Raw genomic sequence first — 55,839 nt, 5'->3', positions numbered from 1 at the left:
TTAAGCATCTCCTTAGGAGGGGAAATCGTTACCTATCTCTCGATAGACTCTAACAACATGGTCCCCGAGCTCAGGGACCTGCTGCATCTCAACTCGGTCGAGGGAACGCGGCTCATAGTGTGCACCACGGACACCCATGAGACTTTATCGACAAAGTTAACTTACAATGCGCTCGGCTCCGAGTGCGGAGGGGATCCCGACTGCTTAGCTAGGATGGCCGAGCAGATCAAGGATCTAGTGAGGGAATCCATGAGGAATATGAGGAGCGCCGAAGTGAGGCACTGCAGAGGATCCCTGGAACTGCCTCTGTTGGGGGAGGAGAACCTAGCATCCCTGGCCTCCCTCATGAGGTTCAGCTCGATTGCGAGGAGACTCCTACTCATCTCATTCCTCCCACAACTCCTCGTACTCCTCATATTGTTCTTCCTATTTTGATTTGATTTATTAAATTATTTAATTATTTTGGATCTATGTCCGAAAGAGTATAATTATTGGGGCGTGGGCGCGAGCGCCGTGGTCATGCTCCAATTTTAAGTTTTTATTCCCCTAGGTGATGAGATGGACGGCGAAGCTGGCCTAGTGAAAGGGCCCGTAGCTCAGAATGGAAGAGCGCCCGGCTTTTAACCGGGGGGTCGCGGGTTCAAATCCCGCCGGGCCCGCTACCATACGGATCTCAGTGAGGGATCAACCGCGGGGGATTTGAGAGATGCAGGAGGAGTCCACGCTCAGAGAGATCGAGGGTCTCCTCGAGGAGGCAAGAGTCCTAAAAGCTAAGGGAGATATCAAGGGTTCCCTTAATTTAGTCAGAAGGATTATATGGGTCTCCTTCAGCTCGGTCCTCTCCAGTATTGGAATAGATGCGCCGTACGATAGCATTCTCTCACTTTATCACCTCATCCCCATCGGTATGCGTCCTCCCATAGGGGAAAGGGAGCTGGAGCATTTCGAGCAGGAGTATAGGCTCGCCCTCTACTCGGATCAACCCTTGAATTCGGAATTCATGGAAGCCAGCCTCGACATCGCGGAGAGGGCATTTCATTGGGCGAGCTCAATGATGAGAATGAAGCCTAGGAAGTAAGCTCACTCGAATCTCAGAGCTTTGGCTGGCTCCAGCTTCGCAGCTTGACGCGCTGGTGGTAATGCCCCGAGTAACGTTATCAGCAGGGTCACGCCGGCTATTATGAGAGCGTACTCCAGGGGTAGGACGGGCGTCACGGACAGGCCGATGCCCTGCCCCTGCGCGGCTCCTCCCCTACCACCCGGTCCTATGCTGAAGCTTCCCCCGCTCAGGTACATCGATATCAGCCCAGCTAATAGCATAGCGCCTAGGTAACCAGCCGCCATTCCCGAGAGTATCGCTGCGGTGCTCATGATTATCCCCTCGAAGAGGAATGACATCATCACCTCCGTTTGGGATGCCCCCATGGCCCTCATAACCCCTATTATCCTCGTCCTCTCGGTCACAGCCGTGTACATCGCGTTCATTATTCCCACTGAGGCGACAACTATGGTCATCGCGGCTATGGATCCCAGAGCGAGTATCGACATGTTCACTATTGTGTCTAGGACTCTCTGAAGGTCTCTCATAGCTATGGGATAAGCTGCATCCCCGTATTCATTCCTCAGCTCATTCAACACGAGATCTATGTTGCCAACGTCATCGACTATTATGACGAGCGTGGGATAGTCCCTCCTGCCGTAGAAACTTTGGTACATCCTCATCGCGTAATCCAACGGAACGAGTATTGAGCTGTCAACATCGGTCATTATGGAAGTGCCGTAGGGAGCTATTATGCCATATATCGTCCCCCTCACACTCAATCCCTGACTGAAAAGTCCCCTACCGAATGTCATTCTGACGTTCAACCCTATGAGATCCGCGGCATCATCGATGGAGATCTGATCGAGGATCTTGCTCCCCAAGATCATCGCCTGTTCCGCCTGATCCACCGGCCAATCGCCAAACTGAAGCCTCAGATCCGGGAAGAGTTCCTCTACGTAGTTCACATCGAAGCCCACTATGCTGGCCCTTAAGTTTTGGCCCATCACGCTCAGCTCACCGAACATCCTTATCATGGGCATCACGGTCTCGACGCCGTCCATCGTGCTTATCTTGGCTAGATCGAACTCCGTGAATGAGGTCTCGCGAGGGATCAGGTAAATCACCCTCAGGCTCCCTCCCTTTATTATCTTCTGTATAGCCGCCCCGTAGCCAGCAGCGTAAGATGTAACCGCTGTAAGCGTCAGGACGCCCAGAAAAATGCCCAGCAGGGTGAGATAGGTTCTCCTCCTCCTGCTCCTCAGAGCCTTGAGTGAGAACTTGATTATATCAATCAGCCTCAACTCCGAGCGCCCCCTTCCTCCTGAAGATCAGCCTGCCCGCCACTAGCCCGATCGCTAAGCCTGCCGCGAGCCATACGACCCAGTAGATCACATTTGACGTGGGACTGGCGGTTCTCGCGGAGCTGATGTTCCTAGGTGTGAAGCCACCAGTCAAATTTGCCTGCGCCCCCGAGACCGTAAGTTCCCTTCTGCTCTCCTTCCAGTTTCCTGGGGAGGCCAGATAGCCGACGACCACTCCCACGGTCCTAGGCGCCCTCACCGCCTCACATGAGAGCGTGAATCCCGTGCTCTCTCCGCTCTTGAGATCCCCTATGTAAGTGGACGTTCCGACGCAGGCGCCTGAGTATATTGTCACGTTAACGAACTTCGCATCCCTGTCCCCTATGTTCGCTATGTTCCCGAAGACCCTCAGCCTCCCTGAGCTGTAAGAGGCGCTGGCGCTCGATATGACAACCCTGGCCTCCTGAATCCTCCCTAGACTCACCTGAGCTGTCTCCTGCTTCTCGACATCAACTCCATTGTCGAACTCCCTGTATGTGAACTGGATGTTGATGGAGTAGGACGGCTGATCCTCCGAGGGAAGTATCTCCAACGTGACGTTCCTCTCCTCCCCCGGCATCAGATCTCCCAAGTAAAAGAGGCTTGGCCCCAGTATTGAGACCGTCTGAGATGACACCTGAAGCTTCATCTTCCTAGCGGTCTCATCACCCCTGTTTTCCACCTTTAGCGTGACGCTCGATCGAACCCCACCGTAGAGGGAGCTAGCGTCCGAGGAGACCACTATAACCGGTTTGTTCTCAGTCGCCTCCGTCTTGAATATAGGAATGCTGAATACCTGGGATATCGAGTAATACTTATCCCCGCTCCTGTACTGGACGGTGACCGCTATTCTATCATACTTCCTTCCGGTTCCCCTCTCGACGAACGCCCCCACCTGGAAGGCTGTGGATGTGTTCGGTGCTAGGATTACCTGACTCGCGATGTTGGGATTCAGAAGCCTTATGTATGTGGACGTGAGAACCACGGAAGATATTTGAACATCCTCCGAGCCTCCATTCACCAATTTAAGCGTTAGCACGGATGTGTCTCCCTCCACCGCGCTCCCCGTTAGGTAGACGTAGACGGGGGAGGATTCCCTGACATACAAGCTGAAGGTGAATACCTCATGATCCTTGGCCACTACATAGTTTTCTGCGTCATATATCCTGTAGCTCACGTTCAGCTTGAACTCGTAGCTTCCAGCTGGAGCCGTGGACGGGACCTCCACGGAGAAGGAAAGCTGGAAGGATTCCCCATCGGAGAACCTCGTTTTGGCGAGTTGAAGGGATGGGGAAATCTTCTCAACATTTCCACCATTTGGTCCCCTCAAGTGATTTGGAATTTCCAGAGTCGCCTCGAATGGGCTCAAGGTGTACTGCGTCCATGTCTTGTTCTCGGTCACGAAGACCCTCAGCGTGACAGTGAGGTAGACTAGACCGTCTCCCGCGTATACAACAGCCGGCTGCTCCTTGGTCCCCCACCTGTAGTCCACGAGCACCAAGCCCCAGAGCTTGGCATCCCCGTGGACCAAGGGGATCAGGAGCATCGGGAGAAAGAGGACGAGAGCCCTATGCCCTGACACCTGGTATCACCTCCCCCACTATAACACCATCCCTTATCCTCACGATCCTATCGCACATCTCAGCTATAGCTTGATTATGGGTCACCATAACTATCGTTCTCCCCTCGTTCGCCAGCCTCCTGAGTATCTCCATGACCTGCATACCCGATGCGGAGTCTAAGTTCCCAGTCGGCTCATCTGCTAATATTATGGATGGGTTATTCGCGAGCGCCCTAGCTATGGCCACCCTCTGCTGCTCCCCTCCCGATAGTTCGGATGGCTTGTGATTCTCCCTACCCTTGAGACCCACGCTCTCAAGCAGCTCCATGATCCTCCTCTTCCTGTCGCCCTTGTACTCACCTACGGCCAGAGCTAGTTCAACGTTCTCAGCAGCTGTGAGCCAGGGAACCAGATTGAACGTCTGAAAGATGAATCCTATTGTCTTTCTCCTCAACATGGTCATCTGCTTATCGTTCAACGATTCCAGATCCATGCCTAGGATCCTCAAGCTGCCCGAGGTGGGTCTCGTCAGGAGGCCCATTATGCTCAGGAGGGTGGTTTTCCCGCTACCCGATGGTCCCATTATGGCTAGGAACTCCCCCCTCCTTACGTATAGGTTTATCCCTCTGAGAGCCTCCACGTAGTTTCCCTTGTTCCCGTATACCTTCCTCAAGTTACTTATCTCGTAGACGAACTCCGAGTCCATGGGGATCGCGCAATTTAGGTGAGTTTCTTAATAAACTTTGCTAAGTTACTGCGGGGGAATAGTTTTCTATAATTTTTCCATCGGTGTGGATTTTTTGGATAAAAATATAAAAGTATTATGTATCTGCATATCCTTTTATCGATCTAACGAACATGATCACGAGCTTTGTGAAATCGTCCCCGAGGGTGTCGTTTATCCTCCTGATGAACCTCTCCTCGATGGCTTCCCTGTCGAGCCCGTACCTTTCCTCCATGGCCCTGAGGTTGTAGGCGAAGATCCTCACGACAAGCTCATCCTCATCGCTCATTGGCCTCGATGTTATCGCATTCCTAACTATCTCGAAGCTCTCTAGGAAAGCTCTGCTCCCAGCTAGGTCAAGCTCGGAGGAGTAGCACTCGGCCATATCACTGATTATCGATGAGAGCTTCTCCTCAGGCAGGTAATCCCCCGCCATTGAGAGCGTCCTCAGAGCCTCAGAAAGGGCCAGCAGGACCGTGCTCATCGATCACCCTAGGGTGGAGGATTTATAAGAGTTGAGCCCGGCATCGGACTGACCCGAGGTCGTCATCAGGAAGAAGGAGGTGGGTTTGTGCTATCAATACCCAGGGGATTCAGGGACTTTCCCCCGCCGATCATGATACTCCGAAAGAAGGTGCTGGGGAGGATAGAGGAAGTCTTCAAGCGATATGGCTTCGACCCGTTCGAGACGCCGGCGCTTGAGTATTGGGAGACCGTCAAGGGAAAGTTGGGTGAGGAAGCGGAGAGTAAGCTCATGTTCGTGTTCCCGGACTTCTTCAGCAAGGAATGGTACACTCTCAGGTACGAGCTGACCTTCCCCTTAGCCAGGTACATCGCGATGCACCCGGACACCCCACTACCCTTCAAGAGGTACCACATCGGCAGGGTCTGGAGACACGAGGAGCCCCAGAGGGGGAGGTACAGGGAGTTCTGGCAGTGCGATGCTGATGTCGTGGGGAGCCCCTATCCTGAGGCGGATGCTGAAGTTATCTCCGTTAACATCGACGTGATGAGGGCTTTCAGCTTCGAGAACTTCGTCGTGAGGGTCAATGACAGGAGGCTCCTGACGGGTATATTTGAGGAGGAACTCGGGATATCAAACCCCACCCCGATATACAGGGCGATAGATAAGTTGGATAAGATAGGGGAGGAGGGCGTCAGGAGGGAGCTTATCAGACTGGGACTCCATGAACCCGTTGCGGAAAGGATAATGAGGCTCATTTCATTCAAAGGAGAGTTCAGTGAGGTGTCTAGTTCATACAGGGAGTTCAGGAACGATAAGATCGAAGCGGCCCTGAGCCACCTAGAGGAAGTGTTCTCAATAGTCTCCGATGATAGGCTGATCCTCGATCTCTCCCTGGTGAGGGGTCTGGAGTACTACACCGGTCCCGTGTTCGAGACAAGCGTCAGCGAGCCTAGGATAGGCTCCCTCGCTGGCGGTGGCAGGTATGATAAGCTCATAGCACTTTACTCCGGAAGGGATGTCCCGGCCACCGGTGTAAGCATAGGCGTCGAAAGATTAATAGATGCCGGCTTGGAGCTTGGGATCTTCGACCTGAACGAGAGGAGCTATAATGAGGTGTTCGTCGTCAGCGTGAGGAGGGAGAGCTGGAGGTACGCGTGGCAGGTAGCGAGCTTGCTGAGGAGGGGGGGTGTGAACACATCCTTGGATCTGATGAGAAGGAGTCAGGGCAGCCAGAGGGAGTATGCGAACAAGATGGGAGCGAAGATAATCGCATTCGTTGGTCCCTCTGAGGAGGAGACTGGAACCGTCACCCTCTACTCTAAGAATGTCAGAAGAACCGTCAAGATCTCAGAGGTAGTTTCCCACGTGAAGGAAATCCTTTCATCGCTTTAATCCTATAATTGGTCTCTATCCTAAAGAAATCATCCTCTAACTCATCTAATGAATCTAAAAACCTAGGGAAGTCCCTCAGGCTCACCACGGCCAAGCCTTCCCTCGACCTGGTGAGGGTCACCTCGAGCCACGATACCACGATCGGAATTATGTTAGATCTTCCTTCCTCCTTACTAAATCCTCGTATTTTCTCTGATCTCATCGCCTCATCGAAGGCAATTGCTCTTCTTAGGTGCTCCTCTGCCGCCAGCCTCATCTTATTCGACCTTCCCCTCATGGACCACATCTTGCAGTCTATCAGGAGGATCTTATCCTCCCCTATCCCTAGCACATCTATCTCATACCTCCTCCCACCCTGTTTGAACCTCACCCCTCCAAAAGCCTCCATTCCCTGTATCTGCAGCCCCCTCATGCAGAAGCTCTCGAACTCCTTCCAGCTTAGGAGAGAAACCGCTTTCTCCGGGGAGATGCCCATCTTCAGGAGGCAAAAGGCTACTCCCACCAAGTCCTCCCGCGGATCGTTCTCTAGCTCATCCTCCAGATACTCGACCAGTTCGGGATCCACAGCTTCCCAATTCCCCGCTATTATGAGGTGAAGCTGCCTCTCGGCTATACTCATCAGTCTCTGCATCATCGACCACTTCACGAAAGGGAAAATAAAAAATTATTAGAGTAAAGCGCCCATTCGATCTTGGAATCAGATGAGCGTGAGAGAAAGTTTAATTTCAGCGACTCTATCTGGGCTCTCATCAAAGCGTTAATGGCTGCGGATCCCATTGCCGGGAATCTTTTTAAGCTCCGTATTCGGGATGCGTCACCCACACGGAGGTGCGAGCATGGGGGATCTAGTTTGGCTGTGAGGCCTTCCGCCCTTCCCTGATTTCACTCCCGGCACTTGCATGCACTGGGTTGCCGGCCGGAGCGCAACCATCAGATCAAGGAGGTGAGTTCTCATGCTGAGAGTGGATCTCCGAGGAGAGGACGTTCCCAAGTACTGGTACAACATAGTCTCAGATCTTCCCGATCTCCCACCACCGGTGCACCCCGCCACCAAGGAACCGCTTGGCCCGAAGGACTTCTACCCACTTTTCCCGGAGGAGTGCGTCAACCAGGAGTTCTCTAGAGAGAAGTACATAGCAATACCGGAGGAGCTCAGAGAGTTCTACCTGAGGATAGGGAGACCAACCCCGCTTTACAGAGCTAGAAGGCTTGAGGAGCGCCTGGGGACTCCAGCCAGAATATACTACAAGAGGGAGGACGTGTCGCCGACCGGAAGCCATAAGTTGAACACCGCACTTGCCCAAGCCTTCTATGCGGCTAAGGAGGGATTGGATTACCTGACAACCGAAACGGGAGCGGGACAATGGGGGAGCGCCCTTTCCTACGCCACCATGATGATGGGGATAAGAGCTCTGGTCTTCATGGTGAGGATCTCCTACCTCCAGAAGCCTTACAGGAAGTTGGTCATGAAGCTGTACGGTGCTGAGGTGGTCCCCTCGCCGAGCGATAGGACCGATGTTGGAAGGAAGTACCTCGAGAGGGATCCAGAGCACCCTGGATCGCTTGGAATAGCTATAAGCGAGGCCATAGAAGCAGCAATGAAGGATGAGAGAGCAAAGTACTCACTGGGGAGTGTTCTGAATCATGTGTTGCTTCATCAAACGATAATAGGGCTGGAAGCGAAGAAACAGTTCGAGCTGCTGGGGGAGAAGCCGGATGTGCTCATAGGGTGCGTGGGAGGTGGGAGCAACTTCGCCGGCTTCACCTTCCCGTTCATAGAGGAGATGCTGAGAGGTAAGGAGAACTACGATGTGATAGCCGTTGAGCCTGCAGCCGTTCCCTCCCTGACTGATGGCGATTACAGGTATGACTTCGGCGACACGGCCGGGATAACCCCTCTACTGATGATGTACACACTGGGTCATGATTTCGTGCCCCCGCCGATCCACGCGGGTGGTTTGAGGTATCACGGCGCCGCCCCCACCGTGAGCCTGCTGAAGCACAGGGGCACGATAAGGTCGGTGAAGTACACTCAGGAGGAGGTGTTTGAGGCCGGTAGACTTTTCGCGATGACGGAGGGCATAATACCAGCGCCTGAGACTAATCATGCTGTAAAGGCGGCCGTGGAGGAGGCGCTGAAATGTAAGAAGAGTGGGGAGAAAAAGGTAATTGCATTTAACTTTTCAGGGCATGGGCTGCTGGATCTCAAGGGATATGAGGACGTTCTCAAAATTTAAAATCACTTTTCATACTTTTTGGGTACTATCCTTGTGCCTGTCCTCCCATCCAGAGCATCCACCGCCTTGTCCAAGCTCGTTATTATGGCGACTTTACCGGTCCGCTCGACGAACCTGATGGCCGCCAGCACCTTGGGTCCCATGTTCCCTGGGGGGAAGTGTCCCTCATCGTAGTACCTCTTGGCCTCGTCAACGCTTATAGTATCGAGAAACGTCTGATTCTCCTTCCTGAAGTTTATGGCGACCTTCTCCACATCTGTCAATATCATGAAGAGCTCGGATCCCAGGGAGGAGGCCAGCCTCTCCCCAGCCAAATCCTTGTCTATGACGGCGTCCACCCCCTCCAGCTCCTCCTCGTCGACCACAGGTATCCCCCCGCCTCCGGATGCTATCACGATTATTCCGGCCTCCACCATCCTCCTTATGGCCTCTATCTCGACCTGCTTTATGGGATCGGGTGAGGGGACCACCCTCCTCCACCCCTTACCCACGTCGTACTTCATGATCCATCCAAGCTTGTCCTTCTCCTTGGCCTCCTCCTCGCTGTACCAAGGCCCTATGAACTTCGTGGGGTTCCTGAATGCTTGATCCCTCCTGTCCACCAGGACCTGTGTTATCACGGTGGCCACGGGGATGTCAATTCCCGCCCTCCTGAGCTCATTTATGAGGGATTGTTGGATCATGTAACCGATCAGTCCCTGACTCATGGCCCCGCAGGCATGTAAGGGCATCGGCGGGACCTGAGATGCACCCGCTTCCTGCTGGAGGAGTATCGCACCCACCTGCGGGCCGTTACCGTGCGTTATAACGACTCTGTACCCTCTCCTTATCAGCTCAACTATCTGTTTGGCTGTCACCCTCGCGTTAGCTAGCTGCTGCTCGAATGTTCCCTCCTGTCCATACTGGAGGAGGGCATTACCCCCTAGGGCTACGGTGATTACGCTGCTCATAGGCCTATCCCTCAGGTGAGAATAAAAATATTTTGTACGTTGTTATATCAGGGCGGCTAAAATAGCGGCCTCCGTCCAAAGCCTGTTCTCGGCCTGATCGAACACGACGGACCACTTGCCCTCTATAACCTCCTCCGTCATCTCGTTCCCCCTGTAGGCCGGTAGACAGTGCATGAATATCGCATGCTCCTTAGCCAAGCCCATGATCTCAGGAGTGACCGTGAAAGGAGCGAAGTCTTCCTTCCTCTTATCCTTAGTTTCCTCAGGCTTCCCCATGCTCCACCAAGTATTGGCGTAGACTATATCAGCTCCCTTGACGGCTTCCCTCAGATCATGGACTATCTCAAGCTTAGTACCCCTCCTAGCGGCCTCCCTCTCACCGAACCTCCATATCTCCTCTATTGGCTCATACCCCCTGGGGACGGCAAGCACCAGATCCATACCGAAGACGGGGGCCGTCGCTATCAGGGAGTGGGCCACGTTCCACACGTCTCCCGTGTAGACCATCTTGAGACCATCCCATTTACCCAGCTTCTCCTTTATCGTCATCAGATCTGCCAAAGCTTGACACGGATGTTCCTCATCTGAGAGAGCATTGATGACAGGGTTCCTCATGTAATTGGCGTATTCCACTATCTCCTCCTGACCGAAGGTCCGGATGACGAGAGCATCATAATACCTATCCAGGACCCTGGCCGTGTCCTTCACGGGCTCTCCCCTCTGAAGCTGGAGCTCATCCGGTCTCATGTAGACGGAGAAACCTCCAAGCCTGAAGATAGCGGCTTGAAAAGAGTTCCTAGTTCTGGTGGATGGTTTCTTGAACAGGAGAGCTACGGCCTTCCCCTCAAGGGGCTTCACGCGGATCCCTGAGTACCACATCTTCTTCAGGTCCATAGAAATCTGAATGAGGTACTCCAGCTCCTCCCTCGTGAAGTCCCTCGTCGTTATGTAATCCCTCCCCCTAAGGTTGAACAGAGCCATACGACCACCCTCTCCTCCTATCTTAGAGAGACTATACTTAAAAATTTCGCTATAGACATCCATTATAGATGCGTTCTATTGGTAATTTTCCAAATCCCAAGTGAGCATAAAACTTAGTCGCTACCTCTAGCTAGCCTTATACTGAGAGGCAATTTCTACCCCATTGTTGCCTTCGTCTTATTCTCAAGGCAAGATCTTCTTCTTTAGTAGTCTGTCCCAATTAGTAAAGCTTATATTAAAAGGTCGTACGCGTTAGGCTTGGTGGGCGCTATGCCTGCAAGTAGGGGTCTCTTGATCGGAATAGTAGCTGTTGTTGTCGTGATAGCCGTGGTGGCGGCATTCCTTCTGATGACACAACCAGCCGCCGGAGGGACCGTCAAGATAGGGCTCATAGCACCGCTAACAGGATCCTTGGCGGAGCACGGATTGGATATGAAGCAAGCAGCCATATTGGCTGTCGAGGAGATAAACTCGAAAGGGGGTATCTTAGGGAAGAGGATAGAGCTAGTCATAGAGGATACCGCTTGCAAGGCCGATCTGGCCACGGCAGCGGTTCAGAAGATGATAACGCAGGATAATGTGTACGCTGTCGTCGGTGAGTACTGCTCAACGGTAACTTTAGCGGTTCAGCCAACCCTGATGGAGAACAAGAAGCTCTTACTGGTCCCAGTATCCGTGGCCACGAAGATAACGGAGCAGGGATACAAGTACACATTCAGGAGCTGCGCCAATCAGTGGATGCAGACCACCCAGCACGCTGACTTCGTATACGAGCACCTCAAGCCGAGGACCGCGGCCATGCTGGGTATAAACGACGACTATGGGAGGGAGGGTCTCAAGATATGGGGAGATCGCATGAAGGAGAAGGGAGTGAGAATAGTTGCGGAGGAATACTTTGACGCAGGAACGACGGACTTCACCCCGCAGCTTTCGAAGATAAAGGCCGCTAATCCCGATGTGATCTTCGTGGTCGCCAACATAAGGGATGCAGCCAACATACTCAAGCAGGCTCACGAGATAGGGCTTTACAAGCAGTTCACCATGCTGGGAGGAGTGACCAGTGAGGAGTTCCTTCAGCTAGCTGGGAATGATGCCCTAGGACTAGTTCACGTCAGTTACTTCGAACCCACATCCAAGAGACCAGCGGCCCAGGAGTTCGTCCAGAAGTTCGTTCAGAAGTGGAACAGGACACCCGCCATGTATGCGGCTGGTGTCTGGGACGCTTTCATGACGTTGAAGTACGGTGTTGAGAAGGCCGGGACTTGGGATGTCGATAAGGTGGCTGAGGCCATAAGGACGGTGAGATTCGAGGGGGCCCAGGGGACCATCTATTACGATGAGAAGGGTCAGGCCCAGACCAAGGTTCTCCTAGTGCAGGTACAGAAGGTTGATGGAAAGCTCAAGAGGGTCATACTTTACCCGGAATCCGATAAGGAAGGAGAGTATATACCTCCCGAGAGGATCTGGGGAAGCTGACCCTCTCGCATTTCACCCGCTTTTTATTTTTCGACGCGAATCTCCGGGGGGTCGATCGTGCAGCCCATGTTGTTCCTAGAGCAGACGATCCTCGGCCTGATGATGGGAGGTATATACGCTTCGGTAGGCGTGGGTCTGACTATGATATTCGGGGTGATGAGGCTGAGCAACTTCGCCCATGGAGAGTTCTACATGCTAGGGGCGTTCCTCATATACACTCTAGTTAACGCTTTGGGTGGCGACCCATACGTCTTAGCACCTATCTCGGCGGTGGCAGTAGGGCTCATAGGTATAGCGCTCAACAAGCTGATATTCCTCTCACTCTACAAGGAGTTGAGAGGGGCTAAGGGAGCTGCCGCATTCTTCTTCCAAGATTTGAGGTTCATAATGCTGACGATAGGTCTCTCCATACTCCTCGTGGACTTGGCCTTGGTTCTATGGGGGCCGATCCCCATCTCAATACCCAGCGTGTTCACCGCCCACATAATAAAGCTTCCTGGAGGGCTATCATTCTCGCTAGCGAGGATAATCGCCTTCGTCGTCGCTATGGTGTCGCTGATAGTCCTATACACATTCCTGATGACGACCAAAACGGGAAAGGCCATCAGAGCTACATCTCAAAATCCATCCGCTGCAGCCCTAGTGGGGATAAACACGTACAAGATTTACGATATCACGATGTTCATTTCCACAGCTCTCGCTGCCCTCGCCGGGGGCATTCTGGGGCCCATCTACAACATCTACCCCACGATGGGGTTGGATGTAGTTGCCAAGGCGTTCGTCGTGGTGATAACGGGGGGAATGGGGAACGTAGTGGGTAGTATGCTGGCGGGATTCCTCATAGGGTTGGCTGAAGGCTGGGGAGGACTGATCTTCGGAACAGAGTACAGACAAGTTGTGGCATTCGTCATAATGATCTTAGTACTTTGGTTCAGGCCTCAGGGGATACTAGGAGGGAGGAAGAGCTGAATGCTGGGGATAACGAAGGATGTGGCCCTGAGGGTGGCCAGGTACTATGCGCTCGCTTTCATACTGCTCTCCCCCCTACCACTCGCCGGGGATTACATAACCCACCTGGCCATAATGATAATGCTCTACTCAATAACAGCGGCGAGTCTCGATATACTGGTGGGGTACACCGGGAGGCTATCACTGGGACACGCGGCTTTCTACGCGGTAGGCGCCTACACATCGACGCTCCTCAGCATGAATGCCGGCGTGAATCCCTGGATTGGGATCCTTGTGGGCGGCATCCTCGCTTCCTTATTCGGCCTCGTGCTTGGGATCCCATCGCTGAAGTTGAGAGGGCCCTATCTGGCGATCTCCACTCTGGGCTTCGGGGTCATAGTGCAGTTGATGCTCATAAACCTGGATTGGCTCACCAGGGGTCCCATAGGAATCCCCGGCATCCCCCCGCTCCCGGGAGGGCCTCTGGATCTCAGGAGTAAGAGCTCATTTTACTACATAGCTCTCCTGCTGACGCTAGTCATCGTATATGCGCTGCACATGATCTCAAGGTCCAGGATCGGGAAGATACTCATGTCAATAAGGGAGGACGAGGATGCGGCCCTCTCGGTGGGTGTGAACGTGCCCCTCTTCAAGGTGTTAGCGTTCATAATATCGACGTTCTTCGCGGGACTTGCGGGGGGCCTTTACGCGCACTACATAAGGTACATAAGCCCCGCGATGTCCGCCCTCTCAGAGTCCATAAATATCCTCTCCATGACCATAATAGGCGGTTTCGGCACCCTAGTGGGTCCGCTGATGGGGGCTGCGCTGCTCACGATACTCCAAGAGATCCTGAGACCGTACCTAGAGTACAGATACCTGATATACGGTGCCCTCATAGTCATCGTGATGAAGTTCTTTCCCTCGGGGATCTACGGGCTTGTCCAGTCCCTGCTGAGGAGGATGAGAGGATGATACTGGAGGGGCAGGGCATCACGAAGAGGTTCGGGGGATTGGTCGCCGTTGATGACGTCACCTTCGGGGTGAGGGAGGGGGAGGTGTTCGGCATAATAGGCCCCAACGGGGCGGGCAAGACGACACTCTTCAACGTGATAACAGGCTTCTATAAGCCTGAGAGGGGAAGGATTATCTTTCAGGGGATGGATATCACGGGTAAGAAGCCGAATGAAATAGCCAAAATAGGTTTAACGAGGACTTGGCAGATAGTCAGGCCCTTCCTAGGCATGAAGGTCTTGGATAATGTTCTGGTTCCCATCTACGTTAGGAGAGGGATCCTGGGGGGAATCAGTGAGTCGGATGCCGTGGAGAGAGCCGAGGAGATACTGCATTTCGTTGGACTTTCTCACAGGAGGGAATACCTAGCTGAAGCCCTCCCTCAGGGTGAGAGGAAGAAGCTTGAGATAGCCAGGGCCCTGGCGACAGAACCCAAGCTGCTGATGTTAGATGAGCCTGCCGGTGGCCTAACCCCGACGGAGATGGACGACGTCATGAACGTCGTCAGGAGGGTGAGGGAGTCTGGGATCACGGTGGTCATAATAGAGCACAACATGAGGGTCGTCATGGGGGTATGTGAGAGGATAATGGTCCTCAACTTCGGGAGGAAGATCGCCGAGGGGACGCCGAACGAGATAGCGAGGAATGAGGATGTTATTAAGGCTTACTTGGGGGAGAGGTTCCATGCTGGAAGTTAGGGGCGTATCCGCCGCTTATGGTACCGCTCTAGCCCTCAAGAGCGTTAGCTTAAGGGTTGACAGGGGAGAGGTGGTCTCCCTCATAGGCGCGAATGGAGCGGGCAAGACCACCACGCTCAGGGTGATCTCAGGTATCTTGAAGCCCACGGGTGGGGAGGTGATTCTGGATGGAAGGAGCATCGCTGGAATGGAACCGTTCCAAATAGCCTCACTGGGGTTGATACACGTCCCCGAGGGCAGGGGACTCTTCCCCGAGATGACGGTGCTGGAGAACTTGGAGATGGGAGCCTACCTCAGGAGGGACAAGGAGAGAATTAAGGAGGATATGGAGTTCATCTATTCGCTCTTCCCGGTGCTTAAAGAGAGGAAGAAACAGCTTGCCGGTACACTGAGCGGAGGGGAGCAGCAGATGCTTGCGATAGCCAAGGGCCTGATGGGATCGCCCAGGATCCTCCTGCTGGACGAGCCCTCGCTGGGCCTGGCGCCCATAATGGTTGATAGGATATTCGATGCGATATCCCAGATAAACAGGGAGAGGGGGATCTCCATTTTAATAGCTGAGCAAAATGCTTACATGGCTCTAAGCGTGAGCCATAGAGCTTATGTCATTGAGAACGGATCCACCGTCATGGAAGGGAGGGGAGAGGAACTCCTGGGGAACGACTACGTGAGGAAAGCCTACTTAGGAGTATAGGTCAACGCTGAGCAGTATATCTTCCTATTATCTCTTTCACATCCAGAAGTTCCACCTCCAGCTTCCTCAGGCTCCTAAGGTACTTTGCCGCCTTAGCGGAGTTCGTGGTCACCTTCCTTATCCCAAGCTCCTCGAGGGGGGAGACTACCATGCACGTGTCATACCATATCTCAGCTCCGAACTCCTTGAAAACCCTTTTCAGCTCCGATCTCTCTATCATCGGCATGAAGGCCCTTGCCGTGAATAGCCAGAACCTCACTAGGGCTCTCCTCCCATCAACAAGCCTTCCTATCTCCCTGAGCTCTTGGAGCGATAGGTGAGGACATCCTAGGACAACGAGATCTGATCCGCCCTCGAAGGAACTCATCTCCTCCCTCAGCAAGGACAGATCCCTTTTGGTGACCTTGAGGGATCTGCTGACATCGGATATATCGTTGGGAGTTATCCCGGGTATGTGAAACATCTCTATTGATCCGGATGCCGCACCGGCAGCGGACATCGCCTTGAGCTCCGCTAAGGAGACCCTCTTGAGACCCGTGTAGAGGGGCACTGAATCCGGATAATGGAGACCGACATAGTAGGCTAGCAGATAGTGCTGGAGGACATCCTCCAAGGGCTCGACCTCTACCCTTATGCTCGGGAGCCTGTTCTCATCCAGGTGCTTCCCATAGACCGGAGTGTAGCCAGCGGCCGCCACAACAATCGTCTTAGTTGCCCCCTCTCTGTTGGATCTGGCCCCTAGGACGCTGTTGATGAAGGCCACGGCGCTTGATTCTCCCCAGCAGACCCTCTCCCCGTAGGTCGGGAGGTTCCCGACCAAGTAGGGGATGCAGGTGAACGTGGGTACCGCACCCATGCTGATCAGGGAATCCACTATCTCCATCTGCTTCTTCGCGAATCCCTCAGGGATTCCCATGGTATTCCAATCGACGAGGTCCATCCCAGCAGGGTTCGTGGTAGCGGTGACCCTGAACCTGATCCTCCTCGATATTTCGGAGAGCCACTCCCTACCCGAATCTCCTATCGTGGCGTAAGATACCCCTGAAACGTGAACGGACCTGACCCTGGCGAAGCCCTCGGCTCCGGTGATCGAGGCCTCCCTCTCCAGGTACCTCCTGAGCTCCTCCTCGACGCTTTCATCCTCAAGCCTAACCTCCCTCACTCCCCTTATCTCGACGGGTATCCCGGCCAGTTCGGCGGCTATCGTCACGCTGTCGGGCTCCTCGACGATTATCTTAAGAGGTGCCACGTTGTTCCTCTTGAGCGCGAAGAATATGTATGCCCCCACCGTGGATCCGGTGGATCCCTTGATCCTGACTATCTTTCCAGCTATGCTCTGCCCCCTCTGTGGGTGACCCTCCTGAACTATCCTCCCGGTCCTGACGTCAACACCATCGAGCCAGGAGATCGGTGATGTTATGACCATCTCATCCGTCAAGGTTCGTAAAACCCCCTGACAGTGCTCGAGTCCATCTTCTTGATCAGGGCCACAAGCAATTTCATCGCTGCCTCCACATCATCCGGTGATAATATGGAGCTATGGGAGTGTATGTGCCTGGTCGGAACCCCCAGCACCACCGAAGGTACTCCCTTGCTGTGCAGATGGACCCTCCCCGCATCAGTCCCTCCCCTAACGGCCGAGAGCTGATAGGGTATGTTCTCCTCCTCAGCGACCTCCACCACGAACTCCCTGAGCTTGAAGTTGGGTATCATGCTCCTGTCCCAAGTTATTATGGACACCCCCTCCCCCATCTTCGCCGGCGCCTCGGCTGACGTTATTCCCGGGGAGTCGCCAGCTATGTCAACGTCAACGGCTATGAACACGTCCGGATTCACCACATCGGCCGCCGTCTCAGCGCCCCTCAGACCGACCTCCTCCTGCACGGTGGCCACGGCATAGTATGTGTTCGGATGGTCAGTCCCCCTCTCCTTAAGGTCCCTCAGCGCCTCCATGACCACGAAGGTCCCCACCCTATCATCGAAGGCCTTCCCCAGCCACGCCTTACCCCCCCTCAGCACCTCGAAGGGCGCCAGCGGAGCGATGGGGTCTCCTATCCTTATCCCCATCTCCTTCACCTGATCCTTGTTCTTAGCCCCGACATCTATGAAGAGGTCCTTGAGCTCAATGGGCTTGTTCCTCTCCTCCGGGGTCATAAGATGGGGAGGTTTGCTCGCTATGACGCCGACGTGATCTCCCTTCCTGGTCCTCACAACGACCCTCTGAGCAGGCAGCGTGGTTGAGGCCCAGCCTCCCAATGCCTCGAACTTCAGGAACCCGTTGTCCTCTATCGAGACCACTATGAAACCTATCTCATCGACGTGACCCGCAGCCATAACCCTCGGGACATCGCTGCTCCCTCTCTTCTTGAGTATAAGCGATCCGAGTCCATCCCTCAGCACATCATCTGAGAAGATCGAGTAACGTCCCTTGATTAGATTAAGGGGCTCTGACTCGAATCCGGATGGCCCAAAACTCTCGGAGAGACGTGAGAAGAAACTCACCGACTCGTCGTCCATACGCGTAGTGACATCACGAATAAATTAATTTAATCCGATCCCTGGGAGGTTCTGTCGATGATACTGAAGGAACCAGGGGCCTACATGAGGGCCGAGATATACGAACAGCCGGAAGTCGTCGAGAGAACCTTAAGGGAATCCCTGGGAGACGTTAGAAGGGCTTTAGATTACCTTAGCACCTCCTTCATCTACGTCACAGGCAGCGGATCCAGCTTTCACGCCTCCCTCGTGCTCAGTAGGGCTCTGATGAGGATAGCGGGCATCAGATCTACTGCCATACAGGCCTCGGAGCTTCCCGAGTGGATCCCTCATGATGTCCGCGACTCCGCCCTCATAGCCCTCTCCCAGAGCGGGGAGAGCAAGGATGTCCTAATCGCCGTGGAGACTTTCAGAAGGATCTCATCGGGATCTCCCGTCATAGCGATAACTAACACACCAAAAAGCACTCTTCATGAGATCTCTGACGCATCGATATTGACGAGAGCAGGGGAGGAGAGGGCTATAGCTGCCACGAAGACTTACACAACCCAGTTGGCAGCCTCCTTCCTTCTAGCGACGGAGCTGGCTGATGCGAGGGGAAGAGACGTTAGGGAATTGAGGGACGAACTGATAAGAGTGCCAAATTTAATGAGGGATATGCTAGCTTATGTCATGTTTTTTGTGAAAGCATGGGCTGATCGTTTGAAGGACAGGGAGTTTGGCTTCATCTTGGGGAGGGGTCCCAACTACCCGACGGCGCTCGAGTCGGCCCTCAAATTGAGGGAGACCGCCAACCTTCACTACGTCGGCTACTCCGCGAGGGAGTTCCTACATGGTCCCATTCAGCTAGTGGCCGAGGGAACTCCGGTCATACTGATAGGGGGATCCGGCTTGGAGGATGTTATCCAGAGGATAAGAGCCTTAGGAGGAGAGTTGATAAGGGTGGATCCAGGAGGCGAGGTGCCAATCGCTGAGGTGAGCTACGAACTCTCTCCGATAGTGGCTGTGGTCCCCATGCAGCTCCTCTCCCTAGAGGTATCCCTTTTAAGGGGGCTGGACCCGGATAAGCCCGAGAAACTCACGAAGGTGGTGAAGTGAATGAGGCTCCTCTTGATGGAGTTGGATAACGTGCTTTACAACTCGAAGCTCCTGAAGGCCATAGCTAGGGAATGGGCGATAACTGCGATGAGAGAGGCCGGTCTACCCGTGGATCATGAGAGGGCGCTTGGAGCACTTATGGAGGTCGTTAGGGAGAAGGGGGAGGACTATCCGTTCCACTTCGATGAGATGATGGAGAGGCTGGGACTCAGGAAGGATCACAGGGTCATAGCAGCTGGGGTTATAGCGTATCATGATGTCAAGAGAGCCTTCCTGAGACCCCTGCCTGGGGTCATGGAGATCATAGTCAGCGCGAGGGACAGGGGGTTCAGAGTTGGCGTCATATCACGCGGCAATCCCGTCAAGGAGTGGGAGAAGGTGCTCAGGCTGGGGATCCATCACGCGGTGCATCACATATGGGTGGGGAAGGAGATCTCACTAGAAGATGTTTTTTCAGCCGGATACAGGCCTGAGGAGATGATATTTGTCGTTTGGAGCGCCGAGAACTATGAGGCTGCGAGGAGGTCTCGCGTCAAGTATCTGGTCAGGTTGATGGACAACAAGATAGAGGTGCTCGAGGAGGGAGAGCTCACGAGGGAGGATGAAACTTGGAGATTGAGAGAAATTGTGGAAAACCTTTTAGAAAGGCTATAGTGGGGGGAACCTTCGACAGACTCCACAAGGGTCATAGGGAGCTTCTCAGCCTGGCCTGCAGCATCGCCCGGAGCCTCATCATCGGGTTGGCGGATGGCCCCTTGATAGAGCGCAAGCCCCTGGCTGACAAGGTGTTACCCTTCGAGGAGAGGGAGAGGGCGCTCAGGGAGTTCCTAGAGCGCGAGGGAGTCCCCTACGAAATTGTTAAAATTTTTGACCCTGTAGGCCCAGCGGAGAGCGCGGAGGAAGCGGACGTCATAGTGGTATCGACCGAGAGCTACGAGGGGGCCCTACTTGTTAACGAGAGAAGGAGGATGAGGGGATTGAGGGAGCTTAAAATAGTGGTGCTTCCCCTATTGCTCGCTGAGGACGGGAAGCCAATCTCATCGAGCAGGATAAGGAGAGGGGAGATAGATCCTGAGGGGAGGCTTCTCACTCCAATCCGTTAAATTTTTCAATTGGCATATGGCCTCTCATGGGGGTGCTGCTGATTGTCAAGAGGAGAGCTGCGCCTGATGACGGGTTATGATGCCCTAGTTGAGGGCTCCATCATGGCCGGATGTCGCTTCTTCGCCGGTTATCCAATAACCCCTTCAACGGAGATCGCCGAGAGGATGTCGAATCGGTTGCCCAAGGTCGGAGGGATATTCATACAGATGGAGGATGAGCTGGCCTCGATAATTGCGATAATAGGGGCCTCATGGGCTGGCCTGAAGTCGATGACCGCCACGAGCGGACCCGGGTTCTCTTTGATGCAGGAGGGATTGGGATACGCTGTGATAACGGAAACGCCAATAGTGGTCGTGAACGTCATGAGAGGAGGTCCATCAACAGGCCTGGTGACCCTGCCATCGCAAGGGGACGTCATGCAGGCCAGATGGGGGAGTCACGGGGATTATGCGATAATAGCTTTGGCCCCTTGGAGCTCCCAGGAGATGTTCGATCTCGCCATAAGAGCCTTTAACCTATCCGAGATTTACAGGAACCCCGTGATCATACTATCGGATGAGGTGATCGCCCACATAAGGGAGCCCATAAGGATACCACCTCCGGAGGAGATAGAGATCGTGGAGAGGAGGAGGCCCTCAGTGCCGCCCACGGACTTCATCCCTTACCTGCCCGAGCCCGGTGAGTGGGTGAGCCCGATGCCAGCTTTAGGGGACGGATATAACGTGATAGTTGAGAGCGTCATGCATGATGAGTTCGGTCACAGGATAGGCATGGGGCAACCGATAGCTGAGAGGAAGATAAAGAGGATCTATTACAAGATAGAGAGGAACGTCGATAAAATAGCTATGCATGAGGAGAGGGAGCTGGACGATGCGGACATCGCGGTAGTGACCTATGGATCCGCAGCCAGATCCTCCCTCAGAGCCATCAAAGACGCTAGAGGCTTGGGAATCAAGGTTGGAATGCTCAGGTTGATAACGCTGTGGCCCTTCCATGATAAGCTGATAGAGGATCTCTCAGAGAGGGTGAAGGCGATTGTGGTTCCCGAGATGAACATGGGCAAGATCGTGAGGGAGGTCGAGAGGGCCTCCAAGGGGAGGTGTGAGGTCATATCCGTTCCCAAGGTGGGAGGGGTCCTCCACAACCCGGATGAGATATTATCAGCTATAAAGCTCGCAGCGAGGTGATCTCAATGATCCAGGAGGAGGGATTCGAGCATATATTGGCTAAAAAGTACATGAGAACTGAGCTAATGCCTCACGCCTTCTGCTCGGGCTGCGGCATAGGCATAGTGGAGAGGATGATCCTCATGGCCTTCGAGGAACTTGGAGAGGAGGAGTGGAGAAAGACCGTGTTCGTGAGCGGCATAGGGTGCTCCGGATGGACGCCCCTCTACTTCAGGAGTGATGTTGCGCACACCCTACATGGTAGGGCCCTGCCCTTCGCGACAGCCGTAAAGTTAGCCAGACCTGAGCTCAACGTAGTAGTCATAATGGGAGATGGTGATTCCATGGCCATAGGGGGAAATCACCTGATCCATGCCGCGAGGAGGAACATCGGCCTGACGGTGATAGTGATCACTAACATGGTCTATTCCCTGACCGGCGGCCAGGTGGCCCCCACCACGCCGGAGGGCGCGATCACCCAGACTTCCCCCTACGGAAACATAGAGCCCAACTTCAACCTGATGGAGCTGATGAAAGCTGCCGGAGCAACTTACTTAGCTAGATGGACCACATATCACGTGATGCAGGCTAAGAACAGCATAAAGAAGGCTATCAAGCATAAGGGGTTCTCACTGATCGAGATAATATCCCAATGTCCCACGTTCATGGGCAGGTACGTGCTGGGCAAGTCGGATCCTAGGGAGATCATGCAGTGGTTCAAGGAGAACTCGGTGCCCATCGGAGTCGCGAGTTCGAAGAGCCCCGAGGAGCTCAGGGGAAAGATAATCGTGGGGGAGTTTTTACATAGGCCGGAGGTCATGGAGTACACGGAAAGGCTCAAGATCCTGAGGGAAAAGATCAGGAGGTGATCGCATGTCCGCAGTCAAGGTGAAGCAGATAGCCGTGAGCGATAAGCTTTGCAAGGGGTGCTACCTCTGCATATGGGCCTGTCCCTGGGGGGTTCTTGAGATAAAGGAGGAGAGGAACTGGAGGGGGATAAGGAAGCCCTATGCCGCCAAGATAGAGCAGTGCAGAGCCTGCAGATTGTGCGAAATATATTGCCCAGACTTCGCCATACAGGTCATAGTGGACGATGATGAGGAGAGGAGGATCCTCGAGGTTGAGGAGAAGTACGAGAGAATATGGTTCGATAGGCTGAGGAAGAGGGATGAGATAATAGCTAGGGGTGTGTGGTGGCTATGAGGATAGAGGTCATCATATCGGGTTTCGGTGGCCAAGGGGTTGTCGTGGCTGGTGCCGTGCTCACGCAGGCGGCGGTCCTAGGAAACTACTACGCCTCATCAACTTACACGTACGGGCCCGAAGCTAGGCTGGGGTCCACCAGATCGGAAGTTGTCATCTCCGACGAGGAGGTGGACTACCCGAAGGTCCTGAACCCCGATTACTGGATAGTGATGAATCAGCACTCACTCAACACGCTGGCCCCGAGATATCAGTTTGGGAAGACTGTTGTGATAGCTGACTCAACTATGATAAGATTCTTTGATCCAATAGAAAATAAAGTAAAGATACTTTACAAAGTCCCGGCCACGGATGAGGCTGAGAAGCTCGGGGACAGGCTCGTCACTAACATGCTGATGCTTGGCATCTTCTCCGCCATCTCCGGGATCGTATCACCAGAAAATCTGAAGGAGGCAATAAAAAGCACAGTAAGGCCGCAATTCTTCGAAATAAACTCCAAAGCAGTTGAGAGAGGGTTCGAGATAGCGAGGCTCTTGATGAGGCAATAGTTTAATTCTCGAGGGGCCATCATTTTTTGGGCTATGATGAGTGTTCGGCAAGAGGGCTTTAGTGGCCCTTAAGAGGGTCAGCTGAGCCCGGGAGGATAGTTTGCTACCACTGAAGGATGAGAACTCAAGTCGCGTTAGGCCCCTCGTGAATTACTCCATAATAGCGACCAACATTGCGATATTCCTCATTGAGATATCGGATCCTAGGGTGATGCGATTCCTGATAAATGACTACGGATTCATCCCCTCCCTCCTGGTCGAGGAGCCCCTGATCAATGCGCACAGGATGATCACGTCGATGTTCCTCCATGGAGGGTGGATCCACTTACTAGGCAACATGCTCTACCTATTCATATTCGGGGATAACGTGGAGGCCGCCTTCGGACATCTAAATTACATCTCCTTCTACCTCCTCTCCGGAGCATTCGCCAACATGATCCATGCGATGGTATCGAAGCTCACGGGCATGCCCATGGACGTCCCCGCCATAGGGGCTTCCGGAGCGATAAGCGGAGTTCTAGGGGCTTACCTGCTGCTCTATCCAAGGGCCAGGGTGATCACGCTGATATTCACCTGGTACCTAGCTACGCTTAGACCCATCTCAGCTAAGTACTTCATAGGATTTTGGTTCGTGCTCCAGCTAATTCCCGGGCTCCTGCTCGGGGAGGCCACGGGTGTGGCTTACTGGGCGCACATAGGAGGTTTCCTAGTGGGCATGGTTTTAGCCCTCCCTTACAGGGGCAGGGTCGGTCACCTGAGGAGGGACCTTCTTGGAGGACTTGGAGATTCTGGCTGAGGAGCTGGCGGAGGTCATGAGACTGGCCTACATCAAGGGGCTGACTACCGGTGGAGGAGGGAACGCAAGCCTCAGGGTGGCCCAGGGTCTCCTCATAACGCCCTCCGGTAAGTTCAAGGGGAGGCTCAGGGGAGAGGACATCCTGATGATAAGCGAGGAGGGTGAGGTGATAAGGGGTGAGGGCACTCCCAGCACCGAATGGAGGATGCACGTCATGATATACAAGGTCAGAGAGGACGTCAGATCTGTTCTGCATTGCCACCATCCCTTGGCCATAGCCTACTCCATCAAGGGAGCGCCGCTAAGCAATCTTAGGAATCTCATGACCGAGGAGTCCATCAAACTGCTCAGGGAAGTGAGAGTTGTTCCCTGGAGGCCCTTCGGAACATGGGAGCTGGCATCCTTGGTCAGCGATGCCTTAAGAGGGTCCAATGCGGTGCTGATCGAGAGACATGGTGCTGTAGTTGTGGCTGAGAATCACTGGAAGGCTCTGGCTGCGATGGAATCCCTTATCGAGACGTTAGCGGTATCCCTGATAAGTGGCATCCTAGAGTGAGTGGATCAGGGTCTCCAAGGCCTCCCTATTCCGACGTAAGCTCTTCCGGTGGGGACCTCGTCCACCTCCAGCACGTCCCTGCCATCCACTATCACCTTGACATCCTTGCCCATCGAGAGGAGCTCACTCAAGCTCATCCTGTAAACACTATGATCCGTAGCTATCACGACCACTCCAGCCCCTGAGATCGCCTGTTCCAGATCCTTGGTTAGGGTCACGCCCATGGAGGAGAGCTTCTCATCCTCCTCTATGAAGGGATCGTGAACCTTTATGTCCCTGAGGCCCATGGAGAGGAGCTCCTTAACCAGCTCGTAGGTGGGTGAGAGCCTGGGGTCCCCTATGTCTCCCCTGAAGGAAAGCCCCAAAACAGCTACCTTGGGATCCCTCAGACCCATCCTAGAGATCCCCTCCCTCACGAGCTCCGCTACCCTTCGGGGCATCTGCTCGTTTATCATCCTACTGATTGAAGGGAGCCTCAGGTCCACTCCCATCGATCTGGCCTTCCACAGGAGGAATCTAGGGTATATGGGGATGCATAATCCCCCTACTCCGGTCCCCGGCCTATGAAGGTTCGAATAGGGCTGGCTGTTCGCTGCCCTGGCCACCTCCTCATAGTCTATCCCGAGCTCCCTGCAAAGCATGGCCAGTTCGTTCGCCAAGGCTATGTTGACGTCCCTGTAAACCCCCTCCGCCAGCTTCTCGAATTCCGCAACGATGTCACTGGACACCCTTATCACCCCCCTCTTGGCCACAGCAGAGTAGAGGGCCGATGCCACCTCAGCGCTCCTCTCATCCACACCACCGATCACCTTAGGGTAGGACTCTACTATGTCCCTCAGGGCCCTGCCCTCGGATATCCTCTCAGGACTGTAGGCTAGACCGAAGTCCCTGCCGGCGGATAAACCGCTTCCCTCCTCGAGTATGGGTCTCAAGAAGAACCTCGTCGTTCCGGGAGGGACGCTGCTCTCCAATATCACTAGATCCCCTCTCTTGAGACCTGAGGCTATGGATTCAGCAGCTGACCTTATCGCCGATAGATCCGGCTCCCCATCCTCATTTAGGAGGGAAGGTACCGCTATTATCTTAACGTCTGATTCAGCTGAAGCTAGCTTCCCATCCGTGGTAGCGGAGAGCCTTCCCTCCCTCTTAGCCCTTCTGAAGACATCTGTGAGGCATGGCTCGTTCACGGGAGACTCTCCTCCATCCAAGGTCCTCACCTTCGACTCGTCCAGATCAACACCTATCCCCCTGGCGCCGGCCAGCAACCAGGCAGCCAATATGGAGGCACCAACGTGCCCTACGCCGTAGACGGAGACCGTTATCTTGCCATTGCGCAGATCTCTCCTCAGTTGGGAGGGGCTTAGATCCATTACTGGCATGGTCACTCCTCCCGAATCCCAGGTTAAACGTGTTATTTCAAAAATCGGAATTTGGGATGGGAGATAAAAATTATAGGGTGGTAAGGGGCCTCCGCCCAGGTGAGGAAAAATAAGGAGGGATGAGCTTAAGGCCTCACTCGAACCATACATCAGGAGAGCAGACTCAGTCCTATTGAGGATCCTGGAGGAGAACTCCGGGAATCCCTTCGCGGAACCGTTGATCGAGTTCACAAGGGGAGGTAAGCGGATAAGACCGGCCTTACTCCTAGTGGTCAACGAGGCGGCAGGCGGAGGGGGCGATCCCGAGCCGGCTGCGGCTGCGGTGGAGCTGATACATCTGGCCTCGCTGATACACGACGATGTGATAGATGGCAGCAGCTTAAGGAGGGGACTTCCCTCGTTCCACGTTAAGCATGGGACTGAGATGGCTATACTGGTGGCCGATTTCATACTCTCCCTGGTCTTGGAGATAGCCAATGGCTACGAAGACAGGAGGGTGGGGAAGATTATATCCGAGACCACCAAGCTCATGTCAATAGGGGAGATGATGGAGGTGGCCCTCCTCAGGAGGGGGGTTCCCATAAGCTTGGATGACTACCTGAGGGTGCTGGAATACAAGACAGCCTCCCTCTTCCGGGCCGCATCATCGTTGGGAGCATTGATAGCCGAGAAGGAGGAGGTTATAGAGAGCATGGGATCTTACGGCCTCTATCTGGGACTGGCTTATCAGATAAAGGATGATCTAATCGATTGGGGTGAGAGAGGCGAGCTCACCCGCCTCCTCGCTGGGGAAGAGATTCGGAATCACCTCTCAGGCCTAGCGATGAGCTTCGCCGAGAGAGCCATAACCATGCTCGGGCGGATCCCCGACTCCCCGCAGAAGGAGATACTCGAGGGACTGGTCAGGTACTCCGTCGAGAGGGAGGAATGAGCAGATCTCAGGGAAATTATCATTAAAAAATTTTCGATTTCGGTTCAGATATAAGAGAATATTCCAATTATCAGGAATATGTTCGTCACGATCCAGGTGAGCAGAGAGGCTGCCGCGGCCCTGCTCCTCGTCATCCCATAGCCCCTCGTGTAGCATGCCAGAAGCACCATTAAGAACCAGACGGAGATCACGAGCTGCAGAAGGGAATCTTGCAGGAACACTTCCCATGGGATATTTGTCTTAAATCCGGATGGACCCATCTGAGGTCCTATCTCTATTTTCCACTCCACCTCTGGCATGGAGAGTCCTATAAGGGCCAGGAGTACCCCGTATGTCATTGACGGAAGCGCCCTTAAGCCGGCCACCATGATACCGGAGGAGAAGCCACCCTTACCCGCCAGGGACCTAGCTATCAAGAATATCGCGAGGCCGGAGATGAGGCTCGTTAGGAACTCCCCTACGAGGGAGTTGAGGAATATCATAAGGGGATTCCTGACGCTGAACTCTATCATGCTTTTCACCAGCTCTCGGGCTCCCTCGGGAATCTCTCCTGAGAACCTCACATCTATGATCAGCCTGTTCATGACGGACCAGCTACCGATCGCGGTGAATATTGAGCCCAACAATGTGGCAAGGAACCAGTATCTCAGCTTGGGGGAAGATACGATCGCTAGGAAGATCCTGTTGGATAGCTTCAGGGGCTGCATGATATAGTCCCTGAACGAATAAGGGTGTTCCTCAGCAGGCGTGGTCTCCTCTATCTCGAATCCCATTGGATCCCCTGAGGAAGGGATTTCGGTCCAATAAAAAGTTTCCAGGTGGCTCTTGATGGTGCTCCCTGCCGATGGCGTGGGCGAAAACGTTTAATTCTCCATGATGGTTCCGACTGTGGGGGGCGATGATAGGGACGAACATCAACGAAAGATCGGGATGTAGTTCCCAGCTCACACTGAGCCCCCCTGAAACATTTATATAATCTGTGATGGGTCAAGCCAGCGGGTGGCGGGGTAGCTCAGCCTGGTTTGAGCGCCGGACTCATAGGCATAGGGCCACGGCGCCGCTGGGACATCCGGAGGTCCCGGGTTCAAATCCCGGCCCCGCCACATGACATGAAATCATTATATTTATTGTGATACCCGCGTGGGTGATTGGGTTCAACACGATGCTTCAGGCAGCTTCACAAAATCTCCTCGGGCTATCCGTGCTGGCCGCGGCCCTGCTGATATCTTCGCTCAAACCTCAGAAGAAGGCTTTGGTATTCATAGTGGCCCTAGCGTTCGTGACCAGCATATATTCGGTTAATCTGGAGGAATTTTTCACAGAGAAGCTTAACGTCCTTAAGGTTGTTGTGGCAATCTTCGGCCTGGAGGTCCTCTCGGCGCTCCTGAAGAAGGGGAGATTCTTCGAGCTCTCCTCCCGGAAGATCCTCAGGAAGATCAGGTCCCCCACCACGATTTTCATAGTTCTGAACATCCTGACAGCGCTGCTCTCGGCTTTGCTGAACAATACCCTAGTCCTGTCCTACATGATGCTGACTGCTGCGAGCCTGACTGCCTGCATTCCCGAGTTCGATCCGGTGGAATTGATGATCTCCTTGGTGATCTCCTCGAACCTGGGCTCCATGGCCACCCTCATAGGGGACGTGTCCAACGTGATAGTCAGCGTCAATGCGGGAATAGGCTTCTTGGATTTCATGACGGTCGCAGCGCCCATCTCAATAATATCCACGCTGACCTCGCTATCGATCCTCCTGCTCAGGCTGGTGAGGAGGGGACGCCCCAGCTGCGTCCTAGAGGTGGGAATGGAGCCGGACTCACGGGAGGAGCACGATAAATCCTACCTCATCTTCGGGCTGTTCTCTATGACCCTCATGTTAACCTTGCTACCCCTCTCCAGGAGACTGGGAACGGATGAGAGCTTGGCCTTAGGCGTAACCGCGATATTCCTGCTATTCTTAGGCGGGGAGAGGATATCTAAAGTCTTCATGGATGTCGATTGGGCTTCTATCGTTTACTTGGGTAGCCTACTCCTAGTGACTGAGATTATAAGTGATTTTGGGGGATTCAGGATCCTGCTCGAATGGGTTAGCGGCATGGACACTAGGCTGAACGTATACCTTGCGTCGATAGGGCTCTCCACACTCATAGACGATGCGGAGGCCGTGGCGATACTCTACCCCACTCTACGGGAGCTCAACGCCAGCAGGGGGACGTGGTGGGCCCTCATAATCGGGACAACGATAGGATCCGCGCTCACCCCCTGGGGATCCATAGCTAACTTGATCGCTTTAAGGACGATCAGGGAGAGGTACAACATCAGGATCAGTCCCGCCAAGTTCCTCTACATCACCACCCTAGCTGTGAGTCCCGTGATACCGCTAGCATACGGCATCCTCTCGATACTGGGTGATGAATGATGAAAAGACACTTAGCGGTCCCATTTTTCTTAATCACCCTCCTGATCATGTATTTCCCGATTAAAATTTACACGGGACTTGATAACAAGCAGATTCAGGCAATCCTCGTGTTTATAGCTCTCTTCTTCATGCTGGCATTTGAGTACAGGCACAGGACGGTGCTCTCCCTAGCGAGCCTGGCCGTTATCTGGTACCTAGGTATATTGAGCAGCGAGGACATGGTGCGCTACCTGGACTTCGACGTCCTGGGACTCCTCTTCGGGATGATGGTGATAGTTGAGTCCCTCAGGGAGGCCGGTTTCCTCTCAATAATATCGCGAGTCTTGATCTCACTGAGGATGAAGAGGTTCTACCAGCTGATCGTAGTCCTATCCCTCCTCACGTTCTTCCTCTCGGCTCTCTTACCCAATGCGACTTTGATCTTGGTCATCGTCCCGATAGCCATGGAGATATGTGAGACCCTGAGATTGAATCCCATACCCGCTCTTATCACGCTGGCTGTCTCATCGAACATCGGCGGTCTAGCCACCCCGGTGGGGGATCCACCTAACATCATGATATCCTCTCACCTGGGGACTCACTTCAGCCAGTTCGTTCGTAACGCGCTGCCACCTGCCTTGCTGAATTACCTGATCTCCCTGGGCGTCATAGCCATCATGTTCAGGGAGCACTTAGGAATGCGAATAGAGAGCGCCGCCTCTGTAGATGCTGGTCCCATCGTCAAAAACAGTAGGTTGCTGCTCGCTGGTATTCCCACGTTGATCACCGTGATCCTACTCTTCTTCCTTGAGGACCTCACGGGGATCAAGCCTTCATCTGCAGCGCTTTACGGCGCGGTGTTCCTGCTGATGGTAGGGGGAGATTCCATGGCCGTGATCCTCAGGGAGGTGAACTGGGACCTTTTGATATTCTTGGGAAGCATCTTGGTGTTCTCTGGAGCTCTGGAGAGGGTGGGAGTTCTTCACATACTGACTCAAACGATCTTCTCGTTCACTCATGATAATGAGGTCCTTCTGATCACACTGATCACCTGGATATCCTCGCTCGCATCTGCTTTCGTCGACAACATACCATACACGGCGATCATGATACCAGCTCTAGACGAGCTCGTTGGCCTGACCGGCTCCGAAATCCTCTGGTGGGTCTTGGTGATCTCGGTCGGTCTGGGAGGGATAGCCACACCCATAGCCTCAGTCCCCTCTTTGGTCGCGTACTCCGTCCTGAGGGAGAGGTACGGGTTCAGGTTCTCGGAGTTCATGAGGGTCGGATTCATCATACTAGCCGTACTAGCCTCATTCACAAACATTTACTATGTGCTGCTCTCCCTAGTGTCCTGATCCACGCTTGGTATGACCTCCAAGCCCCTGCTCCTGGCCCTCTCAGCCAGGTAGCGGTCAAATGTAACTATTGGGACTCGCTCCCTCTCAGCCTGCTGGAGGATGAGCTCATCCTCGAACTCCAGCGGATCCTCCACCATCACGGACTCCATCAATTCCTCCAGCTGATTGTGAGATATCTTCACCCTCGGATTCGATAGAAGGAACATTAAAAGGCCCTTCCTTGATTTCTCATTTAAGTTAGCTCCTCTGGAAAACCAGAAAAGCTCCACTATGACTATGAAGGGTACTATCCATTCCTTCAAGGAGCGAAGTATCTTCCTGGCCTCCTTGTGATACTTTGAATCCTCGAAGTAAGCGTATATTATCACATTAGTGTCTATCACAGCCCTCCTGATCCTCAAAGGGTGGCGCCCCTCCTTACCGCCTGATTCACATCCTCGGGCGTCATGTCGAGCCCTAACCTAGAGGAGGAGGGGAACTTCAGGGGCGATAGCACCAGCTTCTCCCCCTTTACTTCTAACAGGTAAATCCCGTCCTTAAGTATCTTCCCTTGAACCCTCCCTCCTCTCAAGATAACTACCCTCATTCCTTCACCCGATGGGGCCGCCGGGATTTGAACCCGGGACCTCCGGCTCCCGAGGCCGGCATCCTACCTAGCTAGACCACGGCCCCGCCAGCTGGACTGGGAGTAAATAAAAGCTCTACGGTTGGGATCGCCCGCTTGAACCGCATGAAAGACCGCCGATGACACCTCTGTCAAGTACTATCGAGACCTTGTACCTCTCATCAGTTATATTCAGCTCCAGGACGCTCTTCCCCCTATCCAAAATCCTGTTGAGCTCCAGCATCTCCACTATGTCATCCCCCTCCGTGACCGTGACGTAGTAGATCCTGCAGGCATCCCCCTCATTCTCCAGGGTTATGTAGGCGATTCCACCGTGACACTCCATGCGAGCCCTGACATTTGAGTGAATTTTATTAACTCCTTTATAGCTGAGGATTAAAGCAGATAATATTAACATTGACATAAAGAAAATTAATAACCACTTATTCCGCGTCATCCGCCATCCCGCTCGATCTCAACCTCTCCGAGAACCAATAGGGCTCCTTGAAGAGCTTTATCACGGGAAAGGTTATCTTATCTGAGGACAACCCCTCCAAGAACTCATATCGCTCTCCGGTCTCGTCCGCCCTGTAAACTAGGAAGTTACCTTCTTCCTTCCCGTCGTAGACGGTGAATGAGAAAACATCGGGCTTCGTTATCCCGTAGTTGTTGGCGAATGTCCCTATAACCCTCCCCTTGAGGGTGTCGCTCCAGAACTCCACCAGCACAGAGACGGAGTTGGAGGATGCCGCCAGCCTCAGTAGGTCGAGCAGGGAGCTAACCCTGAGCAATTCCAGTTCCCACTCGTAGCCCTCTTCCTCCGGGCTCAAAGCAACCCCCCTGTCCCCATCCAACCTGCCATTTAATCCTTACCTCGGTGGGATGACCCCTGAAGCGTAAAGCCCTTTGAATAGATCGGAGAAGGCTGATAGCAGACTTTCCTCTGATGTGAAGATCCCGCTATTGAGCCCCTCGTCGCTGAATATACATGCGCTCTCGCTTAGGACCATGAACACGCTGTGCTTCCCCACTATCCTGCAGCGGGCCCTCGGGATCCCTAGGGCTGAGTGTGTGGATGGACTCTCCACGACGGCGCTCACTATGTTCGGAAGCCTCTTTGGAAGTAAATAGATGTTCCTCTCACTTAAAATTATGTTTATTTTTTCCCTAGCACCCATAATTATAGTTGAAGATATTCTGCTTATTGTCCTTTCTCCCCTCACCGGTATCGTGGATCTCTCCACCACCCAGAGCCCCTCCGTCAGGTTGAGCCTGAAGAGGACGTCCAGCAATGATAGCTTGGTTGAAGTCTCTGAGAGGATCCTCTCAGCTAGCAGGGAAGCCAGCTCGCTGGGCGGAGGTGCGGAGATTTTGATAGGCCTCCCTCCATGTACCCTAACGAGTCCCCCCCTCTCCAGCGAGGAGATCACCGGGTAAACCTTTGTGCGAGGGACGCCTGTTAGCGAGCTCAGATCAGCCACCCTCAAGGGCTCCCTGCTCAAGCTGAGGCGCGCAAGTATCTTAGCTTCATACTCCGAGAGCCCTATCTCCTTCAACGTCCTCACTAAGCCCCACAGGTCTTTTCTATCATTCCCTCTCATCTTCCACTAGCTCTGCGAATATTTTACCCTCGGCGATCTTCCTGACCCTAGCCCTCACCACTAGCCCCGGATCCGGGGCACCCGATATTATGACCTGCCTTCCCTCGTAGAGTCCCTCGCCCTCACCCCTCCTGTTGATCGACCTCACCAACACATCTATTGTATCCCCTGGCTTCAGCGATTGAGCGCTCCTGCTCGGCCTATCCATCCCCACTTGATGGTAGAGGTCCTCTCTTCCCTTCCTCCCCTTCACACCCTTCCATCCCTTAGAACTCCTCTCTTCCCTCGGATTCCTCCTAGGCATGAACTTCCCCAGCTTCAGGAACTCTGACTATCATCACGCGTCTCACTTAAAAATGGCTCCGATCAGTCCTCCACAACTATGCCCATGACGTCCATGACGTTGGTTAGGGTGGGCCCCGTCATTATGGTATCACCCAACCAAGAGAAGAAGGTGTAGGAATCGTTGTTCCTGAGGTATTCTTCGGGTTTCAGTCCTTCCTTCAGGGCTCTCTCAAGCGTGTGACCGTCGCATATGGCACCGGCAGCGTCAGAAAGACCGTCTACCCCATCGGTCCCTATGGAGGCTATCGCCACACCATCGAGTCCAGCGACATGCCTGACGGCACCTAGGACAAGCTCCTGATTTCTCCCACCTATTCCGCTTCCTGTCACAGTCACCGTGGTCTCCCCTCCCATGAGGATGGCCGCAGGAGGCGATATCGGGATACCCTCGTTCTTTATCGATGCCGCCAGTCCGGCCATCATCTTACCCACATGCCTGGCCTCCCCTTGAATTCTGGACCCCAGAAGCAGCGTGTTGTAACCCAGGCTCCGGAGGAACCCCTCAGCCGCCTGTATTGCCTTCATGTTGTTGGCAACTATTATGTTGGTCACATCATCGAATATTGGGTCTCCGGGCTTCGGAGTCTCGGGGATTCTTCCATCCATGCCATCCCTTATAACTTTCACGATAGAGCTGGGCATTTTTTCAACTAAAGAGTAGTTTTTCAGAACGTCCCATGCATCCTGGAACGTAGTTTCATCGGGAGCAGTCGGGCCCGAGGCTATCGTGTCCAATGGATCCCCTATGACATCAGATATTATCAGGGAGACCACTGTGGCTGGATAAGCGGCCTCAGCAAGTCTCCCTCCCTTGATCATGGACACGTGCTTCCTTACGGTGTTTATCTCCTTGATGTCAGCCCCGCTCAGGACCAGCAATCTGTTCATCTCCCTCAGGTCCTCCAGGCTTATCCCCTCCATGGGGTACTCCATGAGGGCCGATCCCCCGCCGGAGATCAGCACTATCACCAGATCATCCTTGCCTGCCGTGGAGGCTATCCTGAGGATCTCCTTGGCCCCCCTGACGCTCCCCTCATCCGGAATCGGATGACCTGCCGGGTTCAGCCTTATCTTAGAGAGACTAATCATCCTCTCGGTCTTAGCCGGAACGTTAACCCAGCCCTCCGATATGCTCTCCCCTAATCTATCCTCCACGGCCTTCGCCATCATCCCGCTGGCCTTTCCAGCACCCACCACGAATATCCTCCTGAAGCCATCCAGCTCTATCGAAGTGGTCATCTGGAATATCGATCTCTCCGAGAACCTGCTGGAGACGGACTTGTAGGGGTCCGCGGAAGCTATTGCTCTATCTAGAGATAGAAGTAGAGATCTCCTTGCATTTCTATCCTTTTGGGAAATTCCATTCATAGTCAACTCCTCTACATTCTTTATGTATGACACGCTCAAGGGGAATCTACCTCCCTGACACCCAACTCATCACCCTCCTCCGTCACCCTCATGAACCCCAGCGATATGCAGTCCACCTCGCCGCGATATTTAGTCAGAACGGTAGCTCTTCTGTTCCTTAGATCTAGGGATTTCAGGATGCCCACCCCTGCGCATCTCCCTCCGGACTTCAAACCGACGTAGAGATCCTCATAGAACACCTTTGGCGCGCACCTAACCTCCTTCTTCAGGAGATCCTCCAACTTCCTCACCTTAGCCCTGTCGAAGTGACCCTCAGTCAATATTAACAACATGTCAGGGGCCTCCTCAACCCATATCACATTACTTCCCAGCAGATCACCTAGGAATGAGGAATACTCACTCTTTTCCCTGCCGGTGAGTAGGAAAGTGTTCTCAAGATCTACATCATCTATCTCAATCTCCCTGACGAATCCATCCTTCAAGTACCTCCTTAAGGATGCTCTCCGAGAGAGGATCCTGTAGCTCCTGTCCTTGAGAACATCCCTAACCGGTGAGCTAACCCTGATCACCTCCGAACCCCTGGGGACGGTGCGCGCCAAGTGCTCCAGCTCCCCCTCGGATCTCTCTATTATGACCACCAACTCCGGGTCAGTGGCCTCGATCTTACACCTCTTGAGCACCCTGGCCGCGGCACCGTCAACGAAGCCCGTGGTGTTTATGAGGACGGTCCTTCCCCTCACGCTACTGACGGCCTCTCGAACACCCATTAGCATCTGAAGTAGATGCCCCCTGGGGCTCTTGTCACCTATGAAGTACATGAACTCCGGCTCCAGCATCTTCACCTGATGGACTTGGTTCTCCAAGTTGACTGAGGAGATGACCCCAGGAGGGCCGAGGTCCGACTGACCTATATCAGAGTCCACCAGCGATACCCTTTCACCCCTCGAGATCAGCTTGTTGGAGAGATACAGTATTGAGGAGCTCTTTCCGGAATCTGTTCTCCCTATGAATATGACCGTCTTGCCGGATATCCTGTCTATCAGATCTTCCCACCACTCCGGGACGGGATCTCCCACTTTGAGGTAATCTTTTTTACTGATCTCAAGCTCAGCGCTTCCCTTAGCGGTTACCAGCACATCCATCGCCTCCTGCTCGAGATCCAGCTTGCTGAAGGGCGCACCCCAAACCTCTGCTTCCCCTGAGAGAACCCTTATGCTGACCGGGGTCCTCACCAAGATGCCCTCTCTACCCTCTAGCCTAACCACCTCCATCACCAGCCCGTTTCAGCGTGAGGATAAAATGGTGAGGGGGTGAATGCCCCAAGGTGGAGCTGCAGCACGCTCACCCGATCCGCGTAAGCTATCCGACGGAAAAGTTAATTTTTCATGCCCAGCTGCTGATCCCGGGACCCGGGTGGGAGGCTCCGTCTTCAAGGTCGGCTGCTGCGGTTTCCAGATATCCAAGAGGAAATATGCTGAGATATTTGATCTGGTGGAGGTTCAGGATACATTCTACAAGCTGCCGAGTGTGGAGACCGTCAGGAGGTGGAGGAGAGATGTTGGAAGGGATTCCTTCGAGTTCGCGGTGAAGGCTTGGATGGTCTTCACGCATAGCCCATCGAGCGCGATATGGAGGAAGTCCGGCGTCCCTCCCGACAGCGAGTATGGATCACTTAAACCCACTGGAAAGAATCTAGAGTCATGGGAAAAGTTCAGGGAGATTTTAAGGGAGCTAAACTCTAGCCTAGTGGTGTTTCAGAGCCCACCTTCATTCAAAGCCAGCGATGAGAACGTGAGGAACTCCCTGGAGTTCTTCAGATCCGTAAAGGAGGGGGCCCTTATGGTGGGGTGGGAGATCAGGGATGAGAGCTGGCTCAGGAGGGAGGAGTTCAGGAGGATACTGGAGGAGTTGGGCATCACTCACGTGGTGGATCCGCTCTACGAATCTCCTGTCTATGGGAGATTCAGGTACTACAGGCTTCATGGGTCAAGGAAGGGGAAAAGGATCATCTACAGCCACAATTATTCAGAGGAGGAGCTCCTGAGGCTGATGGACATCGTGAAACGGAATGCCGCTGAGAGTAATTACGTGCTCTTCAACAACTCCTACTTCAGCCTCGAGAACGCCAGGGCCTTCAAGTACATGTTGGAGCATCACCTGCCTATGTGATACCAGCCCTCCATTTTGGACCAGTCCCACGCTATCTCCTCACTCACGGCCATCCCATACACTATGGAGCCCCTCCAAACGCTGAACTGAGGATCAGACACCAACTTAGGCTCAACGTCGAGGCCCACGGATCTCAGCATGTGCTTCAACTTAGTCGGGGAATCTGCCGCAATCCCCTCCAGCCCCTTTGGGACGCTCCAGTTAAAGGCTCCTCCTGAGAGGATCACCCTCTTAGCGATGGACGTCTGAAGCTCCACCGGTACCTTCGATATCGAGAGCCTGATCGCCTCGGCCAGCGTCACATTCCCTGGGATGACCTCACCGCCGACCAGCGTGTCCCTAGGCGATACGAAACCCCTCGTGTAATAGCTCTCGAAAAGCTCGTGCGCCGGGTTGAAGAAGAACTCCCCTATCAGGAACCTCTGCCATGCCTTATCACCCATCTCCACCTCCACCGTGGTTCCGGGAATCCTGAAGGTGGACTGCAGCGCACCCGGATGATCCTTCGCCCAGGAGATTGCCTTATCCAAGTCCAGCGGTAGGAGACCGACCATCTCCTTGAACATCCTGACGAACTTCTCCTCCCTGGCCAGATCCGGATACCCGAGGTCCTTCAGTATCTGAGCAGTTATCCTATCGGAGTCGCTTCCTCCCCTGTTGAGCGGTATCAGGGCCGCCCTTATCACGTCCCTGCTTATCGGCGTGATCTGAGTGTTCCCATGGCCCGCCTCAACCACCATGCAGGCCACCGCCTTCTCGGCTATGGCCACAGCCAGCGGTTGGGGGATTATAGTGACGGCCCTCACCAGATTTCCACCCTCCTCCGAGTTCACCTCCTCGTGTATCTCGAAAAATCTCTCGTACATGTAAGTGGGGGCCTGCGCCGCGAGCGCCGCCACCACTAGGAATCCGGAGAATGGGAGCCCAGTCGTATCCGTTCTCCCAGGATGATACTTGAGTAATCCATATCTCACCAGCTCCTTCACCACCCTCCATCCCCTTTGATCGTTCCTCTCTATGATCCCATTCCTCATGGGATAGTAGAGCCTCGCCAGATCAGCCCTAGACTCCAAGTACTCCGCCACTTCCTCGCCGACCACCACCTCCTTGGCCGTTATGCCCCTGACCTCGGCCGAAACCTTGGATATCTTGGGAAAGTATCCCCTGTTCTCAACCACGTTCGGACCCGTCTTCATCAGCCACCAGGGACCGAACTTGTAGTAGGAAGTTCCGAAGTCGGAGGCGAAGACCGGTTTGGGTTGGGCTATCAATGCACACACCTCCCAAGCGCGATTAGCCCCTCAGCTCTGATAAGCTTATCAGGGTTCACCCTCATACTCTTCAGATCCACCTCCACACCCTCCATCATCAGAAGCCTGGCTTTTAGCTCAGTCCCGTAACCGTAGCCTCCCACTCCCATGTCCCCCCTGACGATCCTGTGGCAGGGTATGAGTAGAGGGTACGGATTCCTAGCAGCGTAGGACCCGATGACCCTCGGGGAGGTGTTCAGCGCCCTCGCTAGCTCGCCATATGTGGTGAACACCCCCCTCGGGATTAGTGACATCATTTTGAGGGCATCCTGAAACCTCTTGTTCGGGTGGATCGCGAAGTTCACCCTCAGTGAACTCCTGGGCTCGCCTGAGTAGAGCGAGTATATCTCCCTAGCCAATGCCTCATCCTCGATCCTCCCTCTCACCATCCTGAGCGCACCCCAGGCGCCCCTGCAGTTGCTCGCGAGATCCTCCTCGGCCTCCCCTTCGCTCCCGAGTGGTATCGTGTTGCAGTAAAGGAGCTCCCCCCTCTTGGCAATCCCTATGAACTTCCCTCCCACTTCAAAGATCCAGAAGACTACCTCCGTGCCCACACCCGGAATGGGAGCGGGCGGTGCACTAATATAAATGGAGCTAGGGATATTCTAGTGTATGGAGTTCGTTAGGATAGATGGGAGCTACGGTGAGGGAGGAGGATCACTACTGAGGTACGCCATCGCTCTTTCCTCCATGACCATGAGACCCGTGGAGGTGTTCAACATAAGGGTTAAGAGATCAAATCCTGGTCTGAGGCCGCAGCACCTTAACGCGGTGAGGGCCCTTGCTAGGCTCACGGACGCCTTGGTGGAAGGTGATAGCGTGGGATCCCTCAGGGTGAGGTTCATCCCCAGGAGAAAGCTCAGTGGCTCGTTTGAGATAGACATAGGGACCGCGGGTAGCGTTAGCTTGATAATCCAAGCGGTGCTACCCGTCTGCCTGACCTCCGAGGGGGAGACCGTCCTGAGGATAAAGGGAGGTACCGACGTCCCCATGGCGCCACCCATAGATTACATGAGCAATGTATTCCTTCCTAACCTCTCGCTTCTAGGCGCAAGGGCCGAGCTGAGGATCCTGAGGAGGGGTCACTATCCCAAGGGAGGAGGGATCGTCGAGCTCCGCGTGAGGCCATCCGAGCTCAGCCCGATCCGGAAGGTGGAGAGGGAGAACTTCAGCCGGATCTCAGGAAGATGCCATGCCGTGAAGCTCCCTAGAAGCGTGGTTGAGAGGATATCCAGGTCAGCGGCGGAGGTCTTGAGGAATGAGGGGTTCTCAGTTGAAATAGAGGAGGAATGGCACGAGGACGATCACTTAGGACCAGGAGCAGGCATCGTCCTTTGGAGCGACTCGAATCCGCGAGTAGGGGCAGACGAGTTGGGTGAGAGGGGTAAACCGAGTGAGGTCGTCGGAAGGAATGCTGCCTTGAAGCTCTTAGGTGAACTGAGGACCGGGATGGCCTTCGATAATCACACGGGTGATATGATAATACCCTATCTAGCGATAGCCAGGGGCGCATCGAGGATAGGGATATCCAAGCTGACTAGACATGCTGAGAGCAACATTTGGCTCGTTGAGAGGTTCCTTCCCGTGAGGTACAACGTTGAAGGGGGGCTTGACAGACCCAGCGTGGTGGAGGTCGAGGGCGTTGGGCTCGAGCTACGATGAGGACTTCATGAGGAGGGCCCGCTACCTCGCTGAGAGAACCGGAATGGATTTGGAGGATGTATTGGAGAGGGTTAAGGAGTATATAGAGGAGATGGGTGGTCTTATCAAGCCTGATGGCGCCCTCTCCCTACTTGCGTCAGACCTCGGGGTGAGCGAGTTCTCTCCACCGGAGAGCGGTGTGAAACCAACGATCAGACTTGACAGGCTCGTGCCCGGCATGAGAAGGGCTTCAATTAGGGGGAGGGTGGTCAAGGTTTACGGAGTCATAGAGTACGTGAACAAGAGCGGGGAGAGGTCGGAGAGAGCGGAACTAAGGATCTCCGATGATAATGGGCAAGTGGATCTGGTGATCTGGTCAGAGGGACTGGTGGACATGGTCAAGGAAGGTCTCATCAGGGAGGGAGATCTACTTCTGATAAGCAACGCCAGGGTCTCCAGCAGGGGAGGCAGGCCGGTGGTCCACCTGGACTCCGACTCGAAGATAGATATTCTGGAGAGGGGACCTCCGCTGCCCGAGGACGTCATCACCAACGTTGGGGAAGTCTACGGGAGGGAGGGAGAGGAGGTTGACTTCAGGGGCACCATCGTCAGGGTATTCCCGGTATCCGAATTCATAAGGGGAGATGGGGTTAGGGGAAGGAGAAGCTCCCTCTTGATTCAGGGAGAGGATGGAATTTCTGTGAGAGCTGTTCTATGGGGAGATAAGGCCTACCTCTCGGAGAGCTTGAAGCCCGGTGACTCCATCACCTTAAGGAACTTCAGGGTTGTCGCCAAGGAGGATGGGGTGGAGCTGCACTCCACCCCGAGGAGCAGGGTCGAGGTGGCGGGCGGGAGTGCTGAGACGATAACCGCGACCGTTTTGTATAAATTTCCAACAGAAACATCGATATTAGGTAAAAAATTTTCAGATCTCCTGATCGAAGTGGATGGTGAGCTCGAGGTGCTGAGGGTTTGGAGCGATCTGGTGGACGTGATCGAGGGGCTCAACCCCCCATTCATAGTCAGGGTGGGCCCCGTTTTCAGGAGATATGATGATTTGCTATCCTTAAGTAGATCGGGAACTTTAGAGGTTCTGGAGGTGCTGGGCAGGGGGCTAAGACCCTCGATAGAGGCGCTGGCCAAGAGCGTGAAGTACAAGAGGGTTCCTATAGGGGAGTCCTCGGATGGATTCAGAGAGTTCAGGGGAACAGTAGTAGGGGTTTCCGATGAGGCTAGGATCTCCTGGCACTGCCCTACCTGCGGGTCCAGAGTCTCTTACGAGTACGGAGGCTATAGCTGCCCGAACTGCGGGAGGATAGAGGAAGCCAAGCCACTCCTCTACCTGACCCTGACGTTAGACGATGGCACCGGGGTAGCTAGAGTGGTCGCTTTCGGAGATAAGGCCGAGAGGATACTTGGAATGAGTACGAGGGAGGTTCTCTTGAGGGCCGATGAGCTCGGTCAAGCGAGTCACTCCGTGCCCACGGACGAGCTATCAGGCAGGATGCTGGGGAGGGAGGTGATAGTCAGGGGGAGGGCCACCTATACGGAAACGGGGCTAGTTAAGTTGATTCTGGATGAGATGGAGTTCGCGGATTATGGCAGAGAGGCCCGCCTGCTCATCAGAGAGATAAGGAATCTCTGGCTGGGAGATGAGGAGATTGAGGATAGTGATGGATGACAGGGAGCCTGAGGTCATCGAGAGACTCCTGAGGAGGAAAGGTGCGCTAGTCGAGAGGAAGAGGATCGACGTTGCGGATTACTTGATAGGTATGAATGTCTGCATCGAGAGGAAGACATTGGAGGACTTCTTGAGATCTATATATGATAGCAGATTGTTCGATCAGGTTGAGGAGATGAGGTCCTGCTGTGACACAACAATCGTCCTCATAGAGAACTCCTTCAGGATCGATGAGAGGGCCAGGCCGCACTACCTCGGAGCACTGGCTTACCTCTCCCTGAGGGGGGTTTCCGTTATACACCTGAGGGATCAGGAGGAGACGGCCGCTTTCCTAGTATATCTCGCTAGGAAGGTTGAGGGAGAAAGACCATCAACGATACCCGTTAGGAGGAAGAGGAGGCCCAAGGCATTCGAGGAGGCCTATTCAGTCCTCCTGAGTTTCCCCTCCATAGGACCCAGGTCCGCTGAAAAGCTCATGAGCGAGTTCAGGAGCTTAAAAGAGATCTTCAACGCCGATTTCTCCAGACTGAGAAGCGTAATAGGGGAGGCGAAGGCCAGAAAGCTCAGGAGTGTGTTGAACTCCCCGTTCGTTTATGAGAGGGAGACAAAGCTTGAGGATCAGGGGTAAAGTCTCGTTGGGGTTCTTGGGAACGGTATCGCATCCCTTATGTGAGGAAGGCCTCCTATCCATCTTATAGTCCTCTCTATACCCAAGCCGAACCCCGAGTGAGGTACGCTCCCGTACCTCCTGAGGTCGATGTACCACTTGTAGTCCTCCGGGTTAAACCCCTCCTCCAGTATCCTTCCCACCAGTTCCTCCTCCCTCTCTATCCTCTGACCGCCTCCCACTATCTCACCTATTCCCTCAGGGGCCAGTAAATCAGCACAAAGAACGACCTCAGGTCTCTCAGGATCCTGCTTATGATAGAAGGCTTTGGCCTTCTTCGGATAATGCGTGACGAAAACGGGGGTGTCGAACTCAAGGGATATGACCCTCTCAACATCCGTGCCGAAGTCTTCCCCCCACTCTATGTCGACGCCCTTCCTCCTAGCCAATTCCACCGCCTCGTCGTAAGTTATCCTAGGAAACCTCTCCTTTATCGGTTCTATCCTCCTCCCCAGCGCCTCCAAGGGTTCTGAAGCCCTCTCCACAACCTTCTCAACGATGTACTTCACGAGAGACTCGACGACATCCATCATCCCTCTCAGATCGGCCCAAGCCATCTCGGCCTCAGCATGCCAGAACTCGGTCAGGTGCCTCCTGGTCCTGGATTTCTCGGCCCTGAAGCTGGGTTGTATCGTGTAGACGTTTTCAAAGGAGAATATGGCTGCCTCAAGATAAAACTGAGAGCTCTGGGTCAGGTAAGCCTTCCTGTTGAAGTAAGGTACCTCGAATAGGGTGGCACCCCCCTCTACGGCAGCCCCAACGAACGTGGGAGCTTCCACCCTCACGAAGCCGTTATTTATGAACCACTCCTCAACAGCCCTCATCACCTCCTTCCTGATAAGCAGGGCGTTTCTCATCTTAGTAGTCCTTATTTGCAGGTGTCTGTTATCGAGTAGAAACTCCTCACTGACTCCCGGCTTCACCGGGAAGTCCTTTGATTCTCCCACGATGATGAACCTCGATGCGATCACCTCCACCCCGGTGGGTGATCTTGGATCCCTTCTCAGGGTTCCCTCGACCATGATGGATGCCTCTATGCCCACATTCCTAGCTGCGTCCAGCTCATTCCTTGGTACATCTCCCTCCCTCACCACCACCTGAACGGAGCCGGAAGAGTCCCTGAGCCTCACGAAAACTATTCCTCCAAGCTCACTCTTCCTCTGAACCCATCCCGCTATCTTAACGCTGCTACCATCTTCCAAGTCCTTTAACTCGTTGACGTAGTGGGTCCTAACGCCGAATTTCCACATGGCACCGCACCACCGAGAGGGCACTGCATTGAGATTAAAATGTTAGGTGGGGCACCCGGACGGATGTGCTGACGCCCTGATTCCCCTCCGGATCGCTGATTTTCCAACGAAGTCTCAGGGATATTAGGGGTCGTGGCGTCTCGGAGGCACGATTTATTGAGCTTCGCTCTTAGGAGACCACTCCCCATTTCCCGCTAATCATGGAGGATCCCCCTCACGTAGATGATAGACGCCTACCGATCGATAATGGATCAAGTTGCATTGGATGATTCAGGTGATGATTCCCAGCGCGATCTGGGAAGGCGATGGACGGAACTCAAGAGGGATTTTTCCTAAGAAACTCATTCGAAGTTCTCATGCCCATATGCTTTAAGTCCTTTTAGATCTTCAGATTAAGGGATTCTCATGGAGCTAAGGGACTCCATAAGGCTTTTGAGTGAGAAGGGCCTCCTGGAGGTTTTCGATGGACCCCTCTCCGTGGAGTATGAGATAGCCTCCCATCTGATCAAGTTAGATGGTAGGAAGGCGGTGCTCGTCAGGAGAACCTTGCTTAGGGATGGAAGGGCTTCCTCATTCGGGGTCTTCGGGGGGTTTGCCACTTCCAGAGAGACCCTAGTGGCCGCCATGGGATTGAGCTCCATTAGAGAGCTGAAGGAGAGGATGAGGAGATCATTGAATGATGGAAGAGATCCAATTGAGGCCGAACCCAAGTGGAGGAGGACCGACCTAACTCTCAAGGACCTGCCCGTCCTGAGGCACTATTTGGGGGAGCCGGGTCCCTACATGACAGCATCGATAGTGATATTCAAGGATGGAAGCAAGTTCTCCTCCTCCTACCATAGGATGCTTCCAATATCAGAGAACAGACTTGTCTTGAGAGCCGTAGAGGGAAGAAAGCTCAGCAGAACTATTGAGAAGTTCTCGAAGTTAGGGAGAGATCTTGAGGTCGCCGTCTCCATAGGTAATCCACCTGAGGTGCTGGTGGCGTCTGCGATGCCCGCTGAGGATAGAGATAAGCTTTCCGTAGCAGGGGGCATCCTCGGAGAACCCGTTGAGATCTCGAGATGCGAGGAGCTGGATGCCTGGGCTCCTTCGGACGCCGAGATAGTGATATGCGGTAGAATAAAGCCGGGTGATCTAGCGCCGGAGGGGCCCTTTTATGAGATACTCGGGAAGGATATCGTGAGGATGCAACCAGTTCTAACGGTGGAATCCATTTACACTAGGGAGGAGCCGATATACCAAGCCATCCTGCCGGCCGGCATGGAACACCAGATCCTGATGGGACTTCCGGTCGAGCCCTTGATCGAAGAGAGGGTGTCAGAGGTCGCCGAGGTCGTAGACGTGGCCATGACTCCAGCAGGAGCCGGTTGGGTGGAGGCCGCGGTGGCGATAAGGAAGACTCATGAGGATCAGCCCACTTTAGCCGGACTTATGGCGATCTCTGCGCATAAGAGCCTGAAGAGGGTCATCATAGTCGATGAGGACGTTGATGTGACGAACTACGTCGAGGTGATGAGAGCCGTCGTCCAGAGGGCACATATACCTGATGATTATAAGATGATAAGCGGGATAAGGGGATCCTCACTCGATCACAGCAACCTGAGGGAGATCGTCTTCGATGGGGAGAGGAGGATCCTGAGACTACCCCAAGGGAAGATGATAATAGATGCCACTGTGAAGGGGCCCAAGGAGCTCGTGGAGATCCCCAGGAACCCCTACTGCACGAGTAACCGTTAAATATCTTCGGTGATGGCTGAGCCAAGGAAGGGAGGAAATGTTGAGGGTAATGACCGGAATGGTGAAGACGGATGTGCACGACCATCACCTCTTCAAGATCAGGATGAGGGAGCTTGAGTCCCTGCTCAACGCCCTAGGTTATAGAGTGATCGAGAGGGTCGTCCAAGTCAGGGAGAAGGAATCCGTGGATTTCGTTTTTGGCAAGGGGAAGGTGGATGAAATAAGGGAGAAGGTAAAGAAGCTGAATCCGGATCTCTTTGTCATATACAATAACATCACGAGTAAGCAGAAGTGGAACTTGGAGAGAGCCCTCGGTGTCGAGGTGGCCGATAGATATGACGTTACACTCATGATATTCAGGGAGGCAGCCAGCGATATACTCTCGAAGTTGCAGATAGAACTTGCATCCCTCGAGAAGCTTTTCCCGTACGTTAAACTCTCGGCCTCGATAAAATACAAGAAGATGAGAGCCGGTTTCAGGGGTGGGGGTGAGTACGCTTATCACAAGCAGATAAGAGCGCTTCAGAAGAGGATCAAGATACTTAGGGATAAGATAGAGAGATTGAGCCAGCAGAGGGAGTTAGAGATACTCAAGAGACTTGGGGATGGAGCTAGCATAGTTGTTCTCACCGGATACTACAACGCCGGCAAGACCAGCATATTCAATGCGCTGACCGGGCTCGAGAAGCCCGTGAGCGATAGACCGTTCACCACGCTGTCGAGCAAGTACGCCGGGATCAGAGGTGAAAACATCTATCTGGTGGACACGATAGGCTTCGTTATGGACCTGGATCCTAAATTGATCGCCTCTTTTAAGCTAAATCTTTTAGATATAAAGTACTCTAGTAAGCAAATTTTAGTCTTAGATGTATCTGATAGGGAAGAGTTATTAAAGATAAAGCTGATCGAGAGCATGAGGATCCTGAGGGATCTCGGCAAGGGTGAGGATAGCATCCTCGTAGCAGCAAATAAGGCAGATCTCGTAGATGAGCCCGATTTGAGAAGAAGAGTTGATTTTATAAGGGACATATTAGGGGATAGCGTACCTATAATTCCTGTTTCGGCCATGAAAGGCACGGGTCTGAGGGAGCTCGTGGATGCCTTGGTCAGGGAGCTCGAGATCATGAGATAGTTTCATAATAGAAATCTTTTTATTTTTGGAAACTAGTGTTAGGAGGGTTCCCATGGGCAGAACCGTCAGCGGTAAGGTGGCATTATCCGCGTTATTGGGAGCTCTTGGAAATGTTTTGGCTTTAATATCGGTGTTTCTCGGGAATATACATCCGCAGATAGCGGTTGATCTATCTCATGTGGCTACCGCCATCGCGGCCTTCTCGCTCGGACCCACATGGGCCACCGCAGTAGGTTTCCTCGTCTCCGTGGTGCCGTTCATCAGGTTCGGACTTCTAGGTAGCTTGGGTCCCCTAACGGGGTCCCTTATATTCCCGGGAAAAGCGATGACCGGTCTCTTCGCGGGAACTTTGGCTAAGAGGAAACACAGACCTTTCATAGCAATGACGATAGGGTACATCCCGGAAAGCGCCTTCACCTGGGCCACCTTCAAGCTGTGGATCCCGGTCTTCGCCCCCCAGCTATCCATCTGGATAACAGACGTCATAATTTACGGGATAATCATAAAGGCCTGGATTGAGATACTGATGATAGGATTGCTAGCGGAGCTCCTTGTTCCTAAGGTGAGAAGAATGATACCCTATGGCCTTCTGGACGAGCCTAGCCACCAGATAAGCATCTGATCTCATGGCAGGGCAAGGGGAGAATTCCACGAAGTCCATACCCATCACGTCGCCCAACTCCATCACTTTCCTGACGATCTTGATGACCTCAAAGTAGTTAAGGCCTCCCGGCTCCGGGTTACCGATGCAGGGAACTTGAGGAGGATCCAGCACGTCCAGATCCATGCTCAGGTAGAGCTTCTTGCCGCTCAGGTTGTCTAGGTTCTCCAGGCTCCCCTCATGGACTTCATCCGCGTAGATCACGCTTATCCCATCCGACCCATTCAGGAACTCCTTCTCCTCCATGCTCATAGTCCTCACCCCTATTATGGTGATTTCCCCCACCAACTCACTCATCCTCCTGCAAACAGTCGCATGAGAGATCTTTCTCCCTCCGTACTCATCATAGAGATCTGGGTGGGCATCGAATATCACCACATGCTCCACCTCCTCCCTCAACGCCATCAGGGTCGGGAGTGAGACCGTGTGCTCCCCGCCCAGTATCACCGGTATCTTGCCGTCGGATAGTAGCCTCCTTACGGAGGTCTCCACCACATTCATCATCCAGTCCTCAGGCTTCCCCAAGACGGACAGCTCGAATATTGTGAAGATTCCTAGCTCGCTGGTGTGAGAATCTAGCTCGATGTCATAATCATCCATATACCTAGAAGCTTCTATTATGGCTGCCGGACCGAATCTCGTCCCAGTAGCCCAACTTTCAGTCGAATCATATGGAACACAAAGCAGGACGTATCTGGATTCCTCATAGGAGCTCCTAGATGCGAGGAAGGAGAACGGCACCGTGAGCCAGTTCATGCCAATCCCCCTCACGCCCAGCACCTGAATCAGATAAATCCCCGCTATCGCGAGCGATCAATCCTCGATGGAATCACCCAGCGAATCATTAGAAACAAAATTTACATTGATCCGGGATAAATTTTGATATATTTTCTCATAAGAACCGCGTGACGTCTCGCGAGGGCATCCCAGTCACGTTTTTATATTGTGACGGCCGTAGGGACTAGTCCCCATACATAGCGGACAGCATGCGAGGTGGTCAGTATGGTGTCCAGGAGAGTGGGTGTCCCCATGACCGACCGAATCCTCGAGTTCTTGGAGGAGAAGAGACCCGGTCTCAGGGCCAATGTCTGGAAGGTCTATTACCCGATGAGGGATGAGCAACCCATAGAGGTGAGCGTGAAACCCGGCGCCTTGGCCGGCGAGACCCTTCAGCTGCAGTTCGAGGGAAGGAAACTCGTTGTGAAGGAGGAGGTAGTGGAGAGGAGACCCACGAGAAGCGGTGCGGGGGCCTATTGATCCCCCTATCCCTCATTCTTTTGACCCCCGAGGTGTCCCACCGTATCGGTGGGATGATTAGGTTTATCTGGGAGTGCTTCCCTTAAACGAAAGGTGCCAATTCATGGAGCTAGAGGTACCCATCCTGATCCCCGTCTCCAAACCAAGGAGAGGGGCTTCTGGAGAGACAGGTCTGTGGAGAATCGAGAAACCGGTGATAGATGAGGGAAAATGCATCAAGTGTTGGATCTGCTGGCTTTATTGCCCAGAGGAGGTTATCTATGAGGATCAGAGCGGATTTCCAGCGATAGACCTCTCCTACTGCAAGGGCTGCGGTGTCTGCGCGGACGTGTGTCCAGCCAAGGCGATAGAGATGGTGAGGGAGTGAGCATGGTCGAGGGAGAATGGGATATAATAACCGGAAATCATGCCGCCGCCCTGGCCGCCAAGCTCGCCAGGGTCAGCGTGGTTGCGGCGTACCCGATAACTCCCCAGACGACCGTGGTTGAGTACCTGGCGTCCTTCATAGAGTCCGGTTACATGAACGCCGAATACATAAGGGTAGAGAGCGAGCACAGCGCGATGGCGGCCGTGATAGGCGCCGCTGCGGCCGGAGCCAGGACCTTCACGGCGACCTCAAGTCAAGGGCTGCTCTACATGGCTGAGGTCCTCCACTGGGCTGCAGGTTCTAGGGTCCCAGTTGGCATGGCCGTGATAAACAGGGCGCTGGGTCCCCCTTGGAACATCCACGTTGATCATCAAGATGCGATGTCTCAGAGGGATACCGGCTGGCTGCAGATCTATGTATCATCAAATCAAGAGGTGCTGGATACCATAATCATGATGTACAAGGTTGCCGAGCACCCAGATGTGATGCTTCCCTTCATGGTATGCCTGGACGCCTTCGTCCTGAGCCACACCTTCATGCCGGTCAAGATCCCCAGGCAGGAGGAGGTTGACGAGTTCCTCCCACCTTACAGGCCGAGACACTGGCTACTTGATCCCTCGGAACCGATAAGCTTCGGAAACCTGGTGCTCCCGGACGAAGAGTATCAGGAGATGAGATGGTCCATAGATCTCTCCATGAGGAGGGCCCTGGAGATTATGGAGGATGTCGCTGAGGAGTTCTCCGAAAGGTTCGGAAGGTATCATGGCGGAGCCGTGATGAAGTATAGATTGAGTGACGCCGATTACGTGCTCCTAACATCGGCCACACTTGCCTCGGAGGCCGAGGTGGCCATCGATATCATGAGGGACGAGGGAATGCGCGTGGGTCTCCTTAAGCTCAGATCATTCAGACCCTTCCCACACCGGGATCTCAGGGAGAGTCTTCAAGGAAGGAAGGGTGTCATCGTGATAGACAGGAGCATATCCTTCAGCTCAGGTGGCCCTATGGGAAATGAGGTCAGATCATCGCTTTACGATATCTCAGGGGCTCCTCCGGTGGTCAATTATATAGCCGGACTTGGGGGAAGGGATATCACTTACAACGACTTGATAATGATGACCAAGGACGCCATCGGCAGGATATCCACCGGCAGGCTGAAGAGGCCCTACTACTGGTACAAACTGAAGCCGGAGTATCAGAGGGTCGAGCTGGCTGAGGAGGTGATATCGTGAGCATAACGATACATGATCTGAGGAAAAGGGAGAGTTCCTACCTCCCTGGTTCTGCTGCTTGTCCGGGATGCGGGGCGACTATAGCGTTCAGGATAGCCTCTAGGATCCTCGGGCCCAACACCGTCTACGTCATCCCCGCATGCTGCTTCAGCATAATTCAGTCACCCTATCCTAGAAGCGCCATATCGGCGCCAATACTCAATTTCGCCTTCGCAGCAGCAGCCGCGGCGGCTTCAGGAGTTCAGAGGGCCTATAAGTTCATGGGGAAGGATGTAAATGTCGTTGTTTGGGCTGGTGATGGAGGCACCGTTGACATAGGGCTACAAGCGCTCTCGGGGGCCGCGGAGAGAGGGGAAAACATCATCTATATATGCTACGATAATGAGGCCTACATGAACACCGGGATACAGAGGTCCGGCGCCACCCCCATGAAGGCCATAACTAAGACGACCCCGACGGGTAAGCAGGAGATGCCTAAGGACATGCCTATGATAGTCGCTGCACATAGAGTGCCTTATGTTGCGACAGCCAGCGTGGGATATCCCTTCGATCTCGCCAATAAATTGGAGAAGGCGAGGAAGATCAGGGGATTCAAGTACATACACATATTCTCCCCTTGCCCCCCAGGCTGGGATTTCCCGGTCAACAAGACAGCTGAGGTAGGGAAGCTTGCTGTTGACACCTATTTCTGGCCCCTATATGAGATAGAGGAGGGTAAGCTGAGGATAACTGTGAAGCCGAGGAAGAAGCCCCTCAGGGAGTTCATAAGGATGCAGAGGAGGTTTGAATCCCTGAGCGATGAGGATATCGAGGAGATGGAGAAATTGGTTATGGAGAAATGGAATTTTCTTGTAAATCTTGAGAAACTTGAGAGAATTTTCTAAATTTTTTACCAGTAACATTGAATAAGGTCCAGAGGAGTACGGCCAGCGCGAGCGCCTCGATCAGGACCCCCATCAAAGTCAGGTATATCGCAGATACGGCAGACCTCTCCGAGCCCTCCTCCAGCAGCCTCTCAGCGTATCCGCTGAACGGGTTCATCCACGAGGTCTGTCTCACGTATGTCCAGGCCGCCTTCAAAAGGCTGGATTGCTGCGGATTTTCGGAGATCATGATCCCATACGATTTGAAGAATCCGGAGACGTCTTTCCCCACTGCCCTGTTCAGGTACTTAAGCAACTCCTCTGGGGAGTTCACCGTGGCTCTATCCCTCACCATCTCCTCGAAGAGCCTCCTGTAAACACCGTAACCACCGTACCTGTCTGCCAGGTCCTTGACTATCATCAGGCTGGCCGTGTAGTAGAGGGATGGGTCCCCAGGGAGACCTCCTCCCCTCCAATCAAGCAGGAAGCTGAAGTCACCACCAGTGGTGGTCATAACCAGGTTAATGGTCTCGCTGTCGGGCTCCTCCGGCGGATTGATCCCGAGCTCCCTCACTATCACAGAGCTGAGGTACTGAGCCAGGCCCTCATGCATCCACCTCACCCCTATGCCCAGTCCGGCCACCTGCATGTATTGGTGAAGGAGCTCATGTATCAGGGTGAGGGGGAGCTCGTATTCGGCCATTCTAGCTAGCATCATGTTTAGATTGATCTCACCCTGCGTTATTATGTCCGAGGTGTACCTGAGACCAGTGTAGCCCTGAGTCGTTATGTCTTCCATCTTCTCAGGCACGAATAAGTTCACCTTTATTGGTATTTCATCCCTAATGGAGGTTATGTTTTGAATCATTGGGAGCGCTCTCTCGTAATACCTGGTTATATTGTAGGCGAAATCCTCGTACCTCTTGGGGTAGATTATGGTGAGCTTTCCCACGCTCATCTCCTCCATGGTCCCCTCCTTGGTCCTGAAGGAGATCAGGACCCTCATCGTGTTGTTCTTCGAGCCGTCAAGGTAGTACTTCACATCCGTGTATCCCTCTCCCCTCTCTAGGGCGTAGCCCTCAGGCTCCACCCCCTGCACCGAGTACTCAGAGGGTAGCCTCACTAAGATCAGCGCATCATCCTTACGGCTGAACGCTATTTGCGTTGAGAAGAACGCTCCATTTGGCTCCACTATGAGGGCCCCAAACCTGTAACTCCAGTTGATCTCCAGAACGGTTCCCGGTGAGTATGAGAATGTGTAGTTGGAGTAGAAGTAGTAGCTCGTGTTCTCTATCAACCTGTAATCCTGAATGGATCCGGAAAGCACCCTGATCGAGTATTTCTGGAACTTGGGAACGAGGACCCAACTGGCCCCGGATCCATTGGACTCGAATCTGGTCGTTATATCTATCCAGCCCGTCTCCCTGACGATGTATGTGTATGTGTATAATCCTCCTCCCTGCGCCGCCACGAAGCTGGGGACCGGGAGCAGCATTATCAGCACAATGACCGCGAGGCATTTCCTCATGCTATCGTCGGGCATCCCAGCTGAAAGCCTATTTAAGTGAATCGATCTCGAGAGGAAGGGGTCTGCATGGAGATCCTGATAAGGAATGTTAGCTACCTAGTGACTCAGGACAGCGAGAGAAGGATCCTAAGAGACAAGGACATATTGATCAAGGATGGAGTCATTGAGAGGATTGGGAATTTTTCTACAGCAGCTGATGAAGTCATAGACGGTAGGGGAATGATCGCAATTCCAGGCCTGATAAACACTCACACACATATACCCATGACACTCTTCAGGGGAGTGGCCGATGACATGCCTCTGAGGGAATGGTTGACGGAGAAGATATGGCCAATGGAGGCGAACCTGAGGCCCCATCACGTGAGGGCTGGCACCGAGCTAGGGCTACTCGAGTCCGTGAGGACGGGGACAACGACGATATTCGACATGTACTTCTTCGAGGAGACAATAGCCGATGTCTTCAAGAGTTTCGGTGTTAGGGGTGTTCTCGCGTCCGCCATATTAGACTTCGGAACACCTGAGTGTAAGGACTTCGATGAATGCCTCAAGGTGGCCGATTCCTTCGTTAGGAGATGGGCTGGGGACCCCCTCATACTGCCATGCTACGGCCCTCATGCACCGTACACTGTATCGCCAAGGGGTCTCTCTGAAATCTCCAGTAGAGCCGAATCGGGATCCTGGATACAGATACATGCATCCGAGACCGAAGGTGAAGTCAAGGAGGTTAGCGAGAAGTATGGTAGCACTCCAGTCAAGTTGCTCCATGAAACAGGTGTTCTCGGGAGGAAAACTGTCCTGGCCCACTTGGTATGGCCTAGGGAAGACGAGATACCGCTTATATTGAATTCCGGATCCCTTGTCTCTCACAATCCGGTTAGCAATCTGAAGCTATCCTCCGGAATCTCCCCTGTTCCTGAGCTCTTGGAGAGGGGGATCAAGGTAGCCCTGGGGACTGATGGAGCCGCTAGCAACAATACTTTGGACATGTTCGAGACTATGAAAATCGCAGCTCTGATCCATAAGGTCAGAAGGATGGATCCTACTGTGATGCAGGCTCAGCTGGTCCTCGACATGGCCACGGTGATTCCAGCCAGCCATCTCCCTTGGAAGGTGGGGAGAATACAGGAGGGGTATGAGGCCGATATCGTGCTCCTCAGCACCAAGGTCCCGTGGTGGAATCCCCTTCACTCCGTGATCTCGAACATAGTTTACTCAGCCAGATCCACCGATGTGAGGTACGTGATCGTCAAGGGGAATCTGCTCCTCAGGGACGGGTTACTCACGGTAAGAGATGAGGAGGGAATATACGAGGAGGCTGAAAGGAGTTCCATGGATCTTCTGGAGAGATCAGGAGTCTCTAGATCCCATCACAGCGTGTATTAGATCAGCGTAGCTTGGAATTACAACTCTGCAGTTCATCCCCAGCATTCTAACCAGTTTCATTGAGCCCTCCCCCTCCACCTCGACGAATTCCCCGAGATGCTCCACATCATCCAAGTAAACCCTCAGCTCCATTCCATTGATCCTCAGCTCCCTTCTCCTCTTCCTCACTCTGACCCTTTCTTTAATTCCGAGTTCATTGAGGACCCCTAGAAGTCTCTCCAGATCTTTAGGACATCTCTCAGAGATCCCAAGTTTTCCTAATATCGTCTGACATTCTTCGCTTCCCACAAGGGCCTCCAGCTCCTCCCTAACCTTCTCCCCACCCTCAAAGTGCCTGGGACCTTTGTAGGTGATCCAGACACCATCACCGGATGACCTGATCCTCAGGACTGAGTCGCTGAGCATGAGCCTGCAGTCATCGAAATCTAGGTATAGATCCTCCTGTGATGTGGAGCTCTTGAGCTCGTACGTCATCCCGGCAGATCTGAGGGCCCTCATGAAAGCGGAATGAGATATTCTCAGCTTGACCTCCCTCTCGAGGGTCAATCGGCGCACCTATCGGTCTGTGGACCGCACCAATAAAAATCTCTCGTCATAGCAGGCCCGTACTATGAAAAGCTTTTTAAAGTCAATGGGATGCGGGGGGTGGGATTTGAACCCACGAGGGCCTCGCGCCCAGCGGATCTTAAGTCCGCCGCCTTCGTCCGGCTCGGCCACCCCCGCCCCCCGAGCGGCCAACGGTGAAGGCTTTTTATATTTTTCCTCGCCACGATGAGCCGGTGCGGTCGATGACCGTTAGGGGGAAAATATCAAGCTCACCGATCGCCGTAACGGATGATGAGCTCCTAGCTCTCGGATTCGAAATGATAGGGATCTCCGCTAAGGTTCTTAAGGGCAGGAGTGCTCTCATAAGGTTCTTCAAGGATAATGAGGGTGAGCTCCCGCACGTCGTTTTCGTTAACGAAAGGGTGGCTGAGGAGATAAGGGATTATAGGGAGGATCTCCTGAGAAGGGGAAAAGTCAGTCCTGTTTTTGCCGTAGTCCCAGATATGGAGGGATGCAGGGGGATCAGATTGAAGGAGTTATCTTCCCTACTGGCTAAGGCCCTGGGTACTGAGGAATTAAGGTTTTAGGGGGCGATGCCATGCCGAGGTTGGTTGAAGCCATAATAGAAGCCGAGAAGGAGGCTGCCAAGATAGTGGAGAACGCCGAGGCTGAGGCTAAGAGGATGATCGAGCTCGCTGAGGAGGAAGCGAAACGCATAGTTGAGGAGGCTAGGAAAAGCCCTATAGAGGTTGCTCTAATGCAAGAGTTAAACGCTGAGGAGGATAGAATTCTTAAGGAGGCTGCCAGAAAGGCTGAGGATTTGAGAAGAACAGCCATGGAGAGAGTTGAACGCATGATTGATGAGGTGCTCAGGGAGGTGATTTTCGGTGAGTGAGCTTGTTGAGACCAGGGACTCGGAGGCCATAGTCAGGGCCATACTGAAGGTGGCCGAGGACAGGGCCGAGGCCATAATGAGAGAGGCCCGGAGGAGAGCTGATGAGATAGTGGAGTCGGCCAGAAAGGAAGCCGAGCGCATAATCAGGAGCAGGAGGGAGAGATTGGAGAGAGAAATGAAGGATGAGATCGCCAGAAGGAGAAGCGCCGCGGAAGTTGAAGCGAACCAGATGATACTGAGGGCGAAGAAGGAGGTGCTTGACTACTTGATTGGGTCCGTTCGAGAGAGACTCCAGAGGATAGCAAATGGGGAGGATCCAAACTTCGATTACCACGAGATACTGAGGAGGTACGTCGTGGAGGGGGTGAGAGCCCTGGGTGATAGGGAAGTACACCTAGCCGGCAGGGAGAGGGATAGAGAGATCTTAGTGAGCATCTCCGAAGAGCTGGAGAGGGAGGGTATTAAAGCCAGGGTCGACCCTAAGGGATTGCCCATAATAGGCGGGGTTGTCGTTAAGGATTCGAGCGATGAGAGAAGGTACTACAATACCTTCGACGGAAGGCTTAGGAGCTATTTGGAGAGGAAGATGCCTTACTTGGTCGAGAGGATCTTCGGGGGGATTTAGATGCTCGAACAGGCCTATGTCGGGAGGGGAGTTATAGTCCACATTAAGGGTCCCGTCGTCATTGCTGAGGGAATGAGAGGTTCCAAGATAAGGGAAGTGGTCTACATCGGGGAGGAAAGGCTAATAGGGGAGATCGTGAGGATAGAGGGTGACAGAGCTATCATACAAGTTTACGAACCCACGGGGGGCTTGAAGGCCGGTGAGCCCGTGGAGAGGACGGGGGAGCCTCTGTCAGCTGAGCTGGGACCTGGACTCCTAGGGCAGGTTTTGGACGGGCTCGGGAGACCTCTCGAGGTTATAGCTGAGAGGGCAGGCGGACCTTTCATAACCAGGGGCATAAAATCCCCAACACTACCTAGGGACAGGAGGTGGCACTGGGTTCCTGAGGTGGTGAGGGGAGATCTCGTTCAATCGGGTG

The 55,839-nt window shown here is 53.7% G+C and carries 62 protein-coding genes and 4 tRNA genes (1 of these 66 only partly in view); 38 read left to right on the top strand and 28 right to left on the bottom strand.

From position 1 onward, the window contains the following. From BA066_00330 to BA066_00320, 3 genes are all read left to right on the top strand, one after another. Positions 1-435: the 3' end of a DUF2070 family protein gene (locus tag BA066_00330; protein ID RDD54231.1), read on the top strand. The gene continues 1,215 nt to the left of window position 1, outside the view; the window shows 435 of its 1,650 coding nt (coding positions 1,216-1,650); its start codon lies off the left edge, out of view; its stop codon occupies positions 433-435. Positions 436-585: 150 nt separating this feature from the next. Next, positions 586-659 (top strand) — tRNA-Lys (locus tag BA066_00325). A gap of 47 nt (positions 660-706) precedes the next feature. Next, the gene (locus BA066_00320) at positions 707-1,078 is read left to right on the top strand and encodes a hypothetical protein (GenBank protein RDD54230.1); all 372 of its coding nucleotides are present in this window, start codon (positions 707-709) and stop codon (positions 1,076-1,078) included. A gap of 2 nt (positions 1,079-1,080) precedes the next feature. On the opposite strand, the gene BA066_00315 is transcribed toward BA066_00320, so the two are convergent. The 4 genes from BA066_00315 to BA066_00300 form a co-directional block, all read right to left on the bottom strand. Continuing rightward, complete coding sequence (locus tag BA066_00315; GenBank protein RDD54229.1) at positions 1,081-2,343, bottom strand: ABC transporter permease; 1,263 nt, start codon at positions 2,341-2,343, stop codon at positions 1,081-1,083. Beyond that, positions 2,330-3,964, bottom strand: a complete 1,635-nt coding sequence (locus BA066_00310; GenBank protein RDD54228.1) for a hypothetical protein — start codon at positions 3,962-3,964, stop codon at positions 2,330-2,332. Before BA066_00310 ends, BA066_00315 begins: the two co-directional genes overlap by 14 nt. Next, the gene (locus BA066_00305) at positions 3,951-4,649 is read right to left on the bottom strand and encodes an ABC transporter ATP-binding protein (protein RDD54227.1); all 699 of its coding nucleotides are present in this window, start codon (positions 4,647-4,649) and stop codon (positions 3,951-3,953) included. The genes BA066_00310 and BA066_00305 overlap by 14 nt, the downstream gene beginning before the upstream one ends. A gap of 115 nt (positions 4,650-4,764) precedes the next feature. After that, positions 4,765-5,151, bottom strand: coding sequence for a hypothetical protein (locus BA066_00300; GenBank protein ID RDD54226.1), 387 nt, complete (start codon positions 5,149-5,151; stop codon positions 4,765-4,767). Positions 5,152-5,238: 87 nt separating this feature from the next. On the opposite strand from BA066_00300, the gene BA066_00295 reads away from it, so the two are divergent. Further along, on the top strand, positions 5,239-6,525 hold the full coding sequence (locus BA066_00295; protein RDD54225.1) for a histidine--tRNA ligase: 1,287 nt from the start codon (positions 5,239-5,241) through the stop codon (positions 6,523-6,525). Here the strand turns inward: BA066_00295 and BA066_00290 are convergent. Next, positions 6,473-7,159: a hypothetical protein gene (locus BA066_00290; protein ID RDD54224.1), complete on the bottom strand. Its 687-nt coding sequence runs from the start codon at positions 7,157-7,159 to the stop codon at positions 6,473-6,475. The genes BA066_00295 and BA066_00290 overlap by 53 nt on opposite strands. 319 nt (positions 7,160-7,478) lie before the next feature. Between BA066_00290 and BA066_00285 the strand changes: the two genes are divergently transcribed. Further along, complete coding sequence (locus BA066_00285) at positions 7,479-8,762, top strand: TrpB-like pyridoxal phosphate-dependent enzyme (protein RDD54223.1); 1,284 nt, start codon at positions 7,479-7,481, stop codon at positions 8,760-8,762. 2 nt (positions 8,763-8,764) lie between these two features. Here the strand turns inward: BA066_00285 and arcC are convergent, their stop codons facing one another. Together arcC and argF are read right to left on the bottom strand one after the other, a co-directional pair. Then, positions 8,765-9,712: a carbamate kinase gene (gene arcC, locus BA066_00280; protein RDD54222.1), complete on the bottom strand. Its 948-nt coding sequence runs from the start codon at positions 9,710-9,712 to the stop codon at positions 8,765-8,767. Positions 9,713-9,754: 42 nt separating this feature from the next. Continuing rightward, positions 9,755-10,693, bottom strand: a complete 939-nt coding sequence (argF, locus tag BA066_00275) for an ornithine carbamoyltransferase (protein RDD54221.1) — start codon at positions 10,691-10,693, stop codon at positions 9,755-9,757. Between the two features lie 270 nt (positions 10,694-10,963). Between argF and BA066_00270 the strand changes: the two genes are divergently transcribed. From BA066_00270 to BA066_00250, 5 genes are read left to right on the top strand one after another with little or no spacing between them, the layout of a single operon-like run. After that, complete coding sequence (locus tag BA066_00270; GenBank protein RDD54220.1) at positions 10,964-12,169, top strand: ABC transporter substrate-binding protein; 1,206 nt, start codon at positions 10,964-10,966, stop codon at positions 12,167-12,169. A 57-nt stretch (positions 12,170-12,226) separates the two neighbouring features. Continuing rightward, positions 12,227-13,138, top strand: a complete 912-nt coding sequence (locus tag BA066_00265; protein ID RDD54219.1) for a branched-chain amino acid ABC transporter permease — start codon at positions 12,227-12,229, stop codon at positions 13,136-13,138. After that, complete coding sequence (locus tag BA066_00260) at positions 13,139-14,092, top strand: branched-chain amino acid ABC transporter permease (protein ID RDD54218.1); 954 nt, start codon at positions 13,139-13,141, stop codon at positions 14,090-14,092. After that, positions 14,089-14,829, top strand: a complete 741-nt coding sequence (locus tag BA066_00255; GenBank protein RDD54217.1) for an ABC transporter ATP-binding protein — start codon at positions 14,089-14,091, stop codon at positions 14,827-14,829. The genes BA066_00260 and BA066_00255 overlap by 4 nt, the downstream gene beginning before the upstream one ends. Continuing rightward, the gene (locus tag BA066_00250) at positions 14,816-15,523 is read left to right on the top strand and encodes an ABC transporter ATP-binding protein (GenBank protein RDD54216.1); all 708 of its coding nucleotides are present in this window, start codon (positions 14,816-14,818) and stop codon (positions 15,521-15,523) included. The genes BA066_00255 and BA066_00250 overlap by 14 nt, the downstream gene beginning before the upstream one ends. A gap of 1 nt (position 15,524) precedes the next feature. Here the strand turns inward: BA066_00250 and BA066_00245 are convergent, their stop codons facing one another. Both BA066_00245 and BA066_00240 read right to left on the bottom strand, forming a co-directional pair. Further along, positions 15,525-16,961 (bottom strand): DUF521 domain-containing protein, encoded by a 1,437-nt coding sequence (locus BA066_00245; protein RDD54215.1) that lies wholly within the window; start codon positions 16,959-16,961, stop codon positions 15,525-15,527. Next, positions 16,958-18,040 (bottom strand): M42 family peptidase, encoded by a 1,083-nt coding sequence (locus tag BA066_00240; GenBank protein RDD54214.1) that lies wholly within the window; start codon positions 18,038-18,040, stop codon positions 16,958-16,960. Before BA066_00240 ends, BA066_00245 begins: the two co-directional genes overlap by 4 nt. Positions 18,041-18,097: 57 nt before the next feature. Here BA066_00240 and BA066_00235 point away from each other — a divergent pair, with 57 nt between their 5' ends. The 9 genes from BA066_00235 to BA066_00195 all read left to right on the top strand — a co-directional run bounded on the left by BA066_00235 (position 18,098) and on the right by BA066_00195 (position 24,490). After that, positions 18,098-19,117, top strand: coding sequence for an SIS domain-containing protein (locus tag BA066_00235; GenBank protein ID RDD54213.1), 1,020 nt, complete (start codon positions 18,098-18,100; stop codon positions 19,115-19,117). Then, positions 19,118-19,771: a hypothetical protein gene (locus BA066_00230; protein RDD54212.1), complete on the top strand. Its 654-nt coding sequence runs from the start codon at positions 19,118-19,120 to the stop codon at positions 19,769-19,771. Continuing rightward, positions 19,726-20,220 (top strand): pantetheine-phosphate adenylyltransferase, encoded by a 495-nt coding sequence (locus BA066_00225; protein RDD54211.1) that lies wholly within the window; start codon positions 19,726-19,728, stop codon positions 20,218-20,220. The genes BA066_00230 and BA066_00225 overlap by 46 nt, the downstream gene beginning before the upstream one ends. A gap of 66 nt (positions 20,221-20,286) precedes the next feature. After that, positions 20,287-21,408 (top strand): 2-oxoacid:acceptor oxidoreductase subunit alpha, encoded by a 1,122-nt coding sequence (locus tag BA066_00220; protein RDD54286.1) that lies wholly within the window; start codon positions 20,287-20,289, stop codon positions 21,406-21,408. 5 nt (positions 21,409-21,413) lie between these two features. Beyond that, positions 21,414-22,256, top strand: coding sequence for a 2-oxoacid:ferredoxin oxidoreductase subunit beta (locus BA066_00215; protein ID RDD54285.1), 843 nt, complete (start codon positions 21,414-21,416; stop codon positions 22,254-22,256). Positions 22,257-22,260: 4 nt separating this feature from the next. Further along, positions 22,261-22,590, top strand: coding sequence for a 4Fe-4S dicluster domain-containing protein (locus BA066_00210; GenBank protein ID RDD54210.1), 330 nt, complete (start codon positions 22,261-22,263; stop codon positions 22,588-22,590). Beyond that, positions 22,587-23,138: a 2-oxoacid:ferredoxin oxidoreductase subunit gamma gene (locus BA066_00205; protein ID RDD54209.1), complete on the top strand. Its 552-nt coding sequence runs from the start codon at positions 22,587-22,589 to the stop codon at positions 23,136-23,138. Before BA066_00210 ends, BA066_00205 begins: the two co-directional genes overlap by 4 nt. Before the next feature lie 100 nt (positions 23,139-23,238). Beyond that, a complete protein-coding gene (locus BA066_00200; protein RDD54208.1) occupies positions 23,239-23,934 on the top strand; it encodes a rhomboid family intramembrane serine protease in 696 nt (231 codons plus the stop codon). Further along, entirely contained in the window at positions 23,909-24,490 is a 582-nt protein-coding gene (locus BA066_00195) for a class II aldolase/adducin family protein (GenBank protein RDD54207.1), read from the top strand. Before BA066_00200 ends, BA066_00195 begins: the two co-directional genes overlap by 26 nt. 5 nt (positions 24,491-24,495) lie before the next feature. Here the strand turns inward: BA066_00195 and BA066_00190 are convergent, their stop codons facing one another. Further along, a complete protein-coding gene (locus BA066_00190; protein RDD54206.1) occupies positions 24,496-25,860 on the bottom strand; it encodes a nucleotide sugar dehydrogenase in 1,365 nt (454 codons plus the stop codon). A gap of 118 nt (positions 25,861-25,978) precedes the next feature. Here BA066_00190 and BA066_00185 point away from each other — a divergent pair, with 118 nt between their 5' ends. Further along, entirely contained in the window at positions 25,979-26,800 is an 822-nt protein-coding gene (locus BA066_00185) for a polyprenyl synthetase family protein (GenBank protein ID RDD54205.1), read from the top strand. A 44-nt stretch (positions 26,801-26,844) separates the two neighbouring features. Here BA066_00185 and BA066_00180 read toward each other — a convergent pair whose 3' ends face one another. After that, positions 26,845-27,573 carry a hypothetical protein gene (locus BA066_00180; protein RDD54204.1) on the bottom strand — a complete coding sequence of 243 codons (729 nt, stop codon included), beginning with the start codon at positions 27,571-27,573 and terminating at the stop codon, positions 26,845-26,847. A 228-nt stretch (positions 27,574-27,801) separates the two neighbouring features. Here BA066_00180 and BA066_00175 point away from each other — a divergent pair. The 3 genes from BA066_00175 to BA066_00165 all read left to right on the top strand — a co-directional run bounded on the left by BA066_00175 (position 27,802) and on the right by BA066_00165 (position 30,553). After that, a tRNA-Met gene (locus BA066_00175) sits at positions 27,802-27,903 on the top strand. A gap of 59 nt (positions 27,904-27,962) precedes the next feature. Further along, complete coding sequence (locus BA066_00170) at positions 27,963-29,216, top strand: hypothetical protein (protein ID RDD54203.1); 1,254 nt, start codon at positions 27,963-27,965, stop codon at positions 29,214-29,216. Then, entirely contained in the window at positions 29,213-30,553 is a 1,341-nt protein-coding gene (locus tag BA066_00165; protein ID RDD54202.1) for a hypothetical protein, read from the top strand. Before BA066_00170 ends, BA066_00165 begins: the two co-directional genes overlap by 4 nt. On the opposite strand, the gene BA066_00160 is transcribed toward BA066_00165, so the two are convergent. The 9 genes from BA066_00160 to BA066_00120 all read right to left on the bottom strand — a co-directional run bounded on the left by BA066_00160 (position 30,526) and on the right by BA066_00120 (position 35,745). Next, on the bottom strand, positions 30,526-30,957 hold the full coding sequence (locus BA066_00160; protein ID RDD54201.1) for a type II toxin-antitoxin system VapC family toxin: 432 nt from the start codon (positions 30,955-30,957) through the stop codon (positions 30,526-30,528). The two genes, BA066_00165 and BA066_00160, sit on opposite strands and share 28 nt — an antisense overlap. After that, positions 30,954-31,142 carry a hypothetical protein gene (locus tag BA066_00155; protein ID RDD54200.1) on the bottom strand — a complete coding sequence of 63 codons (189 nt, stop codon included), beginning with the start codon at positions 31,140-31,142 and terminating at the stop codon, positions 30,954-30,956. The genes BA066_00160 and BA066_00155 overlap by 4 nt, the downstream gene beginning before the upstream one ends. A 12-nt stretch (positions 31,143-31,154) precedes the next feature. Continuing rightward, positions 31,155-31,228 (bottom strand) — tRNA-Pro (locus BA066_00150). Between the two features lie 29 nt (positions 31,229-31,257). After that, entirely contained in the window at positions 31,258-31,506 is a 249-nt protein-coding gene (locus BA066_00145) for a hypothetical protein (GenBank protein ID RDD54199.1), read from the bottom strand. 97 nt (positions 31,507-31,603) lie between these two features. Beyond that, positions 31,604-32,014 carry a hypothetical protein gene (locus BA066_00140; protein RDD54198.1) on the bottom strand — a complete coding sequence of 137 codons (411 nt, stop codon included), beginning with the start codon at positions 32,012-32,014 and terminating at the stop codon, positions 31,604-31,606. A gap of 15 nt (positions 32,015-32,029) precedes the next feature. Beyond that, complete coding sequence (locus tag BA066_00135; GenBank protein RDD54197.1) at positions 32,030-32,761, bottom strand: hypothetical protein; 732 nt, start codon at positions 32,759-32,761, stop codon at positions 32,030-32,032. Beyond that, positions 32,748-33,065: a TRAM domain-containing protein gene (locus tag BA066_00130; GenBank protein ID RDD54196.1), complete on the bottom strand. Its 318-nt coding sequence runs from the start codon at positions 33,063-33,065 to the stop codon at positions 32,748-32,750. The genes BA066_00135 and BA066_00130 overlap by 14 nt, the downstream gene beginning before the upstream one ends. Before the next feature lie 62 nt (positions 33,066-33,127). Further along, positions 33,128-34,507 carry a glycerate kinase gene (locus tag BA066_00125; GenBank protein RDD54195.1) on the bottom strand — a complete coding sequence of 460 codons (1,380 nt, stop codon included), beginning with the start codon at positions 34,505-34,507 and terminating at the stop codon, positions 33,128-33,130. Positions 34,508-34,509: 2 nt separating this feature from the next. After that, positions 34,510-35,745 (bottom strand): hypothetical protein, encoded by a 1,236-nt coding sequence (locus tag BA066_00120; GenBank protein ID RDD54194.1) that lies wholly within the window; start codon positions 35,743-35,745, stop codon positions 34,510-34,512. A gap of 43 nt (positions 35,746-35,788) precedes the next feature. On the opposite strand from BA066_00120, the gene BA066_00115 reads away from it, so the two are divergent. Further along, positions 35,789-36,643 (top strand): DUF72 domain-containing protein, encoded by an 855-nt coding sequence (locus tag BA066_00115; protein ID RDD54193.1) that lies wholly within the window; start codon positions 35,789-35,791, stop codon positions 36,641-36,643. Here the strand turns inward: BA066_00115 and BA066_00110 are convergent. Continuing rightward, entirely contained in the window at positions 36,628-37,914 is a 1,287-nt protein-coding gene (locus BA066_00110) for a hypothetical protein (GenBank protein RDD54284.1), read from the bottom strand. The two genes, BA066_00115 and BA066_00110, sit on opposite strands and share 16 nt — an antisense overlap. Beyond that, positions 37,911-38,507, bottom strand: a complete 597-nt coding sequence (locus tag BA066_00105; protein RDD54192.1) for a methylated-DNA--[protein]-cysteine S-methyltransferase — start codon at positions 38,505-38,507, stop codon at positions 37,911-37,913. Before BA066_00105 ends, BA066_00110 begins: the two co-directional genes overlap by 4 nt. Before the next feature lie 58 nt (positions 38,508-38,565). Here BA066_00105 and BA066_00100 point away from each other — a divergent pair, with 58 nt between their 5' ends. Genes BA066_00100 through BA066_00090 form a run of 3 tightly spaced genes read left to right on the top strand, consistent with a single transcriptional unit; the run spans position 38,566 to position 41,903 of the window. Next, the gene (locus BA066_00100; protein ID RDD54191.1) at positions 38,566-39,615 is read left to right on the top strand and encodes an RNA 3'-terminal phosphate cyclase; all 1,050 of its coding nucleotides are present in this window, start codon (positions 38,566-38,568) and stop codon (positions 39,613-39,615) included. Continuing rightward, positions 39,596-41,275, top strand: a complete 1,680-nt coding sequence (locus tag BA066_00095) for a hypothetical protein (protein RDD54190.1) — start codon at positions 39,596-39,598, stop codon at positions 41,273-41,275. The genes BA066_00100 and BA066_00095 overlap by 20 nt, the downstream gene beginning before the upstream one ends. Next, complete coding sequence (locus tag BA066_00090; GenBank protein ID RDD54189.1) at positions 41,247-41,903, top strand: hypothetical protein; 657 nt, start codon at positions 41,247-41,249, stop codon at positions 41,901-41,903. The genes BA066_00095 and BA066_00090 overlap by 29 nt, the downstream gene beginning before the upstream one ends. Here BA066_00090 and BA066_00085 read toward each other — a convergent pair. Next, positions 41,894-43,192, bottom strand: a complete 1,299-nt coding sequence (locus BA066_00085; GenBank protein RDD54188.1) for an asparagine--tRNA ligase — start codon at positions 43,190-43,192, stop codon at positions 41,894-41,896. The genes BA066_00090 and BA066_00085 overlap by 10 nt on opposite strands. A gap of 405 nt (positions 43,193-43,597) precedes the next feature. Between BA066_00085 and BA066_00080 the strand changes: the two genes are divergently transcribed. Together BA066_00080 and BA066_00075 are read left to right on the top strand one after the other, a co-directional pair. After that, positions 43,598-44,932, top strand: coding sequence for a UbiD family decarboxylase (locus BA066_00080; GenBank protein RDD54187.1), 1,335 nt, complete (start codon positions 43,598-43,600; stop codon positions 44,930-44,932). A 37-nt stretch (positions 44,933-44,969) separates the two neighbouring features. Next, a complete protein-coding gene (locus BA066_00075) occupies positions 44,970-46,064 on the top strand; it encodes an HflX family GTPase (GenBank protein ID RDD54186.1) in 1,095 nt (364 codons plus the stop codon). Positions 46,065-46,238: 174 nt separating this feature from the next. Here the strand turns inward: BA066_00075 and BA066_00070 are convergent, their stop codons facing one another. Then, on the bottom strand, positions 46,239-46,532 hold the full coding sequence (locus tag BA066_00070) for a hypothetical protein (GenBank protein RDD54185.1): 294 nt from the start codon (positions 46,530-46,532) through the stop codon (positions 46,239-46,241). Positions 46,533-46,602: 70 nt separating this feature from the next. Then, positions 46,603-47,481: an agmatinase gene (gene speB / locus BA066_00065; GenBank protein RDD54184.1), complete on the bottom strand. Its 879-nt coding sequence runs from the start codon at positions 47,479-47,481 to the stop codon at positions 46,603-46,605. Between the two features lie 246 nt (positions 47,482-47,727). Here speB and BA066_00060 point away from each other — a divergent pair, with 246 nt between their 5' ends. The 4 genes from BA066_00060 (at position 47,728) to BA066_00045 (ending at position 50,465) form a co-directional block, all read left to right on the top strand. Then, the gene (locus tag BA066_00060; GenBank protein RDD54183.1) at positions 47,728-47,982 is read left to right on the top strand and encodes a hypothetical protein; all 255 of its coding nucleotides are present in this window, start codon (positions 47,728-47,730) and stop codon (positions 47,980-47,982) included. A 103-nt stretch (positions 47,983-48,085) separates the two neighbouring features. Next, entirely contained in the window at positions 48,086-48,349 is a 264-nt protein-coding gene (locus BA066_00055) for a 4Fe-4S dicluster domain-containing protein (protein ID RDD54182.1), read from the top strand. A gap of 2 nt (positions 48,350-48,351) precedes the next feature. Beyond that, a complete protein-coding gene (gene porA, locus BA066_00050) occupies positions 48,352-49,581 on the top strand; it encodes a pyruvate ferredoxin oxidoreductase (protein RDD54181.1) in 1,230 nt (409 codons plus the stop codon). Continuing rightward, the gene (locus BA066_00045) at positions 49,578-50,465 is read left to right on the top strand and encodes a 3-methyl-2-oxobutanoate dehydrogenase subunit beta (protein ID RDD54180.1); all 888 of its coding nucleotides are present in this window, start codon (positions 49,578-49,580) and stop codon (positions 50,463-50,465) included. The genes porA and BA066_00045 overlap by 4 nt, the downstream gene beginning before the upstream one ends. Here the strand turns inward: BA066_00045 and BA066_00040 are convergent. Further along, positions 50,410-51,972 carry a hypothetical protein gene (locus BA066_00040; protein RDD54179.1) on the bottom strand — a complete coding sequence of 521 codons (1,563 nt, stop codon included), beginning with the start codon at positions 51,970-51,972 and terminating at the stop codon, positions 50,410-50,412. The genes BA066_00045 and BA066_00040 overlap by 56 nt on opposite strands. A 66-nt stretch (positions 51,973-52,038) precedes the next feature. Between BA066_00040 and BA066_00035 the strand changes: the two genes are divergently transcribed. Continuing rightward, positions 52,039-53,355: an amidohydrolase gene (locus BA066_00035; GenBank protein RDD54178.1), complete on the top strand. Its 1,317-nt coding sequence runs from the start codon at positions 52,039-52,041 to the stop codon at positions 53,353-53,355. On the opposite strand, the gene BA066_00030 is transcribed toward BA066_00035, so the two are convergent. Both BA066_00030 and BA066_00025 read right to left on the bottom strand, forming a co-directional pair. Continuing rightward, complete coding sequence (locus BA066_00030; protein RDD54177.1) at positions 53,320-53,901, bottom strand: CYTH domain-containing protein; 582 nt, start codon at positions 53,899-53,901, stop codon at positions 53,320-53,322. The two genes, BA066_00035 and BA066_00030, sit on opposite strands and share 36 nt — an antisense overlap. 91 nt (positions 53,902-53,992) lie before the next feature. Then, positions 53,993-54,078, bottom strand: a tRNA-Leu gene (locus tag BA066_00025). Positions 54,079-54,143: 65 nt separating this feature from the next. Between BA066_00025 and BA066_00020 the strand changes: the two genes are divergently transcribed. From BA066_00020 to BA066_00005, 4 genes are all read left to right on the top strand, one after another. Further along, on the top strand, positions 54,144-54,488 hold the full coding sequence (locus tag BA066_00020) for a hypothetical protein (GenBank protein ID RDD54176.1): 345 nt from the start codon (positions 54,144-54,146) through the stop codon (positions 54,486-54,488). A gap of 11 nt (positions 54,489-54,499) precedes the next feature. Further along, a complete protein-coding gene (locus tag BA066_00015) occupies positions 54,500-54,796 on the top strand; it encodes a hypothetical protein (GenBank protein RDD54175.1) in 297 nt (98 codons plus the stop codon). Continuing rightward, complete coding sequence (locus tag BA066_00010; GenBank protein RDD54174.1) at positions 54,789-55,421, top strand: hypothetical protein; 633 nt, start codon at positions 54,789-54,791, stop codon at positions 55,419-55,421. Before BA066_00015 ends, BA066_00010 begins: the two co-directional genes overlap by 8 nt. After that, positions 55,422-55,839, top strand: a 418-nt coding sequence (locus BA066_00005; protein ID RDD54173.1) for a V-type ATP synthase subunit A, incomplete at its 3' end; no start/stop codon positions are given.

Source organism: Candidatus Korarchaeota archaeon NZ13-K (genome assembly GCA_003344655.1).
In the GTDB taxonomy this organism is placed as follows: Archaea; Korarchaeota; Korarchaeia; order Korarchaeales; family Korarchaeaceae; genus Korarchaeum.
Note: the sequence above shows the minus strand (reverse complement) of the source record. Positions and strands in the feature narration are given on the sequence as shown.

What these genes read in the sequence shown, in the direction of transcription:
- BA066_00205 (RDD54209.1), top strand. Translation starts at nt 22,587, where the DNA reads ATGAGGATAGAGGTCATCATATCGGGTTTCGGTGGCCAAGGGGTTGTC.
- BA066_00165 (RDD54202.1), top strand. Translation starts at nt 29,213, where the DNA reads ATGATGAAAAGACACTTAGCGGTCCCATTTTTCTTAATCACCCTCCTG.
- BA066_00220 (RDD54286.1), top strand. Translation starts at nt 20,287, where the DNA reads ATGACGGGTTATGATGCCCTAGTTGAGGGCTCCATCATGGCCGGATGT.
- BA066_00305 (RDD54227.1), bottom strand. Translation starts at nt 4,649, where the DNA reads ATGGACTCGGAGTTCGTCTACGAGATAAGTAACTTGAGGAAGGTATAC.
- BA066_00115 (RDD54193.1), top strand. Translation starts at nt 35,789, where the DNA reads ATGCCCCAAGGTGGAGCTGCAGCACGCTCACCCGATCCGCGTAAGCTA.
- BA066_00230 (RDD54212.1), top strand. Translation starts at nt 19,118, where the DNA reads ATGAGGCTCCTCTTGATGGAGTTGGATAACGTGCTTTACAACTCGAAG.
- argF (RDD54221.1), bottom strand. Translation starts at nt 10,693, where the DNA reads ATGGCTCTGTTCAACCTTAGGGGGAGGGATTACATAACGACGAGGGAC.
- BA066_00035 (RDD54178.1), top strand. Translation starts at nt 52,039, where the DNA reads ATGGAGATCCTGATAAGGAATGTTAGCTACCTAGTGACTCAGGACAGC.
- BA066_00070 (RDD54185.1), bottom strand. Translation starts at nt 46,532, where the DNA reads ATGGATAGCTGGGGGGCGAAGACCGGGATCCACAGCTTGAAGGTGGCC.
- BA066_00120 (RDD54194.1), bottom strand. Translation starts at nt 35,745, where the DNA reads ATGGAGGTGGTTAGGCTAGAGGGTAGAGAGGGCATCTTGGTGAGGACC.
- BA066_00190 (RDD54206.1), bottom strand. Translation starts at nt 25,860, where the DNA reads ATGGATCTAAGCCCCTCCCAACTGAGGAGAGATCTGCGCAATGGCAAG.
- BA066_00100 (RDD54191.1), top strand. Translation starts at nt 38,566, where the DNA reads ATGGAGTTCGTTAGGATAGATGGGAGCTACGGTGAGGGAGGAGGATCA.
- BA066_00055 (RDD54182.1), top strand. Translation starts at nt 48,086, where the DNA reads ATGGAGCTAGAGGTACCCATCCTGATCCCCGTCTCCAAACCAAGGAGA.
- speB (RDD54184.1), bottom strand. Translation starts at nt 47,481, where the DNA reads ATGAACTGGCTCACGGTGCCGTTCTCCTTCCTCGCATCTAGGAGCTCC.
- BA066_00215 (RDD54285.1), top strand. Translation starts at nt 21,414, where the DNA reads ATGATCCAGGAGGAGGGATTCGAGCATATATTGGCTAAAAAGTACATG.
- BA066_00285 (RDD54223.1), top strand. Translation starts at nt 7,479, where the DNA reads ATGCTGAGAGTGGATCTCCGAGGAGAGGACGTTCCCAAGTACTGGTAC.
- BA066_00075 (RDD54186.1), top strand. Translation starts at nt 44,970, where the DNA reads ATGTTGAGGGTAATGACCGGAATGGTGAAGACGGATGTGCACGACCAT.
- BA066_00260 (RDD54218.1), top strand. Translation starts at nt 13,139, where the DNA reads ATGCTGGGGATAACGAAGGATGTGGCCCTGAGGGTGGCCAGGTACTAT.
- BA066_00250 (RDD54216.1), top strand. Translation starts at nt 14,816, where the DNA reads ATGCTGGAAGTTAGGGGCGTATCCGCCGCTTATGGTACCGCTCTAGCC.
- BA066_00290 (RDD54224.1), bottom strand. Translation starts at nt 7,159, where the DNA reads ATGATGCAGAGACTGATGAGTATAGCCGAGAGGCAGCTTCACCTCATA.
- BA066_00145 (RDD54199.1), bottom strand. Translation starts at nt 31,506, where the DNA reads ATGGAGTGTCACGGTGGAATCGCCTACATAACCCTGGAGAATGAGGGG.
- porA (RDD54181.1), top strand. Translation starts at nt 48,352, where the DNA reads ATGGTCGAGGGAGAATGGGATATAATAACCGGAAATCATGCCGCCGCC.
- BA066_00020 (RDD54176.1), top strand. Translation starts at nt 54,144, where the DNA reads ATGACCGTTAGGGGGAAAATATCAAGCTCACCGATCGCCGTAACGGAT.
- BA066_00080 (RDD54187.1), top strand. Translation starts at nt 43,598, where the DNA reads ATGGAGCTAAGGGACTCCATAAGGCTTTTGAGTGAGAAGGGCCTCCTG.
- BA066_00255 (RDD54217.1), top strand. Translation starts at nt 14,089, where the DNA reads ATGATACTGGAGGGGCAGGGCATCACGAAGAGGTTCGGGGGATTGGTC.
- BA066_00270 (RDD54220.1), top strand. Translation starts at nt 10,964, where the DNA reads ATGCCTGCAAGTAGGGGTCTCTTGATCGGAATAGTAGCTGTTGTTGTC.
- BA066_00085 (RDD54188.1), bottom strand. Translation starts at nt 43,192, where the DNA reads ATGTGGAAATTCGGCGTTAGGACCCACTACGTCAACGAGTTAAAGGAC.
- BA066_00040 (RDD54179.1), bottom strand. Translation starts at nt 51,972, where the DNA reads ATGAGGAAATGCCTCGCGGTCATTGTGCTGATAATGCTGCTCCCGGTC.
- arcC (RDD54222.1), bottom strand. Translation starts at nt 9,712, where the DNA reads ATGAGCAGCGTAATCACCGTAGCCCTAGGGGGTAATGCCCTCCTCCAG.
- BA066_00210 (RDD54210.1), top strand. Translation starts at nt 22,261, where the DNA reads ATGTCCGCAGTCAAGGTGAAGCAGATAGCCGTGAGCGATAAGCTTTGC.
- BA066_00170 (RDD54203.1), top strand. Translation starts at nt 27,963, where the DNA reads ATGCTTCAGGCAGCTTCACAAAATCTCCTCGGGCTATCCGTGCTGGCC.
- BA066_00235 (RDD54213.1), top strand. Translation starts at nt 18,098, where the DNA reads ATGATACTGAAGGAACCAGGGGCCTACATGAGGGCCGAGATATACGAA.
- BA066_00090 (RDD54189.1), top strand. Translation starts at nt 41,247, where the DNA reads ATGAGGAGATTGAGGATAGTGATGGATGACAGGGAGCCTGAGGTCATC.
- BA066_00015 (RDD54175.1), top strand. Translation starts at nt 54,500, where the DNA reads ATGCCGAGGTTGGTTGAAGCCATAATAGAAGCCGAGAAGGAGGCTGCC.
- BA066_00300 (RDD54226.1), bottom strand. Translation starts at nt 5,151, where the DNA reads ATGAGCACGGTCCTGCTGGCCCTTTCTGAGGCTCTGAGGACGCTCTCA.
- BA066_00130 (RDD54196.1), bottom strand. Translation starts at nt 33,065, where the DNA reads ATGCCTAGGAGGAATCCGAGGGAAGAGAGGAGTTCTAAGGGATGGAAG.
- BA066_00135 (RDD54197.1), bottom strand. Translation starts at nt 32,761, where the DNA reads ATGAGAGGGAATGATAGAAAAGACCTGTGGGGCTTAGTGAGGACGTTG.
- BA066_00240 (RDD54214.1), bottom strand. Translation starts at nt 18,040, where the DNA reads ATGGACGACGAGTCGGTGAGTTTCTTCTCACGTCTCTCCGAGAGTTTT.
- BA066_00320 (RDD54230.1), top strand. Translation starts at nt 707, where the DNA reads ATGCAGGAGGAGTCCACGCTCAGAGAGATCGAGGGTCTCCTCGAGGAG.
- BA066_00180 (RDD54204.1), bottom strand. Translation starts at nt 27,573, where the DNA reads ATGGGATTCGAGATAGAGGAGACCACGCCTGCTGAGGAACACCCTTAT.
- BA066_00060 (RDD54183.1), top strand. Translation starts at nt 47,728, where the DNA reads ATGGTGTCCAGGAGAGTGGGTGTCCCCATGACCGACCGAATCCTCGAG.
- BA066_00155 (RDD54200.1), bottom strand. Translation starts at nt 31,142, where the DNA reads ATGAGGGTAGTTATCTTGAGAGGAGGGAGGGTTCAAGGGAAGATACTT.